General features: G+C 61.8%; 57 protein-coding genes (2 of these 57 cut by a window edge). 32 read left to right on the top strand and 25 right to left on the bottom strand.

The annotated features are described in order from the left end of the window. The 14 genes from RYZ20_RS07550 to RYZ20_RS07485 all read left to right on the top strand — a co-directional run. Window positions 1–299, top strand: the end of a protein-coding gene (locus tag RYZ20_RS07550) for a polysaccharide biosynthesis/export family protein (RefSeq protein ID WP_317672031.1). It extends 814 nt beyond the left edge of the window; only the last 299 of its 1,113 coding nucleotides appear in the window; its start codon lies off the left edge, out of view; it ends in the stop codon at window positions 297–299. A 105-nt stretch (window positions 300–404) separates the two neighbouring features. Beyond that, entirely contained in the window at window positions 405–896 is a 492-nt protein-coding gene (locus RYZ20_RS07545; protein ID WP_317672029.1) for a VOC family protein, read from the top strand. 76 nt (window positions 897–972) lie between these two features. Beyond that, window positions 973–1,839: a branched-chain amino acid aminotransferase gene (locus tag RYZ20_RS07540; protein ID WP_317672027.1), complete on the top strand. Its 867-nt coding sequence runs from the start codon at window positions 973–975 to the stop codon at window positions 1,837–1,839. A 67-nt stretch (window positions 1,840–1,906) separates the two neighbouring features. Next, complete coding sequence (locus tag RYZ20_RS07535; protein WP_317672025.1) at window positions 1,907–2,362, top strand: universal stress protein; 456 nt, start codon at window positions 1,907–1,909, stop codon at window positions 2,360–2,362. A gap of 93 nt (window positions 2,363–2,455) precedes the next feature. Continuing rightward, window positions 2,456–3,019, top strand: coding sequence for a NifU family protein (locus RYZ20_RS07530; protein WP_317672023.1), 564 nt, complete (start codon window positions 2,456–2,458; stop codon window positions 3,017–3,019). Then, on the top strand, window positions 3,009–3,665 hold the full coding sequence (gene tsaB, locus RYZ20_RS07525; RefSeq protein WP_317672021.1) for a tRNA (adenosine(37)-N6)-threonylcarbamoyltransferase complex dimerization subunit type 1 TsaB: 657 nt from the start codon (window positions 3,009–3,011) through the stop codon (window positions 3,663–3,665). Before RYZ20_RS07530 ends, tsaB begins: the two co-directional genes overlap by 11 nt. 3 nt (window positions 3,666–3,668) lie before the next feature. Continuing rightward, window positions 3,669–4,094, top strand: coding sequence for a ribosomal protein S18-alanine N-acetyltransferase (gene rimI / locus RYZ20_RS07520; protein ID WP_317672019.1), 426 nt, complete (start codon window positions 3,669–3,671; stop codon window positions 4,092–4,094). A 153-nt stretch (window positions 4,095–4,247) separates the two neighbouring features. Next, window positions 4,248–5,237: a BMP family lipoprotein gene (locus tag RYZ20_RS07515; protein WP_317672017.1), complete on the top strand. Its 990-nt coding sequence runs from the start codon at window positions 4,248–4,250 to the stop codon at window positions 5,235–5,237. Next, window positions 5,237–6,865: an ABC transporter ATP-binding protein gene (locus RYZ20_RS07510; protein ID WP_317672015.1), complete on the top strand. Its 1,629-nt coding sequence runs from the start codon at window positions 5,237–5,239 to the stop codon at window positions 6,863–6,865. The genes RYZ20_RS07515 and RYZ20_RS07510 overlap by 1 nt, the downstream gene beginning before the upstream one ends. Further along, window positions 6,865–7,956, top strand: a complete 1,092-nt coding sequence (locus tag RYZ20_RS07505; protein WP_317672013.1) for an ABC transporter permease — start codon at window positions 6,865–6,867, stop codon at window positions 7,954–7,956. The genes RYZ20_RS07510 and RYZ20_RS07505 overlap by 1 nt, the downstream gene beginning before the upstream one ends. Continuing rightward, entirely contained in the window at window positions 7,956–8,924 is a 969-nt protein-coding gene (locus tag RYZ20_RS07500; protein WP_317672011.1) for an ABC transporter permease, read from the top strand. The genes RYZ20_RS07505 and RYZ20_RS07500 overlap by 1 nt, the downstream gene beginning before the upstream one ends. Continuing rightward, the gene (locus RYZ20_RS07495) at window positions 8,908–9,708 is read left to right on the top strand and encodes a purine-nucleoside phosphorylase (RefSeq protein WP_317672009.1); all 801 of its coding nucleotides are present in this window, start codon (window positions 8,908–8,910) and stop codon (window positions 9,706–9,708) included. Before RYZ20_RS07500 ends, RYZ20_RS07495 begins: the two co-directional genes overlap by 17 nt. Window positions 9,709–9,780: 72 nt before the next feature. After that, on the top strand, window positions 9,781–10,698 hold the full coding sequence (locus tag RYZ20_RS07490) for a sulfite exporter TauE/SafE family protein (protein ID WP_317672007.1): 918 nt from the start codon (window positions 9,781–9,783) through the stop codon (window positions 10,696–10,698). Beyond that, complete coding sequence (locus tag RYZ20_RS07485; RefSeq protein WP_317672005.1) at window positions 10,695–11,462, top strand: TIGR02186 family protein; 768 nt, start codon at window positions 10,695–10,697, stop codon at window positions 11,460–11,462. The genes RYZ20_RS07490 and RYZ20_RS07485 overlap by 4 nt, the downstream gene beginning before the upstream one ends. On the opposite strand, the gene RYZ20_RS07480 is transcribed toward RYZ20_RS07485, so the two are convergent. The 3 genes from RYZ20_RS07480 to RYZ20_RS07470 all read right to left on the bottom strand — a co-directional run bounded on the left by RYZ20_RS07480 (window position 11,463) and on the right by RYZ20_RS07470 (window position 15,808). Beyond that, entirely contained in the window at window positions 11,463–12,194 is a 732-nt protein-coding gene (locus RYZ20_RS07480; protein WP_317672003.1) for an SDR family oxidoreductase, read from the bottom strand. 4 nt (window positions 12,195–12,198) lie between these two features. Next, window positions 12,199–13,752, bottom strand: coding sequence for an ATP-dependent DNA helicase (locus tag RYZ20_RS07475; protein ID WP_317672001.1), 1,554 nt, complete (start codon window positions 13,750–13,752; stop codon window positions 12,199–12,201). A gap of 82 nt (window positions 13,753–13,834) precedes the next feature. After that, window positions 13,835–15,808, bottom strand: a complete 1,974-nt coding sequence (locus RYZ20_RS07470) for a protein meaA (RefSeq protein ID WP_317671999.1) — start codon at window positions 15,806–15,808, stop codon at window positions 13,835–13,837. 296 nt (window positions 15,809–16,104) lie between these two features. Between RYZ20_RS07470 and ccrA the strand changes: the two genes are divergently transcribed. Next, window positions 16,105–17,397, top strand: a complete 1,293-nt coding sequence (ccrA, locus tag RYZ20_RS07465; RefSeq protein ID WP_317671997.1) for a crotonyl-CoA carboxylase/reductase — start codon at window positions 16,105–16,107, stop codon at window positions 17,395–17,397. Window positions 17,398–17,501: 104 nt separating this feature from the next. Here the strand turns inward: ccrA and RYZ20_RS07460 are convergent, their stop codons facing one another. From RYZ20_RS07460 to RYZ20_RS07450, 3 genes are all read right to left on the bottom strand, one after another. After that, window positions 17,502–18,296 (bottom strand): ATP-binding cassette domain-containing protein, encoded by a 795-nt coding sequence (locus RYZ20_RS07460; RefSeq protein WP_317671995.1) that lies wholly within the window; start codon window positions 18,294–18,296, stop codon window positions 17,502–17,504. Then, window positions 18,272–19,351, bottom strand: a complete 1,080-nt coding sequence (locus RYZ20_RS07455) for an ABC transporter permease (protein ID WP_317671993.1) — start codon at window positions 19,349–19,351, stop codon at window positions 18,272–18,274. Before RYZ20_RS07455 ends, RYZ20_RS07460 begins: the two co-directional genes overlap by 25 nt. A 79-nt stretch (window positions 19,352–19,430) precedes the next feature. Next, window positions 19,431–20,447 (bottom strand): sugar ABC transporter substrate-binding protein, encoded by a 1,017-nt coding sequence (locus RYZ20_RS07450; RefSeq protein ID WP_317671991.1) that lies wholly within the window; start codon window positions 20,445–20,447, stop codon window positions 19,431–19,433. A gap of 224 nt (window positions 20,448–20,671) precedes the next feature. On the opposite strand from RYZ20_RS07450, the gene RYZ20_RS07445 reads away from it, so the two are divergent. Continuing rightward, window positions 20,672–21,868 (top strand): ROK family transcriptional regulator, encoded by a 1,197-nt coding sequence (locus RYZ20_RS07445; RefSeq protein WP_317671989.1) that lies wholly within the window; start codon window positions 20,672–20,674, stop codon window positions 21,866–21,868. Window positions 21,869–22,080: 212 nt separating this feature from the next. Here the strand turns inward: RYZ20_RS07445 and RYZ20_RS07440 are convergent, their stop codons facing one another. After that, window positions 22,081–22,254, bottom strand: coding sequence for a DUF3553 domain-containing protein (locus RYZ20_RS07440; RefSeq protein WP_317671987.1), 174 nt, complete (start codon window positions 22,252–22,254; stop codon window positions 22,081–22,083). 26 nt (window positions 22,255–22,280) lie between these two features. On the opposite strand from RYZ20_RS07440, the gene RYZ20_RS07435 reads away from it, so the two are divergent. Continuing rightward, the gene (locus RYZ20_RS07435) at window positions 22,281–22,886 is read left to right on the top strand and encodes a histidine phosphotransferase family protein (protein ID WP_317671985.1); all 606 of its coding nucleotides are present in this window, start codon (window positions 22,281–22,283) and stop codon (window positions 22,884–22,886) included. A 109-nt stretch (window positions 22,887–22,995) separates the two neighbouring features. On the opposite strand, the gene RYZ20_RS07430 is transcribed toward RYZ20_RS07435, so the two are convergent. After that, window positions 22,996–23,847 carry an SDR family oxidoreductase gene (locus RYZ20_RS07430; RefSeq protein WP_317671983.1) on the bottom strand — a complete coding sequence of 284 codons (852 nt, stop codon included), beginning with the start codon at window positions 23,845–23,847 and terminating at the stop codon, window positions 22,996–22,998. Then, on the bottom strand, window positions 23,844–24,167 hold the full coding sequence (locus tag RYZ20_RS07425; RefSeq protein ID WP_317671982.1) for an Rdx family protein: 324 nt from the start codon (window positions 24,165–24,167) through the stop codon (window positions 23,844–23,846). Before RYZ20_RS07425 ends, RYZ20_RS07430 begins: the two co-directional genes overlap by 4 nt. 45 nt (window positions 24,168–24,212) lie before the next feature. On the opposite strand from RYZ20_RS07425, the gene ade reads away from it, so the two are divergent. The 4 genes from ade (at window position 24,213) to RYZ20_RS07405 (ending at window position 28,842) form a co-directional block, all read left to right on the top strand. Then, window positions 24,213–26,015: an adenine deaminase gene (gene ade, locus RYZ20_RS07420; RefSeq protein WP_317671980.1), complete on the top strand. Its 1,803-nt coding sequence runs from the start codon at window positions 24,213–24,215 to the stop codon at window positions 26,013–26,015. Continuing rightward, complete coding sequence (locus RYZ20_RS07415) at window positions 26,012–27,487, top strand: AMP nucleosidase (RefSeq protein WP_317671979.1); 1,476 nt, start codon at window positions 26,012–26,014, stop codon at window positions 27,485–27,487. Before ade ends, RYZ20_RS07415 begins: the two co-directional genes overlap by 4 nt. Window positions 27,488–27,618: 131 nt before the next feature. Then, window positions 27,619–27,906, top strand: coding sequence for an HU family DNA-binding protein (locus RYZ20_RS07410; protein WP_317671977.1), 288 nt, complete (start codon window positions 27,619–27,621; stop codon window positions 27,904–27,906). Between the two features lie 72 nt (window positions 27,907–27,978). Beyond that, window positions 27,979–28,842, top strand: a complete 864-nt coding sequence (locus RYZ20_RS07405) for a DMT family transporter (RefSeq protein WP_317671975.1) — start codon at window positions 27,979–27,981, stop codon at window positions 28,840–28,842. Here RYZ20_RS07405 and RYZ20_RS07400 read toward each other — a convergent pair. After that, on the bottom strand, window positions 28,839–29,402 hold the full coding sequence (locus tag RYZ20_RS07400; protein ID WP_317671973.1) for a DUF4202 domain-containing protein: 564 nt from the start codon (window positions 29,400–29,402) through the stop codon (window positions 28,839–28,841). The genes RYZ20_RS07405 and RYZ20_RS07400 overlap by 4 nt on opposite strands. Window positions 29,403–29,479: 77 nt before the next feature. Here RYZ20_RS07400 and RYZ20_RS07395 point away from each other — a divergent pair, with 77 nt between their 5' ends. Beyond that, the gene (locus RYZ20_RS07395; protein WP_317671971.1) at window positions 29,480–30,166 is read left to right on the top strand and encodes an NnrU family protein; all 687 of its coding nucleotides are present in this window, start codon (window positions 29,480–29,482) and stop codon (window positions 30,164–30,166) included. Here RYZ20_RS07395 and RYZ20_RS07390 read toward each other — a convergent pair. From RYZ20_RS07390 to dapD, 3 genes are all read right to left on the bottom strand, one after another. After that, window positions 30,163–31,425, bottom strand: a complete 1,263-nt coding sequence (locus tag RYZ20_RS07390; protein ID WP_317671969.1) for a lytic murein transglycosylase — start codon at window positions 31,423–31,425, stop codon at window positions 30,163–30,165. The genes RYZ20_RS07395 and RYZ20_RS07390 overlap by 4 nt on opposite strands. Window positions 31,426–31,520: 95 nt before the next feature. Beyond that, window positions 31,521–31,877: a hypothetical protein gene (locus tag RYZ20_RS07385; protein ID WP_317671967.1), complete on the bottom strand. Its 357-nt coding sequence runs from the start codon at window positions 31,875–31,877 to the stop codon at window positions 31,521–31,523. A 112-nt stretch (window positions 31,878–31,989) separates the two neighbouring features. Further along, window positions 31,990–32,817 carry a 2,3,4,5-tetrahydropyridine-2,6-dicarboxylate N-succinyltransferase gene (gene dapD, locus RYZ20_RS07380; RefSeq protein ID WP_317671965.1) on the bottom strand — a complete coding sequence of 276 codons (828 nt, stop codon included), beginning with the start codon at window positions 32,815–32,817 and terminating at the stop codon, window positions 31,990–31,992. 82 nt (window positions 32,818–32,899) lie between these two features. Here dapD and RYZ20_RS07375 point away from each other — a divergent pair, with 82 nt between their 5' ends. Both RYZ20_RS07375 and RYZ20_RS07370 read left to right on the top strand, forming a co-directional pair. Beyond that, a complete protein-coding gene (locus RYZ20_RS07375; protein ID WP_317671963.1) occupies window positions 32,900–33,724 on the top strand; it encodes an LOG family protein in 825 nt (274 codons plus the stop codon). Continuing rightward, window positions 33,717–35,285, top strand: a complete 1,569-nt coding sequence (locus RYZ20_RS07370) for an ArnT family glycosyltransferase (protein WP_317671961.1) — start codon at window positions 33,717–33,719, stop codon at window positions 35,283–35,285. Before RYZ20_RS07375 ends, RYZ20_RS07370 begins: the two co-directional genes overlap by 8 nt. 13 nt (window positions 35,286–35,298) lie before the next feature. On the opposite strand, the gene rlmN is transcribed toward RYZ20_RS07370, so the two are convergent. Beyond that, window positions 35,299–36,480 carry a dual-specificity RNA methyltransferase RlmN gene (gene rlmN, locus RYZ20_RS07365; protein ID WP_317671959.1) on the bottom strand — a complete coding sequence of 394 codons (1,182 nt, stop codon included), beginning with the start codon at window positions 36,478–36,480 and terminating at the stop codon, window positions 35,299–35,301. 71 nt (window positions 36,481–36,551) lie between these two features. Next, a complete protein-coding gene (locus RYZ20_RS07360) occupies window positions 36,552–37,136 on the bottom strand; it encodes an HD domain-containing protein (RefSeq protein ID WP_317671957.1) in 585 nt (194 codons plus the stop codon). 135 nt (window positions 37,137–37,271) lie between these two features. Here RYZ20_RS07360 and ahcY point away from each other — a divergent pair, with 135 nt between their 5' ends. Beyond that, a complete protein-coding gene (ahcY, locus tag RYZ20_RS07355) occupies window positions 37,272–38,663 on the top strand; it encodes an adenosylhomocysteinase (RefSeq protein ID WP_317671955.1) in 1,392 nt (463 codons plus the stop codon). A 203-nt stretch (window positions 38,664–38,866) separates the two neighbouring features. Beyond that, window positions 38,867–39,208: a DUF2853 family protein gene (locus tag RYZ20_RS07350; RefSeq protein ID WP_317671953.1), complete on the top strand. Its 342-nt coding sequence runs from the start codon at window positions 38,867–38,869 to the stop codon at window positions 39,206–39,208. 46 nt (window positions 39,209–39,254) lie between these two features. Here the strand turns inward: RYZ20_RS07350 and RYZ20_RS07345 are convergent, their stop codons facing one another. Further along, the gene (locus RYZ20_RS07345) at window positions 39,255–39,866 is read right to left on the bottom strand and encodes an enoyl-CoA hydratase/isomerase family protein (protein WP_317671951.1); all 612 of its coding nucleotides are present in this window, start codon (window positions 39,864–39,866) and stop codon (window positions 39,255–39,257) included. 140 nt (window positions 39,867–40,006) lie between these two features. Then, complete coding sequence (locus RYZ20_RS07340) at window positions 40,007–40,519, bottom strand: invasion associated locus B family protein (protein ID WP_317672200.1); 513 nt, start codon at window positions 40,517–40,519, stop codon at window positions 40,007–40,009. Between the two features lie 185 nt (window positions 40,520–40,704). Between RYZ20_RS07340 and RYZ20_RS07335 the strand changes: the two genes are divergently transcribed. Continuing rightward, complete coding sequence (locus RYZ20_RS07335) at window positions 40,705–41,694, top strand: asparaginase (RefSeq protein WP_317671949.1); 990 nt, start codon at window positions 40,705–40,707, stop codon at window positions 41,692–41,694. On the opposite strand, the gene RYZ20_RS07330 is transcribed toward RYZ20_RS07335, so the two are convergent. Together RYZ20_RS07330 and mutY are read right to left on the bottom strand one after the other, a co-directional pair. Next, window positions 41,695–42,837: an alkane 1-monooxygenase gene (locus tag RYZ20_RS07330; RefSeq protein WP_317671947.1), complete on the bottom strand. Its 1,143-nt coding sequence runs from the start codon at window positions 42,835–42,837 to the stop codon at window positions 41,695–41,697. It lies immediately after the preceding gene. A 56-nt stretch (window positions 42,838–42,893) separates the two neighbouring features. Beyond that, window positions 42,894–43,946, bottom strand: a complete 1,053-nt coding sequence (gene mutY / locus RYZ20_RS07325) for an A/G-specific adenine glycosylase (RefSeq protein WP_317671945.1) — start codon at window positions 43,944–43,946, stop codon at window positions 42,894–42,896. Between the two features lie 82 nt (window positions 43,947–44,028). Between mutY and RYZ20_RS07320 the strand changes: the two genes are divergently transcribed. Together RYZ20_RS07320 and RYZ20_RS07315 are read left to right on the top strand one after the other, a co-directional pair. After that, window positions 44,029–44,586: a DUF721 domain-containing protein gene (locus RYZ20_RS07320; protein ID WP_317671943.1), complete on the top strand. Its 558-nt coding sequence runs from the start codon at window positions 44,029–44,031 to the stop codon at window positions 44,584–44,586. Then, on the top strand, window positions 44,583–45,251 hold the full coding sequence (locus RYZ20_RS07315) for a DsbA family protein (protein WP_317671941.1): 669 nt from the start codon (window positions 44,583–44,585) through the stop codon (window positions 45,249–45,251). Before RYZ20_RS07320 ends, RYZ20_RS07315 begins: the two co-directional genes overlap by 4 nt. On the opposite strand, the gene lpxK is transcribed toward RYZ20_RS07315, so the two are convergent. Genes lpxK through RYZ20_RS07300 form a run of 3 tightly spaced genes read right to left on the bottom strand, consistent with a single transcriptional unit; the run spans window position 45,248 to window position 47,751 of the window. Then, a complete protein-coding gene (gene lpxK, locus RYZ20_RS07310; RefSeq protein WP_317671939.1) occupies window positions 45,248–46,282 on the bottom strand; it encodes a tetraacyldisaccharide 4'-kinase in 1,035 nt (344 codons plus the stop codon). The two genes, RYZ20_RS07315 and lpxK, sit on opposite strands and share 4 nt — an antisense overlap. 1 nt (window position 46,283) lies before the next feature. Beyond that, entirely contained in the window at window positions 46,284–47,495 is a 1,212-nt protein-coding gene (locus RYZ20_RS07305) for a 3-deoxy-D-manno-octulosonic acid transferase (protein ID WP_317671937.1), read from the bottom strand. Between the two features lie 13 nt (window positions 47,496–47,508). Then, window positions 47,509–47,751 (bottom strand): DUF4170 domain-containing protein, encoded by a 243-nt coding sequence (locus tag RYZ20_RS07300; protein WP_317671935.1) that lies wholly within the window; start codon window positions 47,749–47,751, stop codon window positions 47,509–47,511. Window positions 47,752–47,894: 143 nt separating this feature from the next. Between RYZ20_RS07300 and zapE the strand changes: the two genes are divergently transcribed. The 3 genes from zapE to RYZ20_RS07285 all read left to right on the top strand — a co-directional run bounded on the left by zapE (window position 47,895) and on the right by RYZ20_RS07285 (window position 50,796). Next, window positions 47,895–48,980: a cell division protein ZapE gene (zapE, locus tag RYZ20_RS07295; RefSeq protein WP_317671933.1), complete on the top strand. Its 1,086-nt coding sequence runs from the start codon at window positions 47,895–47,897 to the stop codon at window positions 48,978–48,980. Window positions 48,981–49,077: 97 nt separating this feature from the next. Continuing rightward, window positions 49,078–50,466 (top strand): DUF2793 domain-containing protein, encoded by a 1,389-nt coding sequence (locus RYZ20_RS07290; RefSeq protein WP_317671931.1) that lies wholly within the window; start codon window positions 49,078–49,080, stop codon window positions 50,464–50,466. Between the two features lie 12 nt (window positions 50,467–50,478). Continuing rightward, window positions 50,479–50,796 (top strand): hypothetical protein, encoded by a 318-nt coding sequence (locus RYZ20_RS07285; RefSeq protein WP_317671929.1) that lies wholly within the window; start codon window positions 50,479–50,481, stop codon window positions 50,794–50,796. Between the two features lie 131 nt (window positions 50,797–50,927). Here RYZ20_RS07285 and RYZ20_RS07280 read toward each other — a convergent pair whose 3' ends face one another. From RYZ20_RS07280 to RYZ20_RS07270, 3 genes are all read right to left on the bottom strand, one after another. Continuing rightward, window positions 50,928–51,614, bottom strand: coding sequence for a DUF4386 domain-containing protein (locus RYZ20_RS07280; protein WP_317671927.1), 687 nt, complete (start codon window positions 51,612–51,614; stop codon window positions 50,928–50,930). A gap of 275 nt (window positions 51,615–51,889) precedes the next feature. Next, the gene (locus tag RYZ20_RS07275; protein ID WP_317671925.1) at window positions 51,890–54,313 is read right to left on the bottom strand and encodes a DUF3772 domain-containing protein; all 2,424 of its coding nucleotides are present in this window, start codon (window positions 54,311–54,313) and stop codon (window positions 51,890–51,892) included. Further along, on the bottom strand, window positions 54,310–55,291 hold the 3' portion of the coding sequence (locus RYZ20_RS07270) for a cysteine synthase A (RefSeq protein ID WP_317671923.1). It continues 50 nt past the right edge of the window; 982 of the gene's 1,032 nt are visible here — the last part of the coding sequence; its start codon lies off the right edge, out of view; the stop codon is at window positions 54,310–54,312. Before RYZ20_RS07270 ends, RYZ20_RS07275 begins: the two co-directional genes overlap by 4 nt.

Below are 55,291 nucleotides of genomic sequence, written 5' to 3'. Positions count from 1 at the left end.
CGCTCGAGGCGGTGACGCTGGCCGGAGGCCTTGCCGATGCGCGCGCCAATCCGAAAGGCGTTCTGGTGCTGCGTGAATATACCCCGTCGGCAGTGCGCAAGGACGGCATCGGCGGACCAGCGCAAGAGCGGATGGTTTTCGCGATGGACCTGACCTCGGCAGATGGGCTGTTCTCGGCCCAGAATTTCGAAGTCCAGGACAGGGATCTTGTGCTGGCGACCGAGGCAAACTCGGTTGGCCTAGCTGCTCTGCTTGGCCTTCTGAACAGCTCGATCACGATCGGCAACAAGCTCCAGTAACACAGGCTCTGCGCACGCCCGAGCAGGGTCTGTGCGCGGATGTGCCTGCCGTTTCGCCAATCCACAGCCTATATCATCGGGGACCACAGCCAGCATGAGGCCCAGATGACAAACCCTATCCATCCGCAGGCCCGTATCGGGCATGTTCACCTGAAAGTTGCTGATCTGGAGCGCGCGATCACCTTTTATCAAGGCGTGCTCGGCTTCGAGTTGCAACAGCGCCTTGGCCACCACGCCGCCTTTCTGGGCGCGGGCGGCTACCACCACCATATCGGCCTGAACACCTGGGAGAGCAAAGGCGGCAACCCGCCGCCCCACGGCACCACGGGGCTGTATCACACGGCTTTCCTGTATCCCGACCGCGCAAGTCTGGCCGATGCGCTGCGCCGTATCGTGGAGGCAGGCATCCCGCTTGAAGGCGCCGCCGATCATGGTGTCTCGGAGGCGATTTACCTGCGCGACCCTGATGGCAACGGGGTCGAGCTTTACCGCGACCGCCCCGAGGCTGACTGGCCCCGCGATGCTGAGGGCAATCTGCAAATGGGGACCGAGCCGCTTGACCTGCAAGCCCTTCTGGCCGAGGCGCCGCAACTTTGACACGGATACAATCCCCTGACTGGACCTCGCGCGGGCGTGGTGCTTAGATCGCCCGCGAGTTCTTCAGGAGGCCCACATGTCATTTGGCACCAACATCCGCACCTATTTCGACGGCACCTGGCACGAGGGGGACGTTCCCGTCATGCGCGCCGCCGATCACGGGATCTGGCAAGGATCATCGGTGTTCGACGGAGCGCGGATGTTCGACGGGCTGATCCCCGACCTTGACGCCCATTGCGCACGCACCAACCGCTCGGCCGAGGCGCTGATGATTACGCCCACCCTCGCCCCCGAGGATCTGGTCGAAATCGCCCGCGAGGGGCTGCGCCGCTACAACAAAGGCGCCGCCGTCTATGTTCGCCCGATGTATTGGGCGCTGCATGGCTCGGAACTGGGCGTGGCTCCGCGTCAGGGTGCGACGGGCTTTGCGCTTTGCCTTGAAGAGATCGCGATGCCCGCCGCCGAAACCGCAACAACGCTGACAACCACCAGCTTTCGCCGCCCGGTGCTGGCCGACAACGTGTGCAACGCCAAGGCAGGGTGCCTCTATCCGAACAACGCGCGGATGCTGGTAGAGGCGCAGCGCAAAGGCTTTGGCAACGCGCTGGTGCAGGATGCGATGGGCAATGTCGCGGAAACCGCCACCGCAAACGTCTTTATGGTCCGTGACGGGGTGGTCTTTACGCCCATGCCGAACGGCACGTTCCTGTCGGGCATCACGCGCGCGCGGCACATCAAGAACCTGCGTGCCGATGGCTTCGAGGTGGTCGAAGCAGTGCTGACGCTGGACGACTTCCGCACCGCCGACGAGGTGTTCCTCTCGGGCAACTTCGCCAAGGTCACGCCGGTCGCCGCCTTTGACGACAAAAGCTACGAGATCGGCCCCGTCACCAAACGCGTGCGCGAGTTGTATTGGGACTGGGCGCAATCGTCGCCCTTGTGATCAGAGTTGCCAAACGGCGGCCCGCGCGCGATGATCGCGCCCATATCGGGGCAGCCTCGGAGGAATGATGCGCAAGTTTCTGGTGGTTCTGGACGACACACGCGAATGCCTGAACGCAATGCGTTTTGCCGCGATGCGGGCTGCACATACGGGTGGCGGCGTCGCTATCCTCTCGGTCATCCCGCCCGAGGAATACCAGCACTGGCTGGGGGTAAGCGAGATCATGCGGCAAGAGGCACGCGACCGGATCGAGGCCCATTTCGAGGTCTTCGCGAAATGGATGCGCGACCGTCAGGGTGTCCACCCCGAGCTGATCATCCGCGAGGGCGAGCCGGTCAAGGAAATTCTGGAGGTGATCCAGAACGACCCTCAAATCGGCGTTCTGGTTCTGGGCGCGGGCACTGATAAATCCGGCCCCGGCCCCCTCGTCACGCAAATGACGCGCAGCTCGGGCTTCCTGCCCTGCCCGCTGACCATCGTGCCGGGCGAAATGTCGAAGGAAAAGCTGGAAGCGATCACCTGACGTCCGATCCCTTGCGCGGATTTGGCCCAACCCGAAAACTTGACGAATTTGGTCAGCGAGCGCATATGTGCCCCAAGGCCAAGGAGGCGCATGATGTTTATTCAGACCGAAACCACCCCGAATCCCGCCACGCTTAAATTTTTGCCGGGGCAGACCGTCCTTGAGGCTGGCACGGCAGATTTCCCGACAGCAGAAGCCGCCGCCAAATCGCCGCTGGCCAAGCGCCTCTTCGCGGTTGCGGGTGTGACGGGCGTGTTCTTCGGCTCGGATTTCGTGACGGTGACCAAGGACGCCGCGACCTCGTGGGATCATGCGAAACCCGCGATCCTTGGCGCGATCATGGAGCATTTCCAGTCCGGCGCCCCTGTGATCGAGGGCGAGGCTCCCGCTGCGGGCGGCCATGCCGACCATGACGGCCCCGATGCCGCAATCGTGTCGCAGATCAAGGAACTGCTGGATACCCGCGTGCGTCCCGCTGTGGCGCAAGATGGCGGCGACATCACCTTCCACGGGTTCGAGCGCGGCGTGGTTTACCTGCATATGCAAGGCGCCTGCGCCGGTTGCCCCTCGTCCACGCTGACGCTGAAGATGGGCATCGAGAACCTGCTGCGCCACTACATCCCCGAAGTGACCGAGGTGCGCCCCGTTGCCAGCTAAGGGTTACATCCTCGGCTTTGATACATCAGCCGCGCATTGCGCGGCTGCTTTGTTGTCGGGCGGGCGGGTGATTTCCTCTCGCGTCGAAACGATGGCGAAAGGGCAGGCAGAGCGCCTGATGCCCCTGCTTGAAGAGTTGCTCGCCGAGGCCGGTATCGGCTGGCGCGATCTGTCGGCAATCGGGGTGGGTATCGGGCCGGGGAACTTTACCGGCATCCGGATTTCGGTCGCCACCGCGCGCGGATTGGCGCTGCCGCTTGGTGTGCCCGCCTTTGGCGTGTCGCGGTTCGAGACCTCGGTCTTCGGCGTGAATGGCGCCGCCTGCGTGGCGCTTGATGCGCGCCACGGCAAGATTTACGCGCAGGATTTCGCGGATGGCCGCCCGACCTCTGACCCGCATCTGATCGAGCTTGCCGAGGCGCCCCCAACGGGCGACAGCCTTATAGGGGACGGCGCCGCCCTTCTGGCCGAGGCCACGGGCGGAACGGTCGCCAAGGCCAGCGCAGCCCCCATCGCCGAGGCAATCGTGCAAATCACCGCCACGCGCCTTGCCACAGGAGCGACACCGCAACGCCCCGCGCCGCTTTATCTGCGCGCCGCCGATGCCGCACCGCCCTCTGATCCACCGCCCGTCATTCTGGACTGACCGATGACGCCCGAGGATCTTGCCGCGCTACACGCCCGCAGCTTTACCACTCCGCGCCCGTGGTCCACTGCCGAGTTCGCCGGGTTTCTGGCCTCGCCGCTGTGCTTTCTGCGCACCTTGCCGCAAGGCTTTGTCCTTGGCCGCACCATTGCCGACGAGGCAGAGCTTCTGACTATCGCCGTTGATCCCGACGCGCGCCGGAACGGCTCGGGCCGCGCCCTTTTGCACGCCTTCGAGGCCGAAGCGCGCGCCCGTGGCGCCACCACCGCCTTTCTGGAAGTCGCCATCGACAATAACGCCGCACGCGGCCTTTATGCCTCTGGCGGATGGGCAGAATCGGGCCTGCGCAAAGCCTATTACCACGCCCCCGACGGCACCCGCATCGACGCCGTGGTCATGAGCCGCAGCCTGCAGGCGCAAATTCTCTGACCAATTGTTAAAAAATTGTCACCAAGCTGGTTAAAACGCACAAATCACGCTTGACCGCCCCCCATGCCTCTGCCCAAATTCCCCCAGTCCGCAGGCTCCGCGCCTGCCAACAAGGCTTCCCCGACGGCAAGCCAAAATGACCGGGAGTGACCGATGACCCTACTGAAATCTTTCCTTGGCGCAGCCGCCTCGATGGCTCTGTGCGCTGGCGCCGCAATGGCCGATCCGGCCCTGATCTTCGACCTTGGCGGCAAGTTCGACAAATCCTTTAACGAGGCCGCATGGGGCGGCGCCGAGCGTTGGGCAAAAGAGACCGGCGGCACCTACAAAGAGCTGGAAATGCAGTCCGAAGCGCAGCGTGAGCAAGCGCTCCGCCGTCTGGCCGAGTCGGGTGCAAACCCGATCGTCATGACCGGCTTTGCCTTTGGCGACGTGCTGAACACCGTGGCACCCGACTACCCGGACACCAAATTCGCGATCATCGACATGGGTGTCGACCAGCCCAACGTCCGCTCGGTCGTGTTCACCGAAGAGCAAGGCTCGTATCTTGTCGGCATGATGGCCGCGCAAGCCTCGAAAACCGGCACTGTCGGCTTTATCGGCGGCATGGACATCCCGCTGATCCGTAAATTCGCCTGCGGCTATGTGCAGGGTGTGAAAGCCGCTAACCCCGATGCAAAAGTCGTGCAGAACATGACCGGCACGACGCCCAGCGCATGGAACGATCCGGTGAAAGGGTCGGAACTGACCAAGGCACAAATCGCGCAAGGCGCGGATGTGATCTACGCGGCCGCTGGCGGCACCGGCATTGGTGTGCTGCAAACCGCGGCGGACGAGGGCATCCTTTCGATCGGCGTCGACTCGAACCAGAACCACTTGCATCCGGGCAAGGTTCTGACCTCGATGATCAAGCGCGTCGACAATGCGGTCTACGAAGCCTTCATGGCGGGCGACGCCCTTGAGGCAGGTTTCCACGTCATGGATCTCGCACAAGAAGGCGTCGGTGTCGCGATGGACGAGAACAACGCGCCTCTCGTGTCGGAGGACATGAAGGCCGCTCTGGCCGAAGCAACGGCCAAGATCGCCTCGGGCGAGATTGCCGTTCATGATTACATGTCGGACAACACCTGCCCGGTCGAGTAATGGCCACGGCGCAGAATACCGAGGGGCGGCAGGAAACTGCCGCCCTTGTCACCCGCCCCCCCGCCATCGAGTTGCGCGGGATCTCCAAGGCATTCGGCCCTGTGCAGGCCAACAAAGACATCTCGATCCGCGTGATGCCCGGCACGATCCACGGCATTATCGGCGAGAACGGCGCGGGCAAATCGACGCTCATGTCGATCCTCTACGGCTTTTACAAGGCCGACGCGGGCGAGATCATCATCGACGGCACGCCCCGACACATCCCCGACAGCCAGGCCGCGATCAGCGCAGGCATTGGCATGGTGTTCCAGCACTTCAAACTGGTGCAGAATTTCACCGTCCTCGAAAATATCATCCTTGGGGCCGAAGATGGCGCGTTGTTGCGCCCCTCGCTGTCCAAGGCCCGCAAGAGCCTGCGGCATCTGGCAGAAGAATACGAGCTTGATGTCGATCCCGACGCCTTGATCGAAGAACTGTCGGTCGGCCACCAGCAACGCGTCGAAATCCTGAAAGCGCTGTATCGGCAGGCGAATATCCTGATCCTTGACGAGCCGACAGGTGTGCTGACACCTGCCGAGGCGGATCACCTGTTTCGCATCCTCGATAACCTGCGTGCGCAGGGCAAGACGATCATCCTGATCACCCACAAGCTGCGCGAAATCATGGAGATCACCGACACCGTGTCCGTGATGCGGCGCGGCGAAATGACGGCGACCGTCAAAACTGCCGAAACCTCACCCGAGGAGCTGGCCGAGCTGATGGTCGGGCGCAAAGTTCTGCTGAACGTCGCCAAATCCCCCGCCTCCCCCGGCGACATCGTGCTCGAGGTCGAGAACCTGCGCGTGGTCGACGCTGACAAGGTGCAGCGCCTCAAAGGCATCAGCCTGACGATCCGCGCGGGCGAGATTTTGGGGATTGCCGGTGTGGCGGGCAATGGCCAGTCCGAACTGCTTGAGGTTCTTGGCGGCTATGCTAACGGCACCGGCACGATCCGCATCAACGGGCAGGAAATCGACCTGACGGGCAAGCACTCGAACGGCCAGTCGCGCCGCCATCGCGGCATCGCGCATGTGCCCGAGGACCGCCACCATTACGGGCTGATACTTGATTTTGCGGCGTGGGAGAACATGGTCTTCGGCTATCACAACGAGCCCGAATACCAGAAATCCGGCCTTGTGATGGATAACGCAGGCATCGTCGAAAAGACCGCCGCCGCGATGGAGCGGTTTGACGTGCGCCCGCCGATCCCCTCCCTGCCCGCCAAAAGCTTTTCGGGCGGCAACCAGCAGAAGATCGTGCTGGCGCGCGAGATTGAACGCAACCCCGAGCTTCTGCTTGTCGGGCAGCCGACGCGCGGCGTCGACATCGGCGCGATCGAGTTCATCCACAAACGCATCGTCGAGCTGCGCGACGCGGGCAAGGCGGTGCTGCTTGTCTCGGTCGAGCTGGACGAAATCATGTCGCTCTCGGATCGCATCGCGGTAATGTTCGACGGGCAGATCATGGGCACCGGCCCCGCAGACAGCGCGACACAAACCGGCCTTGGCTGCCTGATGGCGGGCCTTGGCGGTAAGGATACCCGCGCGATGGACGGCTGGACAATTACCGCAGAGCCGGAGGAACCCTGATGGAAAAGCTTCCGGCCTGGGCCGATATTGTTCTGGTGCCGCTGATCTCGCTGCTGCTGGCGGCGGTGATTTCGGCCATCGTCATTCTGGCCATCGGGCAAGACCCGTGGGAGGCCGTCAGCGTTATGGTGCAAGGTGCGCTCGGGTCATCCTATGGCTGGGGCTATACGCTGTATTACACGACCTCGTTCATCTTTACCGGCCTCGCCGTGACGGTGGCCTTCCATGCCAGCCAGTTCAACATCGGCGGCGAGGGGCAGGCACAGCTTGGCGGGCTTGGCGTGGCGCTTGTGTGCCTGTCGGTGCCGTGGCCCCATTGGGCGCTGGCGCTGCCAGCGGCGATGATCGGCGCGGCCCTGTTCGGCGCCGCATGGGCCGCGATCCCCGCCTATCTGCAGGCCAAACGCGGCAGCCATATCGTGATTACCACGATCATGTTCAACTACATCGCCTCTGCGCTGATCGTTTACCTGCTGGTCGAGGTTCTGCGCCCGGCTGGCCAGATGGACCCGGCAAGCGCGCGCTTCCCTGCGGGCGCAGCCCTGCCGACGCTTCATGACATCCCCGGACTGAACCTGATTTTCACCCGCAAGGTTCCCGCAAATATCACCTTCTTCGTCGCCGTCGCGGCCTGCTTTGGCGTGTGGTTACTGCTGTGGCGCACGCGCTTGGGCTATGAAATCCGCGCCTTCGGCAAATCCGAGCGCGCCGCGATCTATGCGGGCATTTCGCCGGTCAAGGTCATCATGGTGTCGATGCTGATCTCGGGCGGGCTCGCCGGACTGATGGCGATCAACAATGTCATGGGCGAGGCGGAACGGCTGTTGCAGAACTCGGCCGAAGGCGCGGGGTTCATCGGAATTGCCGTGGCGCTGATGGGCCGCAACCATCCGTTCGGCGTCTTTCTTGCCGCGCTTTTGTTCGGCTTCCTCTATCAAGGCGGGGCCGAGATGGGGCTTTGGACATCTATCCCGATCGAGTTGCGGCTCTTGCTTCAGGGGTTGGTAATCCTGTTTACCGGCGCGCTGGATAATATGGTGCGGATGATGCTGGGCGTGTTCTTCCGCGCCAAGGCGAAGGGGGCGGCGTAATGGATTATTCGACGCTCATTCAGGTTCTCGATTCCTCGCTGCGGATGGCGACGCCCTTGTTGCTGGCCTGTCTTGCGGGGCTGTTCTCGGAACGCTCGGGGATTTTCGACATCGGGCTTGAGGGCAAAATGCTGATCGCGGGCATGGCGTCCGGCGCGGTTGCGGCTCTGACGGGATCTGTCTGGATCGGCCTGCTGGCCGGGATCGGCGCCTCGATCCTGTTTTCGCTGATCCACGGCCTTGCCTCGATCACCTTCCGCGGCAACCAGCTCATTTCAGGCGTTGCGCTGAATTTCCTCGCCTCGGGGATGACTGTGCTGATCGCGCAGGCGCTGTTCCATCAGGGCGGGCGCACGCCGCCCCTGTCAGGTGCGGCGCGGTTCAACGCCATTGACTTGCCTCTGGCCGACACAATCGGAGCGGTTCCTCTGATTGGCCCGCTTTATGCCGAGGTCCTCTCGGGCCATTCCGCGCTGGTCTATGTCGCGCTTCTGGCCGTTCCTGCAACGTGGTGGGCGCTTTACCGCACGCGCTTTGGCCTGCGCCTTCGGGCCGTGGGCGAGAACCCAGAGTCTGTGGATACCGCAGGCATTTCAGTGATCCGCCTGCGCTATTCTGCGGTGATTATCACCGGCGTCCTGTGCGGGCTGGCGGGTGCCTATATGGCAACGGGGCTTCAGGCGGGCTTTGGCCGCGAGATGACCGCGGGGCGTGGCTATATCGCGCTTGCCGCCCTGATTTTCGCCAAATGGAGGCCGTGGTATGCGCTTTGGGCGACACTTCTGTTCGGGTTCCTGCAAGCACTTGCGCTGCGCCCCGATGTGATCGAGGGCACTTTCGGTATGGCCGTTCCGGTCTCGTTCCTTGATGCGCTGCCCTATATCCTGACCGTGATCGTGCTGGCCGGTTTTGTCGGCAAGGCGATCCCCCCTCGTGCCGGAGGCCAACCCTATGTCAAAGAGCGCTGAGCTTGCCGATCTGATCCGCTCCCGTGCGGGAACGGAGCCGCCCGCAATCGGGCTTGTGCTTGGTTCGGGCCTTGGCCATCTGGCAGATGCGGTGAACGGGGTGGCGATCCCTTATTCCGATCTGCCGGGTTTTCCCCACGCGGGCGTTTCGGGCCACAATCCCAAACTGGTGATCGGCACACTCGAAGGCGTCCGCGTGGCCATTTTCGGCGGGCGCGTTCATTACTATGAAAACGGCAACCCCGCCGAGATGCGCCTGCCGCTGGAAATCCTGAAAGAACTGGGCTGCGGGCAGCTTTTGCTGACCAATGCGGCAGGGTCTTTGCGCCCGGATATTCCGCCGGGCGGGCTGATGATGCTGAACGACCACATCAATTTCGCAGGCGCCAACCCGCTGATCGGAGAGCCATCGGACGCGCGCTTTGTGCCGCTGACCGATGCCCATGACCAAGACATGCGCGCCGCCCTGACATCCGCAGCCAAGGCCGAAGGCATTGCCCTGCCCGAAGGCGTATATTGCTGGTTCTCCGGCCCCTGTTTCGAAACCCCCGCCGAGATTCGCGCGGCCAAAATCTTTGGCGCCGATGCGGTTGGCATGTCCACCGTCCCCGAGGTGATCCTTGCGCGGTTCCTTGGTCTGCGCGTCGCCGCCGTTTCGGTGATTACCAACATGGGCGCGGGCATGGCCGACGAGCAGATCAGCCACGAGCAGACCAAAGCCGTCGCCCCCTTGGGAGCAGCCAAACTCGAACGCGTGCTGCGACGATACTTGCGTAATTTCTGAATGCCCTATCGGGGGGTTTGACTTCGCGTCACCCTCGCGGCAAGACTGGAGTTCCACGCAAAGCGGACGGTTATGCAAATCTATCTGCCTATCGCCGAAGTCTCGGTGAACCTTTACCTTCTTTTGGGTCTTGGCGGCCTTGTCGGGCTGCTGTCGGGATTGTTCGGGGTGGGCGGTGGTTTTCTGATTACGCCCTTGCTGTTCTTCATCGGCATCCCCCCGACCGTCGCGGTTGCGACCGGTGCCAATCAGGTGGTGGCCTCGTCCGTTTCCGGCGTTTTGGCGCAGTTCAAGCGCAAAGCGGTCGATGTGCCGATGGGGCTGGTGCTGCTGGTTGGCGGCCTGATCGGCTCGGGCCTTGGTATCTGGGTGTTCAACCTGCTGACCGCGCTTGGCCAGATCGACCTTGTGGTGCAGCTCTCCTACGTCGTGTTCCTTGGCGCAATCGGCCTGTTGATGCTGCAAGAGGCGATCCGCACGATGCGCCGCGCCAAACATGGCGGCAAGCGAGTCAAACGGCACCAGCACAATTGGGTGCATAACCTGCCCTTCAAGATGAAGTTCCGCGCTTCGGGGCTGTATATCTCGGTGATCCCGCCGGTTCTGGTGGGGATTGTCGTCGGTATTCTCGCGGCAATCATGGGGGTCGGCGGCGGCTTTATCATGGTGCCGGCAATGATCTACCTGCTGGGGATGCCGACCAAGGTCGTGATCGGCACCTCGCTGTTCCAGATCCTCTTCGTGTCGGCCTTCACCACGCTGATGCACGCGATCACCAACCAGTCGGTCGATGTGATGCTGGCGCTTATGCTGATTATCGGGGGCGTGATCGGCGCGCAAATCGGCTCGCGCCTTGGCGCCCGCCTCAAGGCCGAGCAATTGCGCATCCTGCTGGCGCTTCTGGTGATTGCGGTCGCGCTGAAACTCGGGCTGGAGCTGCTGCTGCGCCCGAACGAGTTGTTCAGCCTGTTCCCCGGAGGTGACGCATGATCCGCGCGCTCCTCCTGTCATTCGCGCTGATATTCGCTTTCGCACAATCGCTGGCGGCGGAATCCGTGGTCGCGGGGTTGAGCCATGACAACATCGGCATCACGGCCTCGTTCAACGGCTCGGAAATCCTGATCTACGGCGCGGTGAAACGTGAGTCGCCCTTCCCTAACGAAAAGCCTCTCCACGTCATCGTGACGCTTGAAGGCCCGTCAGAGACCGTCAAAATCCGGCGCAAATCGCGCGAGATGGGGATCTGGGTCAATACCGACTCGGTGATCGTCGGGGCCGCGCCCACCTATTACTCCATCGCGACCACCGGCCCGATCGAGGAGATTCTCGATCCGACGGTCGACGTGCGCGAGCGTATCGGAATTCCGCTGGCGGTGCGCGCGTTCTCCGGCCCGATCGAAGTCAGCGACGCGCGGCCCTTTACGCAGGCGCTATTGCGTATCCGCGAGGGCGAAGGGCTATACTCTCTGAACGAAGGTGGCGTGCATCTGGTCGAGCAGACCCTGTTCCGCGCGGATTTCAAGCTGCCCTCGAACCTGATCGAAGGCGACTATAAAACCCGCATTTTCCTGCTGCGCGACGGGCAGTTGGTTGACCGGTATCAAACCGCGATCTATGTGCGCAAAGTCGGACTGGAGCGCTGGCTTTATATGCTGTCGCAAGACTATGCCGCACTTTACGGCCTGCTGGCACTGGCGCTCGCCGTTTTCGCCGGTTGGGCCGCCGCCGCGATTTTCCGTCTGTTCCGCGCCTGATCAGCCGCGCCCGACAAAAGGCATTTCGGTTGCCATCACCGTCATCTGCAAGACATTAGCACCGGGCGGCAGCGACGCCATGTGCATCACCGCCCGCGCGGCCTCGCGCACATCCATCATCGGCTCGGGCCGGACCGACCCATCAGCCTGCGGCACGCCTTTTTCCATTTGCGCGGCCAGATCGGTGCGCGCATTGCCGATATCAACCTGCCCCGTCGCGATGTTCAGCCCGCGCCCGTCCAAAGCCATCTGCTTGGTCATACCGTTGATCGCGTGCTTGGTCACCGAGTAAGCCAAAGACATCGGGCGCGGCACCTGCCCCGCGATCGAGCCGTTATTGATGATCCGCCCGCCTTGCGGCGTCTGCGCACGCATCCGCACAAAGGCCGCCCGCGCGCACAGGAACATCCCCGTCAGGTTGACATCAACAACCTCTTGCCATTCAGCAAGCGACACATCGTCGATCAGCGCCCCACGCGGGAAAATGCCCGCATTGTTGAACAACACGTCGATCCGGCCAAACCGCTCCATCACGGCGGTGAATGCCGCCTCGACCGCCGCTTCGCTGCGCACATCACAGGGCAGCGCAATCCCGTCCCCCAGAAGCGCCACCTCACGCAGCCGGTCCTCACGCCGCGCGATGCAGGCAACCTGCCAGCCATCCGCAAGGGCCATTTCAGCCACCGCGCGCCCGATCCCCGAGCTTGCCCCGGTCACCACCATCACCGCCATCGGCTTATCCTCCCAAATCGTCCGCTTGTTCAGGCATCAGTTTCAGCGTGCCACCCCCGCGCGGCAAGTCCTCGATGGACAGAGGCGCCGAAGGGCGCGCCAGGCGGTTGCGCGTGACCCACAAGAGGCGCTTTTCGGCGCGGGTAATCGCAACATAGGCAAGGCGCTTCCACAGAGGTATCCCCGCCTCGGTCCGGCCCGCGCGGTAGGCCGCATAAAGATCAGGCCCGAAGACCTGCACATCCTCCCATTGCGAGCCTTGCGCCTTGTGGATCGTCACCGCCGCGCCATGCAGAAACGCCGCCCCCATACGCGCGGCGAAGGGGATAAACGGCTCTTCTTGGTCCGGCACCTCGATCTTGATGATCGAGGCCGCAGACAGGCGCGGGTCTTCCGCCCCCATCACATGCAGGCGTGAAAACCCCGGCTTTTTCCCCGGTCCCAGATAGATTACCTGCGCGCCTTTGATCAGGCCACGCGCCTCAAGGTCGATACGTTTCTTGCGGTGCTTGAGCGGCAGCTCGATGCCGTCGCAAATCAGGGGTTCACCGGCAAGCAATTCATCCGCAGGCGCGCCAAAGGCCGCGCGGAACGCATGGATCAGGCGAATGCGCGTCGCATTGCGCCAGACCAACACCGGAGAGCGCGCCATCAGGTCGCTTTCCACCCGCCCGGCCCAGACGACCCGCTCATCCTTGGCGGCGATCTCTTCGATCATCCGCTCAAAGCGCTCAAAGGTCAGCCCCTCGTCCGCCAAAGCATGCGCCAAATCAAGGATCGGGTTATCCTGCGTCTGGCGGTGGATGCGGTGGAGCACATGCTTGGCGGGGTCGGGCAGACGTTCAAAACACATCTCGCCCGACTGGTTCACAGGGGCCAACTGCGCGGGGTCTCCAAACAGGACAAGCGTCGGGAAAATCTCGCGCAGGTCGTCGAACTGGCGCTCGTCCAGCATCGAGGCTTCATCGACGAAGCCGATGTCCAGCGGGTCGTCGCGCCGCTTCCAGCCCTGAATAAAATCGGACCCGCGCAGCCCCGCCGCAGCCAGCGCGCCCGGAATGGATTTGTTCGTCTCGTAAAACGCCTTCACGCGGTCCAGCGCCTCGTCCGACAACCCGTCCAGCCGCAGAATATCCAGATTTGGGCGCGACCCCTGCCCCGCCAGCCATTCAGCAATCGCCTCGTATTCGGGCGCGTAGACGGGGGTGTAAAGGATGCGGTGGATCGTGGTCGCGGGGACACCGCGCCCGCGCAGAACCGAGGCCGCCTTGTTCGTGGGCGCCAGAATCGCAAGCGTGCGCCGCTCTTTGCGCCGTCGACTTTCATAGTCGCCCGAGACCACCTCGACGCCCGCCTCCTCCAGCGCTTTATAAAGCGCGGCCAGAAGCATAGTCTTGCCCGAGCCAGCCTTGCCGATCACCGAGAGCACACGATTGCCGCCGCCATCGGGGCTAAGACTGCCCTCGACAATATCGACGCCAGCGGCCTCAAGCGCCTCGGCCACGGCATCCCAGGCTTCGGCCTGATCGTCGGAAAACTGGATCGGAGAATTGGTCATGCGCGCGACCTTACAGGCGCGCCTAAGAATGCGAAAGGGGAGCCGAAGCCCCCCATCCGTCTATTCAATTTACGTCTGCAGGTTACGCCGCGCGCTCTTGCGGGTCGGCCAGCGCCACGATGTCCATCATGATGCGGTTCAGCTCGAAATCCTTGGGCGTGTAGACGCGCGCAACCCCCATCGCGGACAGGCGCTTCGCGTCCTCGTCGGGGATGATCCCGCCCACCAGAACCGGCACATGGCCAAGCCCCGCTTTCGTCATCCGCTCCATCAGTTCCTCGACCAGCGGCAGGTGCGAGCCGGACAGGATAGAGATCCCCACGACATGCGCCTCTTCCTCCAGCGCCTTCGCGACGATCTGCTCGGGCGTCAGGCGGATACCGTCATAGGTGATGTCCATGCCGCAATCGCGGGCGCGGAAGGCGATCTGCTCGGCCCCGTTCGAGTGGCCATCAAGGCCCGGCTTGCCGACAAGGAACTTCAGGCGGCGGCCCAGCTTGGTGGACACGGCATCCACTGCGCCGCGAATGTCGTCCAGCCCTTCGGTCTTGTTCGAGGGCGAGCGCGACACACCCGTCGGGCCGCGATATTCGCCATGAACGCGGCGCATGACACCGGCCCATTCGCCCGTGGTCGCGCCCGCCTTGGCTGCCTTGATCGAGGCGGGCATGACGTTCTGCCCTGCGGCAGCGGCTGCACGCACCTCTTCCAGCGCGGCCTGCACCGCGGCTTCGTCCCGCTCGGCGCGCCACGCGTTCAGGCGCCCGATCTGCTCGGCCTCAACGGCCGGGTCGACAACCATGATCCCGCCATCGCCCGCCGTGAGCGGAGAGGGCTCGCCCTCGGTCCAGCGGTTCACACCGACGACGATCGTTTCTTCGGCCTCGATCCGGTTGATCCGTTCGGCATTCGCCTCGACCAGACGCCCCTTCATATAGTCGATCGCGGCAATCGCACCGCCCATCGAGTCGATCGTCGCCAGCTCTTGGCGGGCACCATCCTTCAGCGCCTCGACCTTGGCGGTCACGGCGGGGTTGCCATCGAACAGATCGCCATATTCCAGAAGATCGGTTTCATAGGCCATGATCTGCTGCATCCTGAGCGACCATTGCTGATCCCACGGGCGCGGCAGGCCCAAAGCCTCGTTCCAAGCGGGCAACTGCACCGCACGGGCGCGCGCGTTTTTCGACAACGTCACGGCCAGCATCTCGATCAGGATGCGGTAGACGTTGTTCTCGGGCTGCTGCTCGGTCAGGCCAAGCGAGTTCACCTGCACGCCATAACGGAAGCGGCGGTATTTCTCTTCCTCGATGCCGTAGCGATCACGGCAGATCTCGTCCCACAGCTCGGTGAAGGCGCGCATTTTGCACATCTCGGTCACAAACCGGATGCCCGCATTCACAAAGAACGAGATGCGCCCCACCATCGCCGGAAATGCCTCGGCCGGCACCTTGTTCTTCAGGTCATCCAGCACCGCAATGCCGGTGGCCAGCGCAAAGGCAAGCTCTTGCTCGGGCGTCGCACCGGCCTCTTGCAGGTGATAGGAACACACGTTCATCGGGTTCCATTTCGGCAGATGCTCGCGCGTGTAGGCGGCGACATCGGTAATCATCGCCAACGAGGGCTTGGGCGGGCAGATATAGGTGCCGCGCGAGAGGTATTCCTTGACCAGATCGTTCTGGACCGTGCCTTGCAGCTTGGACACATCGGCGCCCTGCTCTTCGGCCACCGCGATATAGAGCGACAACAGCCACGGCGCGGTCGCATTGATCGTCATCGAGGTATTCATCTGCTCAAGCGGGATCTGGTCGAACAGCGCGCGCATATCGCCAAGGTGGCACACCGGCACGCCGACCTTGCCAACCTCGCCCCGCGCAAGCGTGTGATCCGAGTCATACCCCGTCTGCGTCGGCAGATCGAAAGCCACCGAAAGGCCGGTCTGCCCCTTGGACAGGTTCGTCCGATACAGCTCGTTCGACTTTTTCGCGGTCGAGTGGCCCGCATAGGTGCGGAATAGCCACGGCTTGTCCTTGGCGGGTTTTGCTTGGTCGGTCATAGCGGGCTCCTGCATCCAGGGTCGATTCTCGTCTTCGCAACAAAATTGCGGCCTGAACCCAGATATGCGAAAGAAAGTGTCCCTGTCAATTCGCCGCAGCGCGGCAAATGCGGCGACGCGGCGTTCTTTAGTCTTATGACTAAAACAAAGGCCTTTACGCGCGCAGGTGACGCAGGGATAAGACACAAAATTACAAAATTGTAACGTCAACTATTGCTTTGTTGCGCGCGCGTTTGTATTTCGAGGATGAAACGCCGTCCGATTCTGCGATGCGGCGACAGACACAGGAGAGAGCCATGGCCCTTGACCAGAACACCGGGATCGCCCCCTACGACGCCCCCGAGAAGGACCTCTACGAGATCGGTGAAATGCCGCCCCTCGGCTATGTTCCGAAGAAAATGTATGCCTGGGCCATCCGTCAGGACCGCCACGGCGAGCCGGACAAGTCGTTCCAGGTCGAAGTCGTGGACACTTGGCAGGTCGACAGCCACGAGGTTCTTGTCCTCGTGATGGCTGCGGGCGTGAACTATAACGGTGTGTGGGCTGGCCTCGGCATTCCGGTCTCGCCCTTCGACGGCCACAAGCAGCCCTATCATATCGCGGGCTCTGATGCGGCGGGCATCGTCTGGGCCGTGGGCGACAAGGTGAAAACCTGGAAAGTCGGTGACGAGGTTGTGGTCCACTGCAATCAGGACGACGGCGACGACGAAGAATGTAACGGCGGCGACCCGATGTTCTCGCCCACCCAGCGGATCTGGGGCTACGAGACCAACGACGGCTCATTCGCGCAGTTCACCCGCGTTCAGGCACAGCAGCTTATGCGCCGCCCCAAGCACCTGACCTGGGAAGAAAGCGCGTGCTACACGCTGACGCTGGCCACCGCTTACCGGATGCTGTTCGGCCATCACCCGCATGAGCTCAAGCCCGGCCAGAACGTGCTGGTCTGGGGCGCCTCGGGTGGTCTTGGTTCCTTCGCGATCCAGTTGATCAATGCAGCGGGCGCCAATGCGATCGGCGTCATCTCGGAAGAGGACAAGCGCGACTTCGTGATGGGGCTTGGCGCCAAAGGCGTTATCAACCGCAAGGATTTCTCGTGCTGGGGGCAACTACCCAAGGTCAACACCCCCGAATATAACGCCTGGCTGAAAGAGGCGCGCCGCTTCGGCAAGGCGATCTGGGACATCACCGGCAAGGGTGTCAGCGTCGACATGGTGTTCGAGCACCCCGGCGAAGCAACCTTCCCGGTCTCGTCGCTGGTCTGCAAAAAGGGCGGCATGGTCGTGATCTGCGCCGGCACTTCGGGCTTCAACTGCACCTTCGACGTTCGCTACATGTGGATGCACCAGAAGCGCCTGCAAGGCTCGCACTTCGCCCACCTCAAGCAGGCGGCGGCAGCCAACAAGCTGATGCTGGAGCGTCGCATCGACCCCTGCATGTCCGAGGTCTTCCCTTGGGCGGAAATTCCGCAAGCCCACCTGAAAATGCTCCGCAACGAGCATAAGCCGGGCAATATGGCGGTTCTGGTGCAAGCGCCCCGCACAGGGCTTCGCACCTTCGAGGATGCTCTGGAGGCTGGCCCCAAGGCGTAAAACCCTTTGTCTCCCGGGTTTGACCCGCGTCCTTCGGGGCGCGGGTTTATCATATGCAATTGCCGCCCCCGAAGGAGCGGCATTTGCCGTTCAAGCGCCTATGTTCAGGCGGCGACCCCTTCGGGGTCTTTCGCGCCGGTCATCAGGGCCACCGCATCCGACATCGAATAATCCTTGGGGTTGATCGTGCACAGACGGCGCCCTAGGCGATGGATATGGATGCGATCCGCAACCTCGAACACATGCGGCATGTTGTGCGAAATCAGGATGATCGGGATCCCGCGCGAGCGCACATCAAGGATCAGCTCCAGCACGCGGCGGCTTTCCTTGACACCAAGCGCAGCGGTAGGTTCATCAAGAATAATCACCTTCGACCCGAACGCGGCGGCGCGCGCAACGGCAACCCCCTGACGCTGACCGCCCGACAGGGTCTCGACCGGTTGGTCGATGTCCTGAATCGTCATCAGCCCCAGATCCGAGAGCTTTTGCCGCGCGAAATCACGCATCGCACCATGATCGAGCTTACGGAACCACTTGCCTGCGACACCCGGCGCGCGCAGCTCGCGCCCCATGAACATATTGTCCACGATCGACAGTGCGGGGCTAAGCGCAAGTGTTTGATAAACCGTTGCGATACCGGCGTCCTGTGCCTCCAAGGGCGTGCTGAAATGAACAGGCTTCCCGTCCAGCTCAACCGTTCCGGCATCGGGCTGAACAGCCCCCGACAGCGCTTTGATAAGCGAGGATTTCCCCGCCCCGTTATCCCCGATCACCGCCAGAATTTCGCCGGGATACAGATCGAAATCGCAGTTATCGAGAGCGGTCACTTTGCCGTAGCGCTTTACCAGACCACGGGCTTTAAGAATGGGCTGCGTCATGCCGAAACCTTTCTGATCCATTGGTCGATGGCGACTGCGAAGATGATAAGCCAGCCGATTGCGAAGACCTGCCAAAGCACGTCCACACCCGCAAGACGAAGGCCCGAGTTGAACACGCCCACGATCAGCGCACCAAACAGCGCCCCCATGATCGAGCCGCGCCCGCCGAACAACGAAATCCCGCCAACCACAACAGCCGTGATGGATTGCAGGTTGCCGTCATAGAAGGCCTGCGGCGAGATCGAGCCAACCCGCCCGATCGAGGCCCAAGCCGCAATCGCGCAGACAAACCCCGCCAGCATATAGACCGAAATCAGTGTGCGGTCTGTGCGGATCCCCGCCAGTTCCGCCGCCTCTTTATCGTCGCCCACGGCATAGACGTGGCGGCCCCAGGCGGTCTTGTTCAGCATATACCACAGCACGACGAAGACCGCGATCATCAGGATCGAGCCATAGGTAATCCGCGCGCCGCCAAGGGCGATATTCTCGCCAAAGAATTTCAGAAGCGGCGCCTTGTCGTCGATGTCCTGCGAGCGGATCGACTGCGCGCCCGAAAGCCACAGGTTCAGCGCGTAGAAGATCGACCATGTCCCCAGTGTCGTGATGAAGGGCGGCAGTTTGACCTTGGTCACGAATAGCCCGTTCATCATCCCGGCCAGCGTGCCGCCCGCGAAAGCGATGATCAGCGCAAACACCGACGGCACGCCCAGATAGACCGACAGGTTCCCCGCGATCACCGCCATCAGCACCATAATCGCGGCGACCGACAGGTCGATGCCCGCGGTGATCACGATCAACGATTGCGCCGCCGCCAAGATCCCGATGATCGAGACCTGCTGCATGATCAGCGTCAGGTTGAAGGCGGAGAAAAACTTGCCGCCCGCGATAATTCCAAAGGCCGCGATCGAGACCAGAAGCACGATCACCGGCACCAGTGTCGGATTGCCATGAAGGGCGCGTTGAATGCGGTCGATGATACCCGCATGGGCGTTTTCGAAGCTCGCCACGCGGTTATCGCTTTGGTCGAGGCTGTCTTCGAAACTCTGCTTCGTCACGGGGCGCGATGTGTCGCTCATCTGGCGTGTTCCTTTGACGGGGTTTCAAATAAAAACGGAGGGGGCACCGATTGGCACCCCCTCCGCAGAAGGGGTCAGATCAGCCCCAGCACTTCTTCAGGGCTTCAGCCGAGGTGATCGACGGGATACCGTCGACCGGCTCGTCCGTCACAAGCTCGACGCCCGTGTTGAAGAAATCAAGGCCTTCAGTGTTCTGCGGCTTGGTGCCGTCAGCAGCGAAAGCGGCAATTGCTTCGATACCTTTCGAGGCCATCAGCAGCGGGAACTGCATCGAGGTCGCGCCGATCACGCCTTCGGCCACGTTCTGCACGCCCGGGCAACCGCCATCGACCGAAACGATCAGCGCCTGGCTTTCCAGGCCAACCGCTTTGAGCGCTTCATAGGCACCGGCTGCGGCGGGTTCGTTGATCGTGTAGACCACGTTCACGCCCGGATCTTTCTGGAGAAGGTTCTCCATCGCGGTGCGCCCGCCCTCTTCGTTGCCGTTGGTCACATCGTTGCCGACGATACGCGAGTCATCTTCGTCACCGATGTCGGTCGGGTCTTTGATGTCCACGCCAAAGCCCTTGAGGAAGCCGTTGTCGCGCAGATAGTCGACCGAGATTTCCGAAGGGTTGAGGTCAAGAAGCGCGATCTTGGCGCCCGAGGTATCACCCATCTTGGCAGCGGCCCACTGGCCGATCAGGTCGCCCGCAAGGAAGTTGTCGGTTGCGAAGGTCGCATCAGCGGTGTCTGCCGGCTCGAACGGGGTGTCCAGCGCGATGACCAGAAGGCCAGCCTCGCGGGCCTGCGTCACAACCGGAGCCAAGGCGCGCGAGTCGGACGGCGTGATCAGGATGCCTTTCGCGCCAGCCGCGATGCAGCTTTCGACAGCGGCGACTTGGGTCTCGACATCGCCGTCGATCTTGCCAGCAAAGGTCGACAGGTTGATGCCCATCTCGGCAGCTTTGGCCGAAGCACCTTCCTTCATCTTCACGAAGAAGGGGTTGGTGTCGGTTTTGGTGATCAGGCAGGCGCCGACTTCGGCAGCCTGTGCCGTGCCAGCCAAAGCGGTCAGTGCCAGCGCGGTCGCGCCAAGGAATGCGGTCTTCTTCATCACGATATCTCCTCCCAATGGTTCGTGATCCCCTCGCGGTGAGGGTTGAACAAGAAACTGCCCCGACTCGGGGCGCTCGGTCAATAGATAAATCACGTTTATTTATTTATTGACGAAATTTTTGCCCTCCGCCATGGTGCAAAGCCACGGGCAGCGATTGCCCACAGGAGGAAATAGTGCAAACACTCGGACAGGAAAGGATCAGGCGGGAGCGACGCATCTCTATGAAACTCGGCACGGATCATTCGTCTGTCCGGGCAAGGAATGAACGCCTTGTCCTGTCATTGATCCGTCGGCACGGCGCGCTTCCGAAATCCGAGATCGCGCGCCTGACAGGCCTGTCTGCACAAACCGTTTCCGTCATCATGCGCGCGCTGGAGGCCGAGGGGCTTTTGGTCAAACGCGCCCCTGTGCGTGGCAAGGTCGGGCAACCGTCTGTTCCGATGGCGCTGGCCGAGGATGGCGCGTTTTTCTTTGGCCTCAAGGTCGGGCGGCGCCGGACCGAGGTCGTGCTGATCGACTTTCTGGGCAACCTGCGCGAATCGCGGGTGCTGCGGCATGACCGCCCGACACCTGACGGCACCATCGCCTTTACGCAAAAATCGGTCGATGCGATCTTGCTGACGCTGCGCCCCGAAGAACGCACCCGCGTTTGCGGCCTTGGCGTAGGTCTGCCCTTTCAACTGTGGGATTGGTCCGAACCGCTGGGTCTGCCCGAAGGCTCGATGGATGACTGGCGCGAGTGTGACCTGCGCGCGGAACTGGCCGAGATTCTGCCCTGGCCAGTGATGCTGGAGAACGACGCCTCGGCTGCGTGCAACGCCGAGCTGGTGTTCGGCGAAAATCAACTGCCTGAAAACTTCCTTTATGTTTTCATTGGCTTCTTCATCGGCGGCGGGATCGTCCTGAACGGCACGATGTTCGCAGGCGTGCGCGGGAACGCGGGCGCCATTGCCTCGATGCCCGTGCCGGACGGCAAGGGCGGCGCGCGGCAGTTGCGCGAATTCGCCTCGCTTCATGTGCTTGAAGACCGGCTGGCCGCGGCGGGAAAATCCGGCGACTTCCTGTGGGAAGCGCATGAAGGTTGGGCGCTGGATGACGCGCTTGTCGCGCCGTGGATCGAAATTGCCGCGCGGGGATTGGCCCATATCAGCGCTGCGGCCGAGGCTCTTTGCGACCTCGAAGCGGTCGTCATTGACGGCTGGATGCCCCATTCCCTGCGTGACCGCCTCGTCGCTGCGACCACGCAAGCCTTGGCCGAAGTCGATCTGGCGGGCTCTCGCCAGCCCGACGTTCTGGCTGGCTCCGTCGGCCCGCGCGCGCGCGAAATCGGCGCCGCCAGCCTGCCGCTTTCGGAACGCTTTCTGATCGAGATTTCCGCTTTCGCCCCCGAGCCGCAAACCGAGACCCGCGACCCTTAATCTGCGCCGCCACCTGACGATAGCGATTCAGACAGCAAATTGCAGGGCATCAGCCCCCGGACAGGCTTAACCTGTCAAATACGGCAAGCACTGCAACCTTACGGCTTTGGCTACGCCTCCCGACCACGGAATGATGATTGCCAACACCTGGACAGCCAGCGCATGATCATGGCTCCGTTCGTCCGAATGAATTACTTAACCCTTTGTCAACCTTACCCTTCGATAACGAGAGAAAGCTCGACACGACGCCCATCAATAACCTGTTTGCCTACATGCTCGAAATTTACTGTAATCTTATCGCCAATACGCGACTGCACCTGACCGACACCCCAATCGGGAGCCTTCGGGTTGCGCACCAGCATACCGGGTTCAAGAATCTCGTTCATTATGACCTCATCTTTGGAACTGCCCCATGACTGACGACCCTGACACCCTTCCGGCTGACCTTGTGGCCCTTGTCGGCTCGCGTCTGTGTCACGATCTAATTAGCCCATTGAGCGCAATCAGCAATGGGGTTGAGCTACTGGGACTGTCGGGCGCCGGCATGTCACCCGAGATCGCGCTGATCGCCGAAAGCGTGGCAGCCGCCAATGCCAAGCTGAAGTTCTTTCGGGTCGCCTTTGGCAACGCGAGCAAAGGCCAGATGATTGCCGCGCGCGAGATCAATGCTCTGCTGAATGAGTTGTCCTCCTCGGGGCGGCTCAAACTTGCGTTCGCGCCACAAGCTGATCAGCCGCGCGATATGGTCAAGCTCGCCTATCTTGCGATTTTGTGTATCGAGACCGCCCTGCCCTGGGGCGGGAAGGTAACGATCGAGGAAAGCGAGACGGGCTGGCTTGTCCGCGCGGAGGCCGACCGCACAAAACCCGACTCCGCACTTTGGGCGGCGCTGAACGGCACCGAGGTCGCCCTCCGCCCCGCGCAGGTGCAATTCGCCCTGCTCCCGCGCGAGGCCGCCGCCCATGGCCGCAAGCTTAGTTGGGGGCTATCGGACGGTGGCGCCTGGATCGCGTTCTGAACCGGATCCATTTGGCGCTGTCGGTTGGGTTCTGCGTCTGCCAAGCCGCCACATTGGCGCGAAGCAATTCTTCGCGAGCTTCCAGAACAGATCCTGTCGCCCCGAGAGCTTATACCTCGGCGCGCAAAATCGCCGCCAGCCCCGTTCGGTAATCGGGGTAAAGAAGCTTCACGCCAAGCTCGGATTTGATCCGGTCGTTCCGCACCTTCTTGCTTTCAGCATAGAAGCTGCGGGCCATCGGGGTTAGCTCGGCATCTTCAAAGCGGATCGCGGGTGGTGGTGGCAAGTCGAGCATCCGCGCCGCATAGGACAGCACATCCTGCGGCGGGGCTGGGTCATCGTCGCAGACGTTATAGATGCGGCCAGCGTCGGGCTGGGCGATCGAGGCTGCCAGAACCTGCGCGATGTCGTCGACGTGGATGCGCGAAAAGACCTGACCTTGCTTGATGATCTGCCGCGCGGTGCCGCTGCGGACTTTCTCGAACGGGCCACGACCGGGGCCGTAGATGCCGGCAAGCCGAAAAATATGCAGCGGCAATCCCGCGTCAGTGCAAAGCGCCTGCCAAGCGGCCTCGGCCTCGACACGGGCTTGGCCGCGCTTGGTTGCTGGGGTCAGTGGGGTATCCTCGTCCACCCATCCGCCCTGATGATCGCCGTAGACACCAACCGTTGAAAGATAGCCGGCCCACTGCAAATACTGCGATGCAGCAATTTCATCTTTCTGCGCAGCGAGAACCGGATCGCCAGCCCCGTCAGGGGCAACCGAAGTCAGCAGATGCGTCGCCTCGGACAGTGGCAATTCGCCCCCGTCCCAAAAGATTGGCTCGACCCCTTCGGCACGCAGCTCATCCGATTTGTCAGGACTGCGCGTGGTGGCGATGATCCGCCAGCCCTGCGGCACCAGAAGCCGTGCCAGCGCGCGTGCCGAATAGCCGTGACCGACGGAAAGAAGGGTGTTCATGGGGCGCTCCTGTCGATATGGCCCAGATCGCGCGCGGGGTCGATCACGTCACGGATGCGGCGCTTGATCTCTTTCGGCTCGGGGAAGCCTCCGTCGCGTTTGCGTTCCCAGATCAGCGTGCCGTTCAGGTGGATTTCGTAGACCCCGCCATAACCGGGGACAAGCGCAACCTCGCCCAAGGCTTCCCCAAAGGTCGAGAGCAGCTCTTGCGCCATCCATCCGGCGCGCAACAGCCAGTTGCAGCCAGTGCAATATCTGATCGTGATGCGGGGTTTGACGCTTTGTTCCATGCGCCAGATGTAGCGCGCTTGCCGTGTCATCACAACGTCACTTGCGCCGCGCGAAAACCAAGAGCATTCTGGGACATGTCTATTACGAATTCACTCAAGTCATGGCCCAAGGCCGCGCCGCGTTTGATCGCCGTCGCTGCGGGCAGAGAAACCGCCGATGTGGTGATCCGCAACGGCAAGTGGGTCAATGTCCACACGCGCGAAGTGCTGGAGGGGATGGATATAGCCATCGCCGAGGGGCGCTTTGCAGCCATTGCGCCGGACCTGAGCGCGAGCATCGGCCCCGCGACCGAGGTCATCGACGCGGCGGGGCGCTATATGGTGCCGGGCCTGTGCGACGCGCATATGCATATCGAAAGCGGGATGCTGACACCTGCCGAATTTGCCGCCGCTGTGATCCCGCACGGAACGACGTCGATGTTCACCGACCCGCATGAGATTGCGAATGTGCTGGGGCTGGAGGGCGTGCGGATGATGCATGACGAGGCGCTGATGCAGCCGGTCAACATCTTCACGCAGATGCCCTCGTGCGCGCCCTCGGCACCGGGACTGGAAACGACGGGTTACGAGATTTCACCAGAAGATGTGGCAAAGGCGATGACATGGCCGGGTATCATCGGTCTGGGCGAGATGATGAATTTCCCTGGTGTCGTCGCGGGAGACCCAAAGATGTTGGCCGAGATTGCGGCGACGCAAGAGGCGCATAAAACCGTTGGCGGGCATTATGCCTCGCCCGATATCGGCGCGCCCTTCCGTGCCTATGCGGCGGGTGGTCCTGCGGATGACCACGAAGGCACCTGCGAGGCGGATGCGATCGCGCGGGTGCGGATGGGGATGCGCTCGATGATGCGGCTTGGGTCGGCGTGGTATGACGTCGAAAGCCAGATCACGGCGGTGACCGAAAAGGGGCTCGATCCGCGCAATTTCATTCTGTGCACGGACGACTGCCACTCGGGCACGCTGGTGCATGACGGGCATATGAACCGTGTTTACCGGCATGCGGTGGCATGTGGGTGCGACCCGTTGATCGCGCTGCAAATGTGCACTTTGAATACGGCGACCCATTTCGGTCTGGAGCGAGAGCTGGGCTCGATCACGCCGGGGCGGCGGGCGGATGTGATCCTGACCTCCGACCTGTCGACACTGCCGATCGAGCAGGTGATCGCGCGCGGCGTGACCGTTGCGAAGGATGGGACGCTGCTGGTCGAATGCCCGCACTATGACTGGCCCGAGGCGGCGCGGAACACTGTGCATCTGGGTAAGGTGCTTGCCGCACAAGACTTTGAGATTGCGGCGCCAGAGGGGGCGAATTCGGTCATCGCCAAGGTGATCGGCGTCGTGGAAAATCAGGCGCCGACCAAGGCGCTGACGGCGGATTTGCGGGTCGAGGATGGTATCGTGCAACCCGATCAGCCAAACGATGTTGCGCAGATCGCGCTGGTTGAACGGCATCGCGGCACCGGTGGCGTGACCAACGGGTTCGTGTCGGGCTTTGGTTATGCGGGCCGTATGGCGATGGGCTCGACTGTGGCGCATGACAGCCACCACATGATCGTTGTCGGCACTGACCGCGAGATGATGGCGGCCTGCGCCAACCGGCTGGGCGAGATGGGCGGCGGTGTCTCGGTCTGGAAAGACGGGGCCGAGATCGCAAGCGTTCCCCTGCCGATTGCGGGGCTGATGTCGGATGCGCCCGCCGTAAAGGTCGCCGCCAAAGCCGCCCGCATGGTCGAGGCAATGGCCGAATGCGGCTGCACGCTCAACAACGCCTATATGCAGCATTCGCTACTGGCGCTGGTCGTTATTCCGGAAATCCGGATTTCCGACCTTGGCCTAGTGGATGTCACGAAATTCGAGATGACGGATCTGTTTGAATGAACGAACCTTTGACCCTTTTGACGCCTCCCGACCACGCGCCGGCGGTGTTTGACGATGCGGCCAAGGCCGTGGCCCGCCTGGAAGAACTGTATCAGGAGGCGACCGGCTTCCTGCTTGAGAAATTCACCGATGTTATGGAGACGCCAGCCGCGAGTGCGCGCTATCGGGCGTTCTACCCCGAGGTGCGGATCACCGTGCCCTCTCACTGGAAGGCTGACAGCCGCCTGAGTTTCGGCCATGTCTCGCAGCCCGGCACCTATGTCGCCACGATCACCCGCCCCGATCTGTTCCGCGATTACCTGACGCAGCAGTTGGGGCATCTGATCCGCAACCATAATGTGCCGGTGCAGGTTGGGCTGTCGTCAACGCCGATCCCCGTGCATTTCGCACTGGCTGCGCGCGCGGTGACGAATGTGCCGCAAGAGGGGGTGTTCGATTTCTCGCTTCGCGATGTGTTCGATGTGCCCGATCTGGCGAATATGAACGACGACATCGTGAACGGGATGGCGGGCGCAAACCCCGATGGTTCGTGGCATCTGGCACCGTTTACGGCGCAGCGGGTGGATTACTCGCTGGCACGGCTCCAGCATTACACCGCCACTGCGGCCGAGCATTTCCAGAACCACATCCTGTTCACGAACTACCAGTTCTATGTGGACGAGTTCGAACAGGTGGCGCGGCGGATGCTGGCCGATCCGGCCTCGGGCTATACCGGGTTTGTCAGCCCCGGAAACCACGAGATCACGCAGGCCGATACGCCGATTCCGCATCTGGCGAAGTTGCCGCAGATGCCGACCTATCACCTGAAACGCGCGGACGGAAACGGGATCACGCTGGTCAATATCGGGGTGGGCCCATCGAACGCCAAAACCGCGACAGACCATATCGCGGTTTTGCGCCCTCATGCGTGGCTGATGGTTGGCCATTGCGCGGGGCTGCGCAACTCGCAGCAGCTTGGGGATTTTGTGCTGGCGCATGCCTATCTGCGCGAGGATCATGTGCTGGATGACGATCTGCCGGTCTGGGTTCCGATCCCGGCGCTGGCCGAGATCCAGATCGCGCTGCAAGAGGCCGTGGCCGAGGTGACGCGCCTTGAGGGCTATGAGCTGAAACGGATCATGCGCACCGGCACAGTGGCGACCATCGACAACCGGAACTGGGAGCTGCGCGATCAATCCGGTCCCGTCCAGCGGCTTAGCCAGTCGCGCGCAGTTGCCCTTGATATGGAAAGCGCGACAATTGCGGCAAACGGGTTCCGCTTCAGGGTGCCTTACGGGACGTTGCTTTGTGTCTCGGATAAGCCCTTGCATGGGGAGTTGAAGCTGCCCGGAATGGCGACCGAATTCTATCGAACGCAGGTTGAAAGTCATCTTTTGATAGGAATTCGCGCGATGGAGAAGCTGCGCGATATGCCATTGGAGCGCATCCACAGCCGCAAATTGCGCAGCTTCGAGGAAACGGCCTTCCTGTGATGGTCTAAAATCGCTTTGCCCAATAAAAAAAGGCTTGCACATAAGGTGAAAACCGTGTCGAACGGCTACACAAACCGTGAAACGCGGACGTCAGTGACCCCGAATAACGGGGCGATTAGAGAGGAAATTCCATGTCGAAACCCATGACCAAAACCCAGCTCGTCGCCGCTATCGCAGAGGCGATGGACGCAGACAAGAAATCGGCCGGTGCCGCGCTGGACGCAATCACCGCCGTGATCACCAAAGAAGTTGCTGCAGGCGGCGCCGTGACCCTTCCGGGCGTTGGCAAAGTCTACTGCAAGTCGCGTCCCGAGCGTCAGGTCCGCAACCCGGCCACCGGTGAGACCATGATGAAGCCGGCTGACAAGCAGGTCAAAGTCACTGTTGCAAAAGCTCTGAAAGACGCAGTGAACGGCTAAGCCTTTCGCGCGCAGATCTTTCTGTTAGGGTCGCCCCAACAGGGCGGCCCTTTACTTTTTCCGGAGACTGGAATGGACTTTCGCGCGATCGGTATGGGGCTGGCATTCGCCCTTCTGTGGTCTTCGGCCTTTACCTCTGCGCGGATGATCGTGGTCGATGCGCCACCTCTGGCCGCACTGGCGATGCGGTTTCTGATCTCGGGCGGGTTGGGCGTGATGATCGCCCTTGCGATGGGGCAGACGTGGCGGCTGAACCGTGCGCAATGGCGCGCGACGATCATCTTCGGGATTTGCCAGAACGCGCTGTATCTGGGGCTGAATTTCGTGGCGATGCAGACGGTTCAGGCGTCGCTTGCCTCGATCATCGCCTCGACGATGCCGCTGATGGTGGCGGGGCTTGGCTGGATCGTGTTTCGGGATCGCATTCGCCCGCTTGGCGTGATCGGCCTGATTGCCGGGGTGATCGGGGTTGCCATCATCATGGGCGCGCGGTTGAGCGACGGGGTCGACCCGTTCGGCATTGTGCTATGTGGGGTGGCGGCGCTTGCGCTATCGGTTGCGACACTCTCGGTGCGCGGTGCCAGTTCGGGCGGCAATGTGCTGATGATTGTTGGCTTGCAGATGTTCGTGGGGGCCGCCTGTCTGGCGGTTGTCTCGGGTCTGACCGAAGAGCTAACGGTCAACTGGAACCCGCGGCTGATTGCGGCTTTCACCTATACGACGCTTGCTCCGGGGCTTTTGGCAACGTGGCTCTGGTTTAAGCTGGTTGGCCGCATCGGCGCAATCAAGGCCGCGACGTTCCATTTCCTTAACCCCTTCTTTGGCGTCGCGATTGCCGCGATGATTCTGGGCGAAGGGCTGGGGCTTCTGGATGTCGTCGGGGTCGCGGTGATCGCGGGCGGTATTCTGGCGGTGCAACTGTCAAAGCAGGCTTAGGCGCTGAAGGCTTCTGCGAAAGCGGGCGGCATATCAAATTCGACCAGCGCTTTTTCGCGCGCCTCGGGCGACATTTTCCGCGCGGTTTTCTGCACGATGCGCAAAAGCTGTTCAGGGTCCTGGGTCGTCGCGAATTGCGCCAGATAGTGCCGGATGAAGGTAAAGCAGATCACGTCTTCAAGCGCCTGCACCTGCGGGTCGCGCTTGATACCTTCCTTGCGCAGCATCCGACCCACAAGGTCAAGCGAAGCCTCTCCGTAGCCCGCCGCAAGCATCAGCCCGCAAACCCGCTCGGCATGGCGTTTGCCCTGTTCACGCCGCCACGCCAGATAGCCCTCGCGCCCCTCGGGGAAATCTGCGCGCGGCAAAAGCCAGCGCTCGATATGCTGGCCGCGGGCCGCGATCTGCAATTCGTCCGAGGCGGCAGGGAACAGGGTCGCAAGTTCCGCGCTCATCCGCTGGCCATAGCGCAGGGATACCGCCACACCGTCTTCAAGATTGGGATCGGCGGAATTCGCAGCATCAATCGCACAGAGGACGGTTTCAAGCGGGGTTTTCATCGGCGGCTCCTGCGGATGATTTTTCTCAAGGCAGCGTCTTCAAACCCCGATATGGTGGCAAGCGCAAGGAGGTATTGATGGGCGGATGGACTGAATTTCTGATTGCCGGTTTTCTGTTCATGGGGTCGCACGCGATCCCGTCGAACAAGCGGTTGAAAAACGCGATTATTAATGCTGTGGGGCAGGCCGGATGGGTGGCGCTGTTCAGCACGCTGTCAACGGTGCTGCTGTTCTGGGTGATCTTTGCCGCGACGCGCGCGCCTTATGTCGAACTGTGGCCGCAAGAGACTTGGATGCGCTGGCTGGCGAATATCGTGATGCCCGTTGCCGTTGCCTTGGGCAGCTTCGGCGTGGCCGCGCCGAACCCGTTTGCATTTGAGGGCCGCGCTGCGGGCTATGACCCCGAACACCCCGGCATTGTGGGGTTGGTGCGTCAACCTTTGCTATGGGCGCTGGCCCTTTGGGGTGGGGTTCATCTGCTGGTCAACGGCGATCTGGCGCATCTGGTGCTGTTCGGTGTGTTTGTCGTTTTCTCGCTGGTGGGGATGCGCGCGATGGAGGCCCGCAAGCGGCGCGACTGGGGCGAGGTCGAGTTCACCCGCCTTGCCACGCGCACCTCGGGCTGGCCGCTGCAAGCACTGCTGACCGGACGTTGGCGGCCCATCAGGGGGCCAAGCCTTCTGCGGCTGGCCATCGCGGTTCTGGCGTGGATGACGTTGTGGCACCTGCACGCGCCGGTGATTGGCGTCTCGCCGTTTCCCTAACGCATCATCTGCAATTGTTCGAGCGTGGGCCAGCCGTCGGCAGGCAGTCCCCGCGCGCGCTGCCATTTGGCCAAGGCGCTCATCGTGCCGGACCCGATCACCCCGTCGGGTTTGCCTGCCTCGAACCCCATCGCGTTCAGTCGGGTTTGTAACTCGATCCGCTGCGCCTCGTTCAAGGGGGTGCCTGCGTTCGGCCAATCGGCCCGAAACGCGCCCTTGCCGCCGATCCGGTCGGACAGATGACCGACGCCAATCACATAGGCGTCGGCGTTGTTGTAGCGCGAGATAGCGCGGAAGTTGTCAAAGATCATCAGCGCGGGGCCACCCTTGCCCGCAGGCAGCAGGATCGACGCCCCGCCATAGTTGGGCACTTTGCCGCCCGCGGCCGCGCGCACGCCAAGGCTGGCCCAATCGGCGGGAGACTTGCGCACCTTCTTGCCAGTTAGCCCGTAGTTGAACCCCGCAGGCAGCGTCACCTCCACCGCCCAGGGCTGCCCCTTGGACCAGCCCGAGCGCGCCAGATAAGCGGCGGTCGAAGCCAGCGCATCAGCGGGATTATCCGACCAGATGTCGCGCTTGCCATCGCCTGTGAAATCGACCGCATAGGCCAGATAAGAGGTCGGGATGAACTGGGTATGCCCCATCGCGCCTGCCCATGATCCGGTCATGCGCGCGGGATCAATGTCGCCCGCCTGAATGATCTTGAGCGCGGCGATAAGCTGCTTGGCAAAGAACTCGCCGCGCCGCCCGTCATGGGCGAGTGTCGCAAGGGCGGGCACGATCAGCACATTGCCACGCCGCGCGCCGTAATTGGTCTCCATCCCCCAGATTGCGGCAACGACCTCTTTCTCGACGCCGTAGCGTTTCTCGATCGCATTCAGAGTTGCCGCGTGCTGTGAGAGCGCTGCCCTGCCTTCGCGGATGCGCGTATCGGAAACGGCGGTTTCCAGGTATTGCCAGATTTTCTTTTGGAATTCGGCCTGATTGCGGTCGCTCTCGATCACGCGGGGGTTATAGCGGATGCCCTTGGTCGCCCGCGCCCATGTGTTTTCGGAAATGCCCGAGGCCAGCGCGCGCGGCCGGAAGGCAGAGACCCAAGCCTCGAACCGCGCCTGAGTGGCTGCGTCAACAGGGGGGATGGCTTCGGGCGTATTGGCCACGCGGGTCATCGGGGCGCCCGTTGTATCAGAGGGGCCAGCGCAGGCCGACAAGGCCGCCAGCCCGAACAATGACGCCACAAAAACCTTTGAAAACCGCATGATACCCTGCCTGACCGTTTACTTGTTAGAACCAGTCTAACAGGGGGGCGAACCGCCCGCAAATGGCGGTTTGGCGGATGCGCGGGGTTCCGCGCTCAGGCGTTGCCTTTGTCTTCGCCAAAGAACGGGGTCATCTGCGCGACGATCACCGAGTTCTCATCAAGCGCACGTTGCATCAGTTCACGCTCGCCCGCGTCGATCTCGTGGCCCTGCTTCTCGCGTTCGGCAATCGTGCCGTAGCCGGTCACGTCCAGCGGCGCCAGATCGGCTTGCTTGAGGATCGCGACGGTTTCGCGCACGGCCTCGGCCTCGTCCACGCCCGAGGCGTAGCACAAAAGCCCCGCGCCCGTAGCGCCCTTGGGCAATCCGTCATCCTTGGAGCGGCCAACCTCGACCAGCAGGGTGTAGACCTGTTGCGGGCGTTTCGGCTTTGCGGGCTTTTCATCGGACATGGTGTGCGCCTTTCGGGTTTGCGCCCCGAGGTCGCCTTTGGCGCCCGATCTGTCAAGGCCGAAACGCAAAAGGCCCGCCGTGATAGCGGGCCTTTGAACGGTGCGGGTGCGCTTAGTCGCGCAGCAGCTCGTTGATGCCGGTTTTCGAGCGCGTCTGAGCGTCCACGCGCTTCACGATCACCGCGCAATAAAGGCTGACGTTGTTTTTCGACGGCATCGAGCCGGACACAACGACCGAGTAGGGCGGCACTTCACCGTAGAACACTTCGCCGGTTTCGCGGTCGACGATCTTGGTCGATTTGCCGATGTAGACGCCCATGCCAAGGACCGATCCTTCGCGGATGATACAGCCTTCGACGACCTCGGAGCGGGCGCCGATAAAGCAGTTGTCCTCGATGATGGTCGGACCAGCCTGCATCGGCTCCAGAACGCCGCCGATGCCGACGCCACCCGAGAGGTGCACGTTCTTGCCGATCTGTGCGCACGACCCGACGGTCGCCCAGGTGTCGACCATCGTGCCTTCGTCGACATAAGCGCCAAGGTTTACGAAGGACGGCATCAGCACCACGCCTTTGGCGATATAGGCCGAGCGGCGGACGATGCAGTTCGGCACAGCGCGGAAGCCAGCCGATTTCCATTCGGCTTCGCCCCAGCCTGTGAACTTGCTGTCGACCTTGTCCCACCACGAGCCGCCCTGCGGGCCACCCGATTGCATTTCCATATCCTTCAGGCGAAAGCCCAGAAGCACGGCCTTCTTGGCCCACTGGTTCACATGCCAGTTGCCGTCGGCCTGCTTTTCCGCGACGCGCAGCGAGCCGCTGTCGAGCGCGTTCAGCGTAGCTTCGATGGCCTCACGGGCCTCGCCACGGGTCGCGGGGGTGATCGTGTCGCGCGCCTCCCAGGCGGCTTCGATGGCGGCTTCAAGCGCTGCATTCGACATCGGCGTTTCCTCTTTGCGGTGGTTTTCCTTGGGGCAAGCCTATACTTGGAGGAAGTTACAGGTGCAATGAGCAGGTAGATAGATGAAAGACGACGGTCGTTCCCACCCTTTCCGACATTCCATCGAGGACGCGAAGGCGGCGCGGCGTATTCCTGACACGCCGCAGACGCGGGCTCCGGCCTATCGGCTGGCGTTTACGGACACCGATTTCATGATGCGCGCCGAGCTGCGCCCGGTGCGGTTGCAGCTGGAACTGCTCAAGCCCGAAATGATCATGGATGAGCGCGGGATCGAATCGACGGTTGTCATGTTCGGTGGCGCGCGCATCCCCGAGCCGTCGCAGAAAGACACCGCAAAGACACCGTATCTGGCCGAGCTGTCGCATTATTACGAAGAGGCGCGTAAATTTGCCCGCGTGATGACCGAGCGCTCGATGGAAAGCTATGGCCGCGAGCATGTGATCTGCACCGGCGGTGGCCCCGGCGTGATGGAGGCGGGAAACCGCGGCGCGCATGAGGCGGGCGGGCAGTCGATTGGCCTGAATATTGTCCTGCCGCACGAGCAGGCGCCGAACCCCTATGTGACGCCCGACCTGTCGTTCAACTTCCATTATTTTGCGATCCGCAAGATGCATTTCCTGATGCGTGCGCGGGCTGTGACCGTGTTCCCCGGTGGCTTTGGCACGTTGGACGAGATGTTTGAAAGCCTGACGCTGATCCAGACGGGACGAATGAACAAGATCCCCTTCATTCTGTTCGGTAAAGAGTTCTGGAAGGAAATTATCAACTGGGACCGTCTGGCCGAAGCCGGAACGATCTCGCCCGAGGATCTGGAGCTGATCTCTTTTGTCGAGACCGCAGAAGAGGCCGTCGGGATTATCGACAACTGGACGTATGGCTGTGCATAAACCCCGAATTTTCGCTCTTGGCGTGATCGCCGCTTTTGCGGTGGTCGCGGTTGTCGGCATTCTGCTGCGCCCGCTGATCCCGATCGACGAGACACGCTATGTCGATGTCGCGTGGGAGATGTGGCTTTCGGGCGATTACTTCGTGCCGCACAAGAACTTCGAGATTTACACCGACAAGCCGCCCTTGCTGTTCTGGCTGATAAATCTGGTCTGGGCGGTGACGGGTGGCGTCAGCGGGTTTGGCGCGCGCATCGTCGGGCCATTGTTTGCGCTGGCAACCTTGGCGGGCACTTGGGCCTTGGGGCGCAGGCTTTGGGACGGGCGCACGGGGGCACTGGCCGCGATCATCCTTGCCGGATCAAGCGTTTTCGCCATCTACGGCGGCACGACGATGTTCGACACGATGCTGGCGGTGGCGACGCTGGCCGGTTTGCTGGTGCTTCATTCGGCACTGTCGCAACCGGGGGTGGCGCGGCGCCAATGGGTGCTGTTTGGCCTTTGTCTTGCGCTTGGAGTGCTGGCGAAAGGGCCGGTGATCCTGTTCCATCTAGGCCCCGCGCTGATCGGGTGGAAACTGTGGACTGATCCCGAGAGCCGCCCGACGGGTCGGGAGTTCGCCAAGGGGCTGGGGCGCGCGCTGCTGGTCTGTCTGGCGGTGGTCGCGCTTTGGGTCGTGCCTGCCGCGATTATGGGCGGCGCCGAATACCGCGAGATGATCTTGTGGAAGCAGACAAGCGGGCGGGTGGTGAACTCGTTTGCCCATGCGCGCCCGTGGTTCTGGCTGCTGGCGCTGATGCCGGTGGTGCTGTTCCCGTGGGTCTGGTCGCCGTCGCTTTGGGCGGGGATGCGGAGACTGTCGCTTTCGGACCGTGCGTTGCGGCTCTGTCTGGTTTGGGGTCTTGGCGGGCTGGCGCTTTTCTCGCTGATCTCTGGCAAGCAGGTGCATTACCTCGTGCCCGAGTTTCCGGCCTTCGCCCTGATCTTTGCGCGCGCTCTTTTGGGTGCGCCCGAGCAAAAGGGCGGCTTGATGAATGTGCCCGCGGCGGTTTTGGCGGTTCTGCTGGGTGTTCTGGCTGTCGTGGCCGGTTTTGGCCTGACGGGCGATGCGGTGATCGAGGCGCAGTTGCGTCCGATCTGGGCGCCACTGGTCTTTCTGGTGCTGATGCTGGGGCTTGCGGCGGCGGCCTATCTGTTGCCGCGCATTGCGGGGCTGGCGGTTCTGGGGCTTGGCACGGTTCTGGGGCTGAACCTGCTGATCGGAATGAGCGGCCTGTCCGCGGCCTATGATTCCGCGCCGATTGCCGCGCGACTAGTGCCCCATGCCGAGGCGGGTCTCGCGGTGGTGGCGAACCGCTACAATGCCGAGTTCGGTTTTGAGGGACGGATGACGACCCATGTTGACGAACTAACCGCCGAAGAGGCCGAGGGCTGGCTGGCTGCGCATCCGGGCGGGATGTTGGCGGCTCCTTGCAAGCGCGTCGAGACCGCCCGCCCGCCCGCCGAAGTGATCCACTTCTACGGTGACGACTGGTGCTTGTGGGAGGGCGGGGCGGCGCAATAAGCCGCCCGCTGGATTACAGGCCCGCTTCGGCCTCGATCTGGGCGCGGGATTTGCGCGCGCGCTCGGTCGCGGATTTCAACTGACCGCAGGCGGCCATGATGTCTTCGCCGCGCGGTGTGCGGATCGGAGAGGCATAGCCCGCCTTGTAGATAATATCGGCAAACGACTCGATCCGCTCCCAATCCGAGCGCTGATAGGGCGCGCCCGGCCATTCGTTGAACGGGATCAGGTTGATCTTGGCCGGAATGCCGCGGATCAGTTTGACCAGACGCTTCGCGTCGGCGTCGGTGTCGTTCACATCCTTCAGCATCACATATTCAAACGTGATCCGTTCCGAGTTCGACAGGCGTGGATAGTCACGCAGTGTGTTCAGAAGCGTCTCGATGTTCCACTTCTTGTTCACCGGCACCAGCTTGTCGCGCACCTCGTCGGTGGTGGCGTGGAACGAGATCGCCAGCAGGCAGCCGATCTCGGCGGCGGTTTTGGCGATCTCTGGCACGACCCCCGAGGTCGACAGCGTAATCCGGCGGCGCGAGATCGTCAGACCCTCGCCATCCATCACGACTTTCATCGCGTCGCGCACGTTGTCGAAGTTATACAGCGGCTCACCCATGCCCATCAGCACGACGTTCGACACAAGGCGGGTTTCGTCCTTGGGCGCGCCTTGCTCGGGCCATTCGCCCAGATCGTCGCGTGCGACCATCACTTGCCCGACGATCTCGGCTGCCGTCAGGTTGCGCACCAGCTTTTGCGTGCCGGTATGGCAGAACGAACAGGTCAGCGTGCAGCCCACCTGAGACGAGATGCACAGCGTGCCGCGATTTTCCTCGGGGATGTAGACGGCCTCGACCTCGTGCCCGCCCGCGATGCGCAGCAGATACTTGCGCGTGCCATCCATCGACACCTGCTTCGAGACGATCTCGGGGACGGCGATTTCGAATTTCTCGTCCAGAAGCGCGCGATAATCCTTGGCGAGATTGGTCATCACCATGAAATCGCGCACGCCCCAGTGATAGATCCACTGCCAGATCTGGCCGACGCGCATCTTCGCCTGTTTCTCGGGGGTTCCCGCCGCGATCAGCGTGTCGCGCAACTGCTCGCGGGTAAGGCCCACGAGGTTGATCTTGCCGCCTTCGGGCAGCTTGCGCGGGATCGTCAACACGTCTTGCGTGATGGGTGCAGAGGCATCGGTCATAGCAGCGGTTCCTTGGAAAGAGCGCTTCATATAGGGGATTCGGTTGCCGCCGTGTAGTAAAATCTGGGTGCTTATAGCTCGGCCAGAAGGGTCGTGAAGCGGGCGACGTATTCGGCGCGGACCGTCGCAGGCGGTTCGAGCCTGATCTTCAGGCCACGGATTGTCGCTGCATCGGGTTTGCCAAACAGCTTGTCGGCCTCGGGCTTGGAGAAGCCCGCAATTTGTTCGGCCTCCAGGCGCGCGGAAATCACATCCGCCGATTTGATCGCTTTCTTGATCGCGGCGGGCAGGGCGGCAGGCAGACCGAAGCGCAGGTGGATCGCGGCAGTCAGGCGCCGGTCCAGCTCTCCATAGCCTTGGCCAATCGCGGCCTTCACCGGCGAAATCATGTCGCCGAGCACATATTCGGGGGCGTCGTGCAAAAGCGCGGCCAGCCGCCAGCGCGCCCCGATGCCGGGGTTCTGGCGCGTGAAAATCTGTTCGACCAGCAGCGAATGTTCGGCCACCGAATAGGGCCAGTCGCCGATGGTCTGGCCGTTCCAGCGCGCGACAAAGGCAAGGCCATGCGCGATGTCCTCGATCTCGATGTCCATCGGGGTCGGGTCCAGCAGGTCCAGCCTGCGTCCCGAGAGCATTCGTTGCCAAGCGCGAGTCATGGGGTCTCCGGTATTCCTAGCCCGAGAGCTACCCGCCCCGCCGCCTCGTGTAAACGTGTGGTTTGGCCGGGGCGTCATTGCCCGTTAAGCCCTTTGCTGCTAGAGAGCGGCAAATTTAGCGTAAGGAGCCAACGGATGGCTGATTATATCATCAAGGATATCGCCTTGTCGGCCTATGGCCGCAAAGAGCTGGATATTGCTGAAACGGAAATGCCGGGCCTGATGGCGCTGCGCGAGGAATATGGCGCAGCGAAGCCCCTGAAAGGCGCGCGTATCGCTGGCTCGCTGCATATGACGATCCAGACGGCGGCGCTGATCGAAACGCTGGTGGCACTTGGCGCGGATGTGCGTTGGGCCTCGTGCAACATCTTCTCGACGCAAGACCACGCGGCGGCGGCTATTGCCGCAGGCGGGACGCCGGTTTTTGCTATCAAGGGCGAAACACTTGAGGAATACTGGGCTTACACCGACAAGATCTTCCAGTTCGAGGACGGCACCTGCAACATGATCCTCGACGATGGCGGGGATGCAACGCTTTACATCTTGCTGGGTGCGCGCGTCGAAGCAGGCGAAACCGATCTGATCGAAGTGCCGACCTCGGATGAAGAGGTTTGCCTTTTCAACCAGATCAAGAAACGCCTGAAGGAAAGCCCCGGCTGGTTCACCAAGCAGCGTGACGCGATCAAGGGTGTGTCGGAAGAAACCACCACCGGCGTGCATCGCCTGTATGACCTGCACAAGAAAGGCCTGCTGCCCTTCCCCGCGATCAACGTGAACGACTCGGTGACCAAGTCGAAGTTCGATAACAAATACGGCTGCAAGGAATCGCTGGTTGATGGCATTCGCCGCGCGACCGATGTGATGATGGCGGGCAAGGTCGCCGTGGTGTGCGGCTATGGCGACGTGGGCAAAGGCTCGGCCGCGTCTCTGCGTGGTGCGGGCGCCCGCGTGAAGGTGACCGAGGTTGACCCGATCTGCGCGCTGCAAGCCGCGATGGACGGGTTCGAGGTTGTCGTGCTGGAAGACGTGGTCGACAGTGCCGACATCTTCATCACCACCACCGGCAACAAGGACGTCATCCGTATCGAGCATATGCGCGAGATGAAGGATATGGCGATCGTCGGCAACATCGGCCACTTCGATAACGAAATTCAGGTCGCCGCGCTGAAAAACCACAAGTGGACCAACATCAAGGATCAGGTGGATATGATCGAGATGCCCTCGGGCGCGCGGATCATTCTTCTGTCCGAAGGCCGTCTGCTGAATCTTGGGAATGCGACGGGCCACCCGTCCTTCGTGATGTCGGCGTCCTTCACCAACCAGGTTCTGGCGCAGATGGAACTGTGGACCAAAGGCGAAGACTATGTGCCGGGCGTCTATATCCTGCCGAAGCATCTGGATGAAAAGGTCGCGCGGCTGCATCTGGGCCGGATCGGCGTCAAGCTGACCACGCTTCGCCCAGATCAGGCCGACTATATCGGTGTAACGGTCGAAGGCCCGTTCAAGGCAGATCACTACCGCTATTGAGCGCGCGGTTTCGCATTCGGGAAAGGGCGGGCCTCTGACGCCCGCCCTTTTCATATCCACGCGCCGGCAAAGACCTGCCGTATGTTAGCCGTTTTCAAAGATTTTTCTTGGTTCAGGGCGGGGGGCGGCTTAGGCTCTCGTCACTGTGGTTTGGCCGGGCACCATATGGGCGCGCGGCCGTAATGAAAGGTGAGGGCAATCTTATGGGTAAACGTGACGATCTGATCGCCAAATATGCGGACGATCTGAAAAACAAATGCGGCATGACGCCGGATATGGGGCTGCTGACCAAAGTGACCATCGGCTGCGGTCCGTCGATCTACAACGCGGATGCGTCGACTGTCGCTGGCAGCGACAAGAGCGAACTGGAAACCGTGAAGGACAACTTCCTTGTGAAGAAGCTTGGTCTTGCTGACAGCCCCGCGCTGATGGATGCGATCGACAGCGTGATCGAGACCTACGGTCGCTCCGAGCGCAACAAATACCGCGCGGTCGTCTATTACATGCTCGTCAAGCATTTCGGCAAAGAAGCCGTTTACGCCTGAGAACGGAATTCACAAATGCGCCCGACCATCCGGTCGGGCGCATTTTTCAGATCAATGCCTTGATGCCCGCGACATGGGCCGCCGAAGCGCCGCGTGCGTCTGCGGCAAACGCCTCGACGGTTTCCATCAATGCCTCGGGGGCGGTGATGCGGTCGATCAGACCCCAGCTCAGCGCCTCTTCGGCCTCGATTTTCTGGCCTGCCATCAGGATCATCTTGGCGCGGGAGGGGCCAATAAGAGCCGCCATGCGCTTGGGGTCCGAGGGTTGCGGCAGAAAGCCGAGCTTCATCACCGGATAGAAGAACCTGGCCGAGGGCACCGCAATACGCAGGTCACAGGCCAGAACCATGCCCATCGCGCCGCCCGCCAGTGTGCCGTTCAGCGCGGCGATGGTCAGGCAGGGCAGGCGGGCAATCGCGCCAGACAGACGCTCCCACACGGGGTCGGTCGCAAGACCCGCACGGGCCTCGTCCAGATCGGCACCGGCGGAGAATACCTTGCCTTCGCCGCGCAGCACAAAGACGCGCGCGCCTTGCTCGGCGGCATCCTCGGCGGCTTGCGCGATAGTGCGCAGCATCTCGCCCGTCAGCGAATTTGCCTTGTCTTGCCGGTCGATCGTTACCAGCCAAAGCCCGTCGGTCTGTTCAATGCGGATCATCTGTTGCCTCATCCCGTTTTAGGGTTTGTTACTTGGAGAGGCGCGCGATGTCAGGTCATTTCTGCCCGACATGACAGGACGAAAACGAAAACGCCCGCCAGGCCGGAGGCTGGCGGGCATCTGTTTTCCTGCGCAGGTGATTACTTGCAGCGCTTCTCGGCTTCTTCGGTGGCGGCGGTAAAGCCCATCAGCGAGAAAGTGTCCACGGTTTTGGTGCCGCGCCCCGAGGCGCCGGACAGCTTGACATCAGCGCCAGCCTTGAGGGCAGCGATGATCTTGGCGTCCTCTTCGGGCGAGCCGGCCCATGCGCCTTCGCCATCGGTGAACAGGTCAAACGTCGTGCCGCCGATGTCCATCGTCACGGTCGAGCCTTTGGCGAACGGATAGCCACCCATGAACGAAACGACACCGGCCGCGCCCTTGTTATAGGTGATGAACAGCAGGATGTCGCCGCGGCGCACCTCGACCGGCTTGCCGTCTTTGGTGTTCACCGTGTTCTTCGGCTGCGAAACGCCCCAGCACTGCTGCGGGTTGCCGTCAACAAACACACTCCAGTCCGTTTCGGCGGCGACGCGGTTTTCGCTTTGCTGCGCCATCGCGGCGGTCGCGCAGAGCAGCGATGCGCCAATTGCCAGTCCGGCCAATGTGTTCATGGGGAAAATCTTCATGGTTACAGCCTCCAGCTGCCTGATGCCTCTTTTCGCCTCTGCGGGCGCTTCTGGCCCTTTTTTTCTAATGGCAAAGACGATTTCAACTCGATAACTGAGTGATAACGCAAAAGTGGCGAACGGGGAATGCCTTTCCGGCAAGATTTCGCCGACCAAAAGAGGGGAAAACGATGGCTGCGGCACCTATGATCGAATTGTGGCGGGGCGGGATGCTGGAATCCTGGCATTCAGGCCATGCGGTTGTTTTTGGCCCCGGCGGGATCGAGGCGGCCTGGGGCGACCCCGAGGCAGTGATCTATCCGCGGTCGTCGTGCAAAATGCTTCAGGCGCTGCCTTTGCTTGAAAGCGGGGCTGCAGCAGCGGCGGGGCTGACGGACGCGCAGTTGGCGCTGTCTTGTGCAAGCCATTCGGGCGGCGCGATCCATGCGCAAAGCGTGGCGGCGTGGCTGGGCGATATGGGGATGTCCGAGGGCGACCTGCGCTGCGGCACGCATATGCCGTGGGACAAGGATGAGAACAAACGCCTGACCTGTTCCGAGGAAAGCCCGTGCCAGTTGCATAACAACTGCTCGGGGAAACATGCGGGCTTTCTGACGCTGAACCGTCACCTGAAAGGCGGCAGCGAGTATGTCGAGCTGGATCATCCGGTGCAAAGGGCGGTGAAGGCGACGTTTGAAGAGGTCGTGCAGGAGACCTCGCCTGCGTGGGGGATCGACGGGTGCTCGGCCCCGAACTTTGCCTGCTCGGTGACAGGGCTTGCGCGGGCGATGCAGTTTTTTGCAGCCGCAAACCCCGAAGGAAACATCCGCGAGGCCGCAGCGGCGCGCCTGACCCGCGCGATGGCAGCCTTCCCCGAGCTGGTCGCGGGCAAGGGGCGCGCCTGCACGGAACTGATGGAGGCCTGTAACGGGCGCGCAGCCATCAAGACCGGCGCCGAGGCTGTTTACGTCGCGATCATCCCTGAACAGAAGCGCGGCATTGCGCTGAAAATCGTGGATGGCGGCACGCGCGCGTCCGAGGCGGCGATTGCGGCGCTGCTGGTCAAACTGGGTGTGCTGGACGCCGCGCATCCGGTGGTCGAAAAGATCTTGCCGAGCGCGCAGAAGAACTGGCGCGGGTTCACCTATGGCGCGATGCGTCTGGCACCCGGTTTCGCCTGATCAGACCGATCCGCGCGGCATGTCGTGCCGGGCCTTGTTGTAAGGCGTCCAATCCTCGACCTCGGGGTAAAACGTCTTGCGCCAGGCCCGCACGCGCGGGTTCATCCGGCGCCGCCAGAGCGGGGGGATCATCGCGAGCGCCGTCATTGCCGGATAGCCAAGCGGCAGTTGCGGCGCCTCATCCTCGGCATAGGTTTGCAGCAGCGGGAAACGGCGGTCGGGTTTGTAATGGTGGTCGGAATGGCGCTGCAGATTGATCAACAGCCAGTTCGAGGCGGTGTGTGAGGCGTTCCATGAATGGCGCGGCAGGACATGCTCATAGCGGCCTTCCCCTTTGTAGAGACGGGTCAGTCCGTAATGTTCGACGTAATTGGTCAGCTCGAGCTGCCAGATCGCGCTGAACGCCTGAAACAGGAATAACCCCAGACCAACCCACCCACCGATTGCGAAGGCCAGCGCCAGCGCGAGTAGCTGCAAGACAGCATAGCGCCAGAACGGATTGCGGCGGTCCCAGACAGACCGACCCGCACGCTTCAGCATCAGCTTTTCAGCCTTCCATGCCGAGCGCGGACATTCGAAAATCACGCGCACGAAGAAGCGATAGAACCCCTCGTTATAATGCGCGCTGACCGCATCGCGGGGCGTGCCGACCCACGGATGATGCACAAGCAAATGCTCGGTCCGGAAGTGGGAATAAAGAACGGTCGCAAGCATCAGGTCGCCAAGCCATTGCTCCAGTTTATTTTTCTGGTGCAATAGCTCATGCGAATAGACAATGCCGACAGTGCCCGAAATAACCCCGACGCCGAAAAACAGCACAAGGGTTTCGGTCGTCGACAAGTGGTTGGTATGTGTGACCCACCAGATCATGCCGTAGATCGAGGCAAACTGGATCGGGAACCAGATCATCGTGATCAGGCGATACCAGAAAAGCTCGGAGACCGGCGTTTCCGTGTCGGGCTGATCCTCGTTCCGGCCGAAAAACTGGTCCAGAACGGTTATCATCGTCCAGCCGTAAAGCGGCAAAAGCACGGTAGTCCAGCCGCCATAAACAGCACCGACAATCGCCAGCGGCAATAGCCCAAGCGATAACCAGAAGGGCAAGGCTTTGGATAGTTTCCGGATTTCCTCGCGCGTGGACATGGTGCCCTCCTTACTCGTTACGACGGGCATGATAGCGAAGGCGGATTTTCGCGCAATTACCCGTGATGCGGCGAATGCGCGCTGTCCGCTACCTGCCAAACCTTGCGCATAAGCGTCGGCAGGGCAGCAGGGCTGAAAGTCTCGCGTTTGGTCATCCCCTTGCGCGCGGTGCGGGTGACATGGACACGCAATTCCAGATGGAAGTGGGTGAAGGTGTGGCGCACAAGCCCGGCCTCGGTCCAATCAGCAGCAAAGGGCGGCGTCGGGTCCGGCGCATCGCTCCAGTCCGAGCAGGGAAACCCCAGCGTGCCGCCCAGAAGCCCACGATCGGGGCGGCGCTCCAGAAGCACTCCGCCCGCAGGCCCGATAGCCACCCAGGCAAAGCCCTTGCGCGTGGGTTTCTCGGGCTTGGGCGCTTTGCGGGGCAGGTCTGTTTGAAGGCCCAGCCTGACCGCCTCGCACATCGGGCGCAGGGGGCACAACCCGCAAAGCGGATTGCGCGGCGTGCAAATCGTGGCGCCAAGGTCCATCATCGCCTGCGCGTGATCTCCGGGGCGCTGGCGCGGCGTCAGAACTTCGGCCAATCGGGTTAGTTCGGGTTTGGCGGTGGGGAGTGGGGTATCAACCGCGAACAGCCGCGAGATGACACGTTCGACGTTCCCATCGACCACCGTTGCAGGCTCGTCAAAGGCAATCGAGGCAATGGCGGCAGCAGTATAGGGGCCGATGCCAGGCAGCTTGCGCAGTTCCTCGGCGGTCTGTGGAAAGCACCCGCCCAATTCGGTGGCGACAACGCGCGCGCATTTCAACAGGTTGCGCGCGCGGGCGTAATAGCCAAGCCCCGCCCATTCAGCCATCACATCGGCATCCTCGGCGGCGGCAAGCGCTGTGACGGAGGGCCATTTCTCGACGAAGCGGCGGAAGTAATCGCGCACAGCGGCAACAGTGGTCTGTTGCAGCATCACCTCCGAAAGCCAGACCTGATACGGGTCGGAGCGCTGTCCCGATGCGCGCTCTTGCGGGCCGACACGCCACGGCATCACGCGCGCTTCGCGATCATACCACGCAAGCAATGCCGCCCCGATGTCGGCCAGATCGTCGTCACGCAAGTTTTATGCCCCCCAAACCGCTATCTGCTGGCATTGGCGCCCCAGCCGCCTAAAATAGCGGCTCGGAGCAGGAAGAACAGAGATGGCCGCAAAGAAACCCGAACCACCCAAAGCGACGCGCCGGATGCGCGGGTTCGAGCCAGCCTTCGGGCTGATGCGCGATCAGGTGCGCTCGGTCGGAGAGTCGCGCGGCTTTGCGGTATCGCGCCTGCTGACGCATTGGGCCGAAGTCGTGGGGACAGATGTTGCCGCGCAGACGCGACCAGTCAAAATTGGCTATGGCAAGGGCGGCATGGGGGCGACGCTGACCTTGCTGACAACGGGGGCCGCTGCCCCGATGTTGCAGATGCAGCTGCCCCAAATCCGCGAAAAGGTGAACGCGTGCTACGGCTATAACGCGATTTCGCGCGTGATCCTGACGCAAACCGCTCCGGTCGGGTTTGCCGAGGGGCAGGCGCAGTTCCAGCACGCTCCGGCAAAACGTGCGCCCGCTGCACCAGATCCGAAGCTACACGCCGAAGCGCAGAAAACAGCGCAAGGATTTCAGGACGAAGGTCTTCGGGTCGCGCTTGAAAAACTGGCGGAAAACGTCTTAACAAAAAACGCAAAATTGGCTGCGGCAAGAAAGGCAGACACATGAGCAAATCCAAGGGTTTCATTTTCGGCGGGCTGGCCGCTATGGCGCTGATCGCGGTCGGTGGGTTCTTCGCGACCCGCCCTGCCCCGACGCAAGGCACGACCGATTTTTCCATCGTCTCGGCGGCCGAGGCTGAAACGGTTGACGCGCTGCTGCCCGATTTCGTGCAGGGCGATGAGGCGGCGCCGGTGACGTTGATCGAATACGCGTCCTTCACCTGCCCGCATTGTGGCACCTGGCACAAGGACATCTATCCGCTGCTCAAGGCCGATTACATCGACACGGGCAAGGTGAAATTCATTCACCGCGAAGTGTATTTCGACCGCTTCGGTCTGTGGGCCGGTCAGGTCGCGCAATGCGGCGGGGCTGATCGCTACTTCGGGATTTCAGGCATTCTGTATGACACGCAGAAGGACTGGATCGGTGATGGCCAGCAGGGCACCATTGCGGCGAATCTACGCAAGATCGGCCTGAAATCGGGTCTCTCGGCCGAGCAGGTGGATGCCTGCCTGAACGACACCGATCACGCCAAGCAGATGGTTTCGACCTTCCAGCAGAACGCGACAAAGGATGCGATCGACTCGACGCCGACGCTGGTCATCAACGGCAAGAAGCATAGCAATATGAGCTATGAAGACCTGAAGGCGCTTCTGGACGCTGCGCTCTAAAGCCCCAATTGCTGCAATGCAGCATCAAGCGGTGCGGTATCGGCAATCCGGAGCCGCACCGGCAACGCCAGAACCTTTGGCCTGAAGTGCTCTGGAAGGCGCGCTGCGTCCTTTTCGGTGGTGACCAGTTGCGCCTGCAATATGCGCGCCTCGTTCTCCAGCCGCGTTAGCAGTTGCGGGGTGAAGGGCTGGTGGTCTTCAAGCGCTTCGACGCGGACGATTTCGGCGCCAAGCCCTTTTAATGTCTGGAAGAATTTTTCCGGATGACCGATCCCCGCAAAGGCAAGAACGCGCAGCCCCTCCCAATCCATTCCGGTTTGCAGAGGCTCGACAAAGCCCTCAAGGTGAGGGACTTTGATCTTGCTTCCCCATGTTTCCGCAAAAGTTTTCTGCGCAGCGAAAGCCGGACTATGCTGCGCAGCGTCGGAAAAATGCTGCGCAGCATTTGTGGCGACAGACAACACGAAATCGGTGCGTTTAAGTCCCGTCTCGACGGGTTCGCGCAAGGGGCCGGCGGGCAGGCAGAGCCCGTTCCCGAAGCCTTTGATCGCATCCACGACGACGATAGAGATGTCCTTTTGCAGCGCGGGGTTCTGGTGGCCATCGTCCAGAATAATCACCTGCGCGCCAGAGGCGACAGCGGCCTGTGCGCCCGCCGCACGATCCTTCGAAACCCAGACAGGGCAGAAGGCGGAAACCAGCAAAGGCTCGTCACCGACCTGGTCGGCGGTATGGGCGCGCTCGTTCACCTGAACTGGGCCGGTCAGCGACCCACCGTGGCCACGACTGACGACATGCGGCTGAACTCCGCGTGCGATAAGGTGCATCGCAAGGGCGATAACGGTCGGGGTTTTTCCGGTGCCGCCCGCATTGATATTGCCGACGCAGATCACCGGAACCCCGAGCTTGATCCCCGACCGCGTAACGCGCCGCGCGGTCGCCATGGCATAAAGAGTCCCCAGAGGGGAAAGCAGCCGCGCGATGACGGTCGGCCGATCTGCGGGGGTGAACCAGAAATGAGGTGCGCCCACTCTACCCCCCCTGAGCTGTATGTGTGTCGATCTCTTCGATGATGGCCTCGGCAATCCGGGAGGCCGCCCCGGCACCGTCTGATAGCACGGCCCATGCCGCTTGTGCCAGCACAGCACAGCGGTCGGGGGCGATCAGATCGACAATAGCATCGCCGAGTTGCCCCGCGTCGCGCAGGCTCCATGCCGCGCGCATTTCGTCCAGCTGACGATAGGCTTCGTCATGCGGCGCAATTTGCGGGCCATGGATGACGGCGGAGCCGAGGGCCGCTGCCTCAAGCGGGCTGCGGGCACTGGTGTCGGTCAGCGTGCCACCGAAATAGGTGATTGGTGCGAGGCGATACCAAAGACCGTATTCCTGCGGGTCGTCCACGATAAAAATCTGGACATCTTCCTCCGGCGTATCCTCGTCGCTGCGGCGTGCCACGCGCCAGCCGTCCGCCTCGAACAGGGCTGCGAGATTGGCGCTGTCTCCCTCGTTCGTCGGCGCGAGGAGTAGCAATAGCCGATGCGCATGTCGAAGCGCGTGACGATGCGCCGCGAGAACGGTTGCTAATTCCGCAGATGGCGTGGCGGGGGCGAACCACACGGGGCGTGTGCGGATCAGGCGTGAGAGATCGTTGCGCTCGGCCTCGGTATAGGGCAGCGGATCGGGTGGCAGGCAAAGTTGCCCGCCAACACGCGTCCGCTCTGCGGGGGCGCCTTCTTGCAGCAGGGCTAAGCGCGCGGCCTCCGTGCAGGCGAAAATCCGGCTAGCAGCTTCGAGCGTATGGCGCCGCTGACGCCGCGCGAGCAGGCCTGAGCGTTTACCCGAGTTTCGCGCCTGCGCCAGCACGACCGGAATCCCCCGAAGGGCCGCAGCCTGAATAAGCTGGGCGGGTAGCTCCGTCCCGAGCGTGACAATGACAGACGGGCGCGCCAAGTCGAGGAGCGCGCTGGCTTCGGCCAATGTGTCAGGCGGGGCTTTGCGACATGGAATGTCGTCTGGAAGAGTTGTCGGAAATGCGACGCCGCCGCCGACGTAAACGTCGATACGGAGATCCGGACGCAAGCGCCGGAGCCATCGGATCAACAGCTCGGCACTGCTTGCCTCCTCATGTCCAAGGTGAAGCCAGACCCGCGATGTCCCCGTGGCCTGCTGCGTAACGGAACTTCGCTGCTCGCCCGAGAGGCGTCCCAGGAAGCTCCGTATGTCGCGTGGCCAGAAGGACTTCATCTAAGGGCTGTGCTTATTCCTCGGTCTCGGGGCGTTCTTCGTCGCGCAAACGATGCAGATGCGCAATGAAATACCGCATGTGTGCGTTATCGACCGTGCGTTGGGCCTCGGCTTTCCAGGCGTCGTAGGCGGCGGCGTAGCTCGGATAAATGCCGACGATGTGTATATCCTCGACGCTGCGGAATTCGCTGCGCTGCGGATCGACAAGTTCGCCACCGAAGACAAGGTGGAGGCGCTGCGGCGAGGCTTTGGTCATTATCTGACTCCCGAAAACTCTGACTGGCGGCAGATTACGCGATGCGGCGGTGCGCCTCAAGTCTGTATGCGACAGTATACATTTTTGTCGTGGAGCACTGACAGGTGCTTTCCAAACGGTCGGGGGGGCTGTATTTGCAACCCATGGAACAAAGCCTGACACAGATTTATGACGCGCGGGTTCACGCAGGGCAGCTTCATGCCGATGCGGCCCAACGTGCGCTTTTGCCGTTGCTGGAAGAGGTTCGCCGAGGGGTTGAGGCCGCGCAACCGGCGGGCCGGAAGGGGCTGTTCGCGCGGTTCTCAAAGGCGGCGCCGGAGCCGGTGAAAGGGATTTATCTCTGGGGTGGTGTCGGGCGTGGGAAATCCATGTTGATGGACCTGTTTTTTGCGACGGTCGATGCTCCCAAGCGCCGCGCCCATTTCCACGAGTTCATGCAAGAGGTGCAGGTAGCTCTGCACGAAGCGCGCAAGACCAATGTCCGCGATGCCCTTGTTCCGGTTGCCGAGGATGTCGCGGCGAATATCCGGCTGCTGTGTTTCGACGAAATGCAGATCACCGATATTGCGGATGCGATGATTGTCGGGCGGCTGTTCGAGATGCTGTTCGCGCGGGGCGTGACCATCGTGACGACCTCGAACCGCGTGCCGGAAGACTTGTATAAGAACGGGTTGAACCGGCAGTTGTTCCTGCCCTTCATCGACATCCTGCGCGACAAGCTGGACGTTCAGGAGATCGTTTCCGAGACAGACTACCGACAGAACCGGCTTGAAGGGGCGCAGGTCTATTTTACGCCGATCGGGCGTGATGCAACCCAGACGATGAACCGCCTTTGGGACGAGCTGACCGGCCATGACGAGGTGTCACGACTGGTTCTGACTGTCAAAAAACGTGAGGTGGTGATCCCGCATTTTCACAACGGGGTCGGGCGGGCCTCGTTCTGGGATCTGTGTGGGCAGATGCTGGGTGCGGGGGATTATCTGGCGATAGCCGATGCGCTTCGAGTGCTGCTTCTGGATGATATTCCGCTGCTGTCGGCCACCAATTTCAACGAGGCAAAGCGGTTCGTCACGCTGATCGACGCGCTTTACGAGGCGAAGGTCCGACTGATTTGCTCGGCGGCGGATACTCCCGAACGGCTATACGTCGAAGGTGAGGGCAGTTTCGAGTTCGAGCGGACGGCAAGCCGGTTGCGCGAAATGCAAAGCCTCGACTGGGCGCGGAGCTAAGCGTTTACAGCGTGTTAATGCGCGGCGCGGGCAAGGGTGAAAAAATTAGAATAGGCAGTGGATCGTCTGGGCAAGCACGAATCCACGGGAGACGCCTATGCCGGACACATCTATTCGCCTTGAATTGCCCTATATCCTGCCATCGCAGTCGCAAAAACATGTGACCTATAACGAGGCCATGCAGCGCCTTGACCTTCTGGCGCAGATTGTTGTCGAGGAGTTTGATGCGGTGCACCCCCCTGCAGTGCCGCAAGAGGCGCAGGTCTGGGCACTGTCGAATATGCCCCAAGGAGCTTGGGCAGGCCATGGCGGGACGCTGGCCGCATGGGCGCAGGAAGGCTGGGTCTACCTTGCGCCGAAAAAGGGCTGGGTCGCCTCTGATGGCGACACCGCACGGATATGGAACGGCTCGACATGGTTTACTCTTTCTACGGGGGATCTGAGCAACATTCCAGGTGTAGGCATCAACAGCAGCTATGATGCGACCAACAGGCTTGCGGTCTCGGCGGATGCGACACTCTTGACGCACGCTTCAGCAGGGCATCAGCTCAAGATCAACAAGGCGGCAGCAACCGATACAGCAAGCCTCCTGTTCCAGACGGGTTGGTCAGGCCGGGCAGAGATGGGAACCAGTGGCAGCGATAATTTCGAGATCAAGCTGAGTGCCGATGGCGCGAACTGGCTGACCGGTATGGCGCTGGACGTGACCTCGGGCGGGGCGCAATTTCCGAACGGCGCCAGTTTCACCGAGGTCAGTGTTGCAGGGCAGATTACCGGAGCCGCCATCACCCAAAGCCAGGCCGACACAACCCCGGGTCGCCTGTTGAAAACACACGACTGGGGGGTCGGGAATGCCATTACCCTGACGGCAGCTGATAATCTGGATAACCTGCCCGGTAGCGGTTTCTACTACAACCAAACGGCCGAAAATTGCACTGGCAACAACTACCCGATCGCATCCGCCGGGGCGGTGCTGTGCATTTTCCATACGCCTGGAAACGGCGTGCAAAAATTCATCAGCCATGGTGGCTCCTCGTCTGCACAGGATCTGCGCGAGTTTTCCCGCTCTTATGGCGCTGCCGGGTGGGGGCCATGGGTAGAGTTGTTTCACCAGGGCACGGTCCTTGGCCCTGTGTCGCAATCTGCCGGTGTTCCGACAGGAAGCGTCATCGAGCGCGGGGCGAATGCGAACGGCGAATATGTGCGCTTTGCCGATGGCACGCAGATTTGTCATCTGAATGTGAACAGCGCAATCCTTATTGAGACAAGCGCGGGGGCTATCTACCAAGGCGATTCGGTCGAGAATTGGGTATATCCCGCAGCATTTTCCACAATCCCATCTGTCACCGGATCAGCAAACGCAACCTGGATCTGGATCGCGGTCGGTGCTGTCGCAACGACTAACTGCAACTACCGTGGGCTGTCGTTCAAAACAAATCCGACGATCGGTCCAATACGATTTATGGCGATCGGCCGTTGGTTCTGAGGAGGACACGCTATGAAGATATATTTCTCGCCCGCGCGTCGTGATGTGCGTCTGGAAATCACACGAGAGGGTGATGCTCTGGCCCTGAACGACCAGATAGTCGATTTCTCAGGGGTTTCCGAAGGCGACGCACGTCCCGCGGAAGAATTTTCCTCTGACTGGCTGGCTGGTGAAGTCCGGCGCATCGACGGCGAAATACACCTCACAGTGATCCTGCCACACAGCGTAAATGCGCCTGAAGAAACCCGGTTCCCGCAGGCTATCTCTGCCGAAAACGGGCCGGTTCCGATACCGCCCTACGAAACCACTGAGGGTGCTGTTCGGCTTTGATGAAATTGTGGTGAGGGGCGCAGCTTTCGGGCCGCGTCCCTTATCTCGCGTTCATGCCCGCGGAACATTCAAGATACCTTGAGATACCTGCGCTTTGTGGCAACGTTCCATTGCCGGAAGAGGCCCGTTTATCAAATGACCGTGCGCGGTCCTCTCTGAGAGAGCAGACGAAGACAGAATGCCATCTCGGCAAGAATTGTCAGCCCGTAAGCTGGGGCAAAAACCGCAGAACATTCCGGAGCGAAAAATCGCAGGCCGCTGCCGGCCAGATAGACCAGACCGGCGACACCAAGCCCAATGCCAAACAGCTTTGCGAAGAGGGCCGATCGCCAGACAAGCAGCCCCATGATCAGGCTATTCACGCCAAAGAACACAAGCCCAAGATCGTAACCATGCGCATGTATCTCCAGAAATACTAGCGCGAGATCCGGGGCGCCAGACAGGCTTTCGGCACGAAGGAGCACCAGCAAGGCGGCCATCAGCGCCAGGAGGCTTGCCGCGATCAGCACAGCTTGGATCAGGCGGAACACCATCGCCGAAAGTGCAAGGCCCGGCGCTGGTATCCGAAAGATAAGATACAGCACGATTGCAAGCCCCGCATCGCTGAGCGCCATCACCATGTCAGCAGCGATGGCCAGACGAAATTGGCCGGGTGCCGCGAGGATCGCAGCGGCCGTGGCCTCGGCGTCAGCAAAGTTGATCAACGGCCCTCGCAGGCCCAATTCGGCGCCAAGACCGGTTGCGATGATGATGAGGTAGAGCCCCCCCGCGAGCCGGGACTTACGCGTAAATTCCTCGGTCAATGTCAGCGCAGGCATTTGAAGACTCCCTTTCGTATTGGCGATCAGGTGCCAGCCGCCATGCTCGTGGCCGGGCGCGAATTGGCATGGATCTGCCCCTTAGCCCCCGAACCTGTGCGTGCTGGCCAAAACTGTTCCGTTGAAACCGGTTAAGTCCTGCCTCCATTGTCCCCAAAGGAAGACCGCCTGCATTCAATTATCAGCGCGAGACGCCATGGACTCAAACCCTGGTTCTTTTGTCCGCCACTGTGGGAGCGGACGCGCGCTCTGCGACAGCGCTGAGCCTTTGTCGCTCAACTATCATCGTCCGTTCCGTTATCGTCAGCACCCTCCTCGTCTTCAACTCCGGCAAGAATTGTCTTGTTCTGAGCCGACAAAGCTTCGGGATTGCGCAGCCAGACATCGCGCTGTGCGAAGGGAATCTCGATATTCTCTTCGGTGAACCGCTCGGAAATCTGGTGGTTGATTTCGCTCATAACGCGGTTCTTGAAGTTCACATCCGACAGGATCACGCGGATCTCGAAGTTCAGGCTATCCGCGCCAAAGCCGATGAACAGCACCGAAGGTTCGGGGTTCATCATCACCAGCGGATGGTTCTCGGCTATATCCAGAAGGATTTTCTCGACGCGGCGCGTGTTCGTCCCATAGGCCACGCCGACGGGAATAATCAACCGCCCCATGACGTTGCCGCGCGTCCAGTTCGTCACCTGTCCCGCGATCAGATCGGCGTTGGGAATGATGACCTCCGAGCGGTCGAAAGTCTCGATCCGGGTCGAGCGCACCGAGATCGCCTTGACGATCCCCATCTGCCCGCCGACCTCGATCCAGTCGCCCTCGGTGATCGGGCGTTCGATCAGCAGGATGATGCCCGAGACAAAGTTCTGCACGATGGTTTGCAGACCGAAACCGATACCAACCGACAAGGCACCCGCGACGATGGCCAGCGAACTGAGGTCGATCCCCGCCGCCGAAATCGCGACTACGGCCGCAAGGAAAATCCCCATATAGCCAAGGCCCGACACGATGGCGTTCTGCCCGCCTTTGTCGATGCGCGTTTTCGGCAGGACCGAGCCCTTGAGCGCCCCCTGCACCAGCCGCGTCGCCATATATCCCACGGCAAAGACCACCGCGAAGGTGATGAACGAACCGGGCGAGATTTGCACACCGCCGACCGACAGGCCGGAGCGGAACTTGCCCCACAGCTCGACCAGATCCTCGACCCGCGCGCCCCAGATCAGTGCAAACAACGGTAGCGCCGCCAGCACCAGCAAGAACCCCGCCAGCACAGGCACCAGCGAATCCCGCGCGCTGTCATCGCCTCGGATCGCAAGCACATAAAGCTCGCCCATGAACTTTTGCAAAACCAGCAACAGCCCCAGCAGCCACAGAGACATCAACAGCGGCCAGATCAGCGCATTCGCCGCCGACACATAGCCGATCAGCGCCAGCATCGGCGCGATAACCGCGGCAAAAAGCGTCGCGGTGCCTACCAGGCCGACGAAACGCTCCTGAACCCCTGGCTCCCGCCCCGCCTCGATCACGTTGTTCCGATGGCGACGCAGCAATTGCCCCAAACGGAACACCAAAAGCGCCGTCACCGCGATCAGAGGAAAGTTGATCACCGAAATCGCCGCATCCACCAGATGTGCCACATCCTCAGCGGGCTGTTGCGCGCGAAGGACAGCCTCGGCGCGCAGTTCGATCAGGGCGCCAACGGCCCACCGCAAGCCCAGCATCAGGCCCAGCATCACGGTCAGGAACCGCCCTTCGGCCCGACGTTCGGCCAGAAGGGCCAGCGGCGCGTCCTCGACATTCTGCTTGGGGAACAGCCGCCCCCCGAGCCAGAAGGCCGACAAGAGGATCAACGCCACTGACGAGGCGATCGCGACGATCTCGACCGCCGCTGACCCCAACAGCCCCGACATTTCCAGCGCGCCAAGCAGGGCGAACACACCGATCAATGGCAAAATAATCTGCAACAGCGAACTGATCGTCGCCTGCACATGGCGCCCGCGGTTCTGGCTCTTGCGCAGCAGGAACTGCTCGAACTGCTCCATCCAGCGGCGCCCGCGCGCGATCAGAACCAGCGCCACAAAGGCCAGCGCGACGATCACCGGCGCATTGTCCTTAAGCTCGCGGAAGGCATCCGCCCCCGTCACCTGAGCGGTCAGTTCGGCGTAAACCGCGCTTACTATCCCCGAGCCAAGCATGAAAGCCGCAGGCCAGTTCACCGGATTGGCGGGCGAAGGCGAAAGCCGCATCAGCTTGTCGGTCTGGCGCGTGCGCAGCGTGCCGTCGATCCCCGAGATCAGGGCATTCGCGCGGCTCAGCGCCTCTCCGGCAGCGATACCGGGGGCTTGCAGCTTGGCCAGCGTTTCGTTCAGTTCCTTGCGGCGCTCCGCGATGGCGGGGTCTTCGGCCTCGCCTTCTCCCGGCACAGGGCCAAGCGCCGCGATCTGCGCCTTGACCGTCTGCACACGCGGGTCTTCGGCGGCCTGCGCCTCGGAAAAAACCGTGCGCCAGTCAACCAGCGTGATGCGCAGTTCCGACAAGGCATCATTCGTCGCCGAGCCTTTGGCCAGAAGATCCTCGGCGTTGCTCGCAACGCTTTCCCACGCCTTGTAATCAGGCGGGGTCGCCGTCTCTTGCGCCAAAACCGAAACAGGCAGAACCAGCGACAGAACCAGCAACAGGCGCGCAATCAGCCGCGGGATCATCCCTCGTAAACCTCCGGCAGTTTGCGGCCTGCTTGATCCAGCCATTCCGGCACCGGCAGGCCTTTGGATTTCAGGAACTCGGGGTTGAAAAGCTTGGTCTGGTAGCGCGTGCCGTAGTCGCACAGCATCGTCACAATCGTATGTCCCGGCCCCATTTCCTGCGCCATTTTCACAGCACCCGCGACGTTCACACCGGACGAGCCACCAAGGCAAAGCCCCTCTTCGGCCAGCAGGTCAAACACCACCGGCAGCGCCTCGGCATCCGAGACACGATAGGACATATCAGGGGTGAAGCCCTCAAGGTTGGCAGTGATCCGTCCCTGCCCGATACCTTCGGTGATCGACGAGCCTTCGGCCTTGAACTCGCCCGAGGTATAGAAACTGTAAAGCGCCGCGCCATCGGGGTCGGCCAAAGCGACCTTCACACCCTTGGGCTGAAGCGCCATGCCAATGCCGGCAAGAGTGCCGCCCGAGCCAACTGCACAAATGAATCCGTCCACCTTGCCGCCGGTCTGCTCCCATATCTCGGGACCGGTGGTTTCGATATGCGCCTGACGGTTCGCCACATTGTCGAACTGGTTGGCCCAGATCGCGCCGTTGGGTTCGGTTTTGGCTAGTTCCTCGGCCAGACGGCCCGAATAGCGCACATAATTATTGGGGTTCTTATAGGGTGCAGCCGGAACCTCGACCAGCTCTGCCCCCGCCAGACGCAGCATATCCTTCTTTTCCTGACTCTGCGTGTCGGGGATCACGATGACAGTGCGAAACCCCATCGAGGCACCGACCAGCGCCAGCCCGATGCCAGTGTTCCCCGCGGTCCCCTCGACAATCGTGCCACCCGGTTTCAGCGTGCCACGCGCAATCGCATCGCGGATGATATAAAGTGCCGCGCGGTCCTTGACCGACTGGCCAGGGTTCAGGAACTCGGCCTTACCAAGAATAGTGCAGCCCGTCATTTCCGAGGCTTTGCGCAGCTTG

Source organism: Pseudothioclava alba (genome assembly GCF_033100795.1).
Classification (GTDB): domain Bacteria; phylum Pseudomonadota; class Alphaproteobacteria; order Rhodobacterales; family Rhodobacteraceae; genus Pseudothioclava.
This window is presented reverse-complemented; position numbering and strand designations above follow the sequence as displayed.

Excerpts from the sequence above, each read along its gene's own strand:
- RYZ20_RS07415 (WP_317671979.1), top strand. The coding sequence starts at position 26,012 with ATGAACGAACCTTTGACCCTTTTGACGCCTCCCGACCACGCGCCGGCG.
- RYZ20_RS07405 (WP_317671975.1), top strand. The coding sequence starts at position 27,979 with ATGGACTTTCGCGCGATCGGTATGGGGCTGGCATTCGCCCTTCTGTGG.
- RYZ20_RS07445 (WP_317671989.1), top strand. The coding sequence starts at position 20,672 with ATGAAACTCGGCACGGATCATTCGTCTGTCCGGGCAAGGAATGAACGC.
- RYZ20_RS07335 (WP_317671949.1), top strand. The coding sequence starts at position 40,705 with ATGGCTGCGGCACCTATGATCGAATTGTGGCGGGGCGGGATGCTGGAA.
- RYZ20_RS07510 (WP_317672015.1), top strand. The coding sequence starts at position 5,237 with ATGGCCACGGCGCAGAATACCGAGGGGCGGCAGGAAACTGCCGCCCTT.
- RYZ20_RS07530 (WP_317672023.1), top strand. The coding sequence starts at position 2,456 with ATGTTTATTCAGACCGAAACCACCCCGAATCCCGCCACGCTTAAATTT.
- RYZ20_RS07455 (WP_317671993.1), bottom strand. The coding sequence starts at position 19,351 with ATGAGCGACACATCGCGCCCCGTGACGAAGCAGAGTTTCGAAGACAGC.
- RYZ20_RS07320 (WP_317671943.1), top strand. The coding sequence starts at position 44,029 with ATGGCCGCAAAGAAACCCGAACCACCCAAAGCGACGCGCCGGATGCGC.
- RYZ20_RS07275 (WP_317671925.1), bottom strand. The coding sequence starts at position 54,313 with ATGATCCCGCGGCTGATTGCGCGCCTGTTGCTGGTTCTGTCGCTGGTT.
- RYZ20_RS07360 (WP_317671957.1), bottom strand. The coding sequence starts at position 37,136 with ATGACTCGCGCTTGGCAACGAATGCTCTCGGGACGCAGGCTGGACCTG.
- RYZ20_RS07485 (WP_317672005.1), top strand. The coding sequence starts at position 10,695 with ATGATCCGCGCGCTCCTCCTGTCATTCGCGCTGATATTCGCTTTCGCA.
- RYZ20_RS07345 (WP_317671951.1), bottom strand. The coding sequence starts at position 39,866 with ATGATCCGCATTGAACAGACCGACGGGCTTTGGCTGGTAACGATCGAC.
- RYZ20_RS07500 (WP_317672011.1), top strand. The coding sequence starts at position 7,956 with ATGGATTATTCGACGCTCATTCAGGTTCTCGATTCCTCGCTGCGGATG.
- ade (WP_317671980.1), top strand. The coding sequence starts at position 24,213 with ATGTCTATTACGAATTCACTCAAGTCATGGCCCAAGGCCGCGCCGCGT.
- RYZ20_RS07390 (WP_317671969.1), bottom strand. The coding sequence starts at position 31,425 with ATGCGGTTTTCAAAGGTTTTTGTGGCGTCATTGTTCGGGCTGGCGGCC.
- RYZ20_RS07430 (WP_317671983.1), bottom strand. The coding sequence starts at position 23,847 with ATGAACACCCTTCTTTCCGTCGGTCACGGCTATTCGGCACGCGCGCTG.
- dapD (WP_317671965.1), bottom strand. The coding sequence starts at position 32,817 with ATGTCGAATGCAGCGCTTGAAGCCGCCATCGAAGCCGCCTGGGAGGCG.
- ahcY (WP_317671955.1), top strand. The coding sequence starts at position 37,272 with ATGGCTGATTATATCATCAAGGATATCGCCTTGTCGGCCTATGGCCGC.
- RYZ20_RS07285 (WP_317671929.1), top strand. The coding sequence starts at position 50,479 with ATGAAGATATATTTCTCGCCCGCGCGTCGTGATGTGCGTCTGGAAATC.
- RYZ20_RS07490 (WP_317672007.1), top strand. The coding sequence starts at position 9,781 with ATGCAAATCTATCTGCCTATCGCCGAAGTCTCGGTGAACCTTTACCTT.
- RYZ20_RS07350 (WP_317671953.1), top strand. The coding sequence starts at position 38,867 with ATGGGTAAACGTGACGATCTGATCGCCAAATATGCGGACGATCTGAAA.
- RYZ20_RS07315 (WP_317671941.1), top strand. The coding sequence starts at position 44,583 with ATGAGCAAATCCAAGGGTTTCATTTTCGGCGGGCTGGCCGCTATGGCG.
- RYZ20_RS07425 (WP_317671982.1), bottom strand. The coding sequence starts at position 24,167 with ATGACACGGCAAGCGCGCTACATCTGGCGCATGGAACAAAGCGTCAAA.
- RYZ20_RS07495 (WP_317672009.1), top strand. The coding sequence starts at position 8,908 with ATGTCAAAGAGCGCTGAGCTTGCCGATCTGATCCGCTCCCGTGCGGGA.
- RYZ20_RS07340 (WP_317672200.1), bottom strand. The coding sequence starts at position 40,519 with ATGAACACATTGGCCGGACTGGCAATTGGCGCATCGCTGCTCTGCGCG.
- RYZ20_RS07540 (WP_317672027.1), top strand. The coding sequence starts at position 973 with ATGTCATTTGGCACCAACATCCGCACCTATTTCGACGGCACCTGGCAC.
- RYZ20_RS07395 (WP_317671971.1), top strand. The coding sequence starts at position 29,480 with ATGGGCGGATGGACTGAATTTCTGATTGCCGGTTTTCTGTTCATGGGG.
- RYZ20_RS07460 (WP_317671995.1), bottom strand. The coding sequence starts at position 18,296 with ATGGATCAGAAAGGTTTCGGCATGACGCAGCCCATTCTTAAAGCCCGT.
- RYZ20_RS07435 (WP_317671985.1), top strand. The coding sequence starts at position 22,281 with ATGACTGACGACCCTGACACCCTTCCGGCTGACCTTGTGGCCCTTGTC.
- RYZ20_RS07545 (WP_317672029.1), top strand. The coding sequence starts at position 405 with ATGACAAACCCTATCCATCCGCAGGCCCGTATCGGGCATGTTCACCTG.
- RYZ20_RS07410 (WP_317671977.1), top strand. The coding sequence starts at position 27,619 with ATGTCGAAACCCATGACCAAAACCCAGCTCGTCGCCGCTATCGCAGAG.
- RYZ20_RS07305 (WP_317671937.1), bottom strand. The coding sequence starts at position 47,495 with ATGAAGTCCTTCTGGCCACGCGACATACGGAGCTTCCTGGGACGCCTC.
- RYZ20_RS07470 (WP_317671999.1), bottom strand. The coding sequence starts at position 15,808 with ATGACCGACCAAGCAAAACCCGCCAAGGACAAGCCGTGGCTATTCCGC.
- RYZ20_RS07375 (WP_317671963.1), top strand. The coding sequence starts at position 32,900 with ATGAAAGACGACGGTCGTTCCCACCCTTTCCGACATTCCATCGAGGAC.
- rimI (WP_317672019.1), top strand. The coding sequence starts at position 3,669 with ATGACGCCCGAGGATCTTGCCGCGCTACACGCCCGCAGCTTTACCACT.
- zapE (WP_317671933.1), top strand. The coding sequence starts at position 47,895 with ATGGAACAAAGCCTGACACAGATTTATGACGCGCGGGTTCACGCAGGG.
- ccrA (WP_317671997.1), top strand. The coding sequence starts at position 16,105 with ATGGCCCTTGACCAGAACACCGGGATCGCCCCCTACGACGCCCCCGAG.
- RYZ20_RS07440 (WP_317671987.1), bottom strand. The coding sequence starts at position 22,254 with ATGAACGAGATTCTTGAACCCGGTATGCTGGTGCGCAACCCGAAGGCT.
- RYZ20_RS07480 (WP_317672003.1), bottom strand. The coding sequence starts at position 12,194 with ATGGCGGTGATGGTGGTGACCGGGGCAAGCTCGGGGATCGGGCGCGCG.
- RYZ20_RS07535 (WP_317672025.1), top strand. The coding sequence starts at position 1,907 with ATGCGCAAGTTTCTGGTGGTTCTGGACGACACACGCGAATGCCTGAAC.
- RYZ20_RS07385 (WP_317671967.1), bottom strand. The coding sequence starts at position 31,877 with ATGTCCGATGAAAAGCCCGCAAAGCCGAAACGCCCGCAACAGGTCTAC.
- RYZ20_RS07400 (WP_317671973.1), bottom strand. The coding sequence starts at position 29,402 with ATGAAAACCCCGCTTGAAACCGTCCTCTGTGCGATTGATGCTGCGAAT.
- RYZ20_RS07300 (WP_317671935.1), bottom strand. The coding sequence starts at position 47,751 with ATGACCAAAGCCTCGCCGCAGCGCCTCCACCTTGTCTTCGGTGGCGAA.
- RYZ20_RS07290 (WP_317671931.1), top strand. The coding sequence starts at position 49,078 with ATGCCGGACACATCTATTCGCCTTGAATTGCCCTATATCCTGCCATCG.
- RYZ20_RS07515 (WP_317672017.1), top strand. The coding sequence starts at position 4,248 with ATGACCCTACTGAAATCTTTCCTTGGCGCAGCCGCCTCGATGGCTCTG.
- rlmN (WP_317671959.1), bottom strand. The coding sequence starts at position 36,480 with ATGACCGATGCCTCTGCACCCATCACGCAAGACGTGTTGACGATCCCG.
- RYZ20_RS07450 (WP_317671991.1), bottom strand. The coding sequence starts at position 20,447 with ATGAAGAAGACCGCATTCCTTGGCGCGACCGCGCTGGCACTGACCGCT.
- RYZ20_RS07280 (WP_317671927.1), bottom strand. The coding sequence starts at position 51,614 with ATGCCTGCGCTGACATTGACCGAGGAATTTACGCGTAAGTCCCGGCTC.
- RYZ20_RS07505 (WP_317672013.1), top strand. The coding sequence starts at position 6,865 with ATGGAAAAGCTTCCGGCCTGGGCCGATATTGTTCTGGTGCCGCTGATC.
- RYZ20_RS07475 (WP_317672001.1), bottom strand. The coding sequence starts at position 13,752 with ATGACCAATTCTCCGATCCAGTTTTCCGACGATCAGGCCGAAGCCTGG.
- RYZ20_RS07330 (WP_317671947.1), bottom strand. The coding sequence starts at position 42,837 with ATGTCCACGCGCGAGGAAATCCGGAAACTATCCAAAGCCTTGCCCTTC.